The 55176-nt window shown below is 45.2% G+C and carries 71 protein-coding genes; 7 read left to right on the forward strand and 64 right to left on the reverse strand.

The features are described 5' to 3' along the window. Window positions 1-458: 458 nt before the first annotated feature. From OCV99_RS09745 to OCV99_RS09770, 6 genes are all read right to left on the reverse strand, one after another. Window positions 459-887 (reverse strand): helix-turn-helix domain-containing protein, encoded by a 429-nt coding sequence (locus OCV99_RS09745; protein ID WP_262575303.1) that lies wholly within the window; start codon window positions 885-887, stop codon window positions 459-461. Between the two features lie 631 nt (window positions 888-1518). Continuing rightward, window positions 1519-2571 (reverse strand): IS30 family transposase, encoded by a 1053-nt coding sequence (locus tag OCV99_RS09750; protein WP_158370180.1) that lies wholly within the window; start codon window positions 2569-2571, stop codon window positions 1519-1521. A gap of 67 nt (window positions 2572-2638) precedes the next feature. Next, entirely contained in the window at window positions 2639-2827 is a 189-nt protein-coding gene (locus OCV99_RS09755) for a helix-turn-helix domain-containing protein (RefSeq protein ID WP_118618077.1), read from the reverse strand. Beyond that, window positions 2817-3098 (reverse strand): hypothetical protein, encoded by a 282-nt coding sequence (locus OCV99_RS09760; RefSeq protein ID WP_158370182.1) that lies wholly within the window; start codon window positions 3096-3098, stop codon window positions 2817-2819. The genes OCV99_RS09755 and OCV99_RS09760 overlap by 11 nt, the downstream gene beginning before the upstream one ends. Window positions 3099-3211: 113 nt before the next feature. After that, on the reverse strand, window positions 3212-3343 hold the full coding sequence (locus OCV99_RS09765) for a hypothetical protein (protein WP_262575307.1): 132 nt from the start codon (window positions 3341-3343) through the stop codon (window positions 3212-3214). 123 nt (window positions 3344-3466) lie between these two features. Next, on the reverse strand, window positions 3467-3718 hold the full coding sequence (locus OCV99_RS09770) for a helix-turn-helix domain-containing protein (RefSeq protein ID WP_117684521.1): 252 nt from the start codon (window positions 3716-3718) through the stop codon (window positions 3467-3469). 123 nt (window positions 3719-3841) lie between these two features. Between OCV99_RS09770 and OCV99_RS09775 the strand changes: the two genes are divergently transcribed. After that, a complete protein-coding gene (locus OCV99_RS09775; RefSeq protein WP_158370184.1) occupies window positions 3842-4345 on the forward strand; it encodes an SHOCT domain-containing protein in 504 nt (167 codons plus the stop codon). A gap of 60 nt (window positions 4346-4405) precedes the next feature. Here the strand turns inward: OCV99_RS09775 and OCV99_RS09780 are convergent, their stop codons facing one another. The 13 genes from OCV99_RS09780 to OCV99_RS09840 all read right to left on the reverse strand — a co-directional run bounded on the left by OCV99_RS09780 (window position 4406) and on the right by OCV99_RS09840 (window position 19296). Next, window positions 4406-6169, reverse strand: coding sequence for a hypothetical protein (locus OCV99_RS09780; protein ID WP_158370186.1), 1764 nt, complete (start codon window positions 6167-6169; stop codon window positions 4406-4408). Window positions 6170-6220: 51 nt separating this feature from the next. Further along, window positions 6221-6436, reverse strand: coding sequence for a hypothetical protein (locus OCV99_RS09785; protein ID WP_118064067.1), 216 nt, complete (start codon window positions 6434-6436; stop codon window positions 6221-6223). After that, the gene (locus OCV99_RS09790; RefSeq protein WP_317248094.1) at window positions 6423-6860 is read right to left on the reverse strand and encodes a phage holin family protein; all 438 of its coding nucleotides are present in this window, start codon (window positions 6858-6860) and stop codon (window positions 6423-6425) included. Before OCV99_RS09790 ends, OCV99_RS09785 begins: the two co-directional genes overlap by 14 nt. Before the next feature lie 23 nt (window positions 6861-6883). After that, a complete protein-coding gene (locus tag OCV99_RS09795; RefSeq protein ID WP_158553870.1) occupies window positions 6884-7054 on the reverse strand; it encodes a hypothetical protein in 171 nt (56 codons plus the stop codon). After that, entirely contained in the window at window positions 7051-7257 is a 207-nt protein-coding gene (locus OCV99_RS09800; RefSeq protein WP_158370188.1) for a hypothetical protein, read from the reverse strand. Before OCV99_RS09800 ends, OCV99_RS09795 begins: the two co-directional genes overlap by 4 nt. Beyond that, window positions 7250-7606: a hypothetical protein gene (locus tag OCV99_RS09805; RefSeq protein ID WP_117684531.1), complete on the reverse strand. Its 357-nt coding sequence runs from the start codon at window positions 7604-7606 to the stop codon at window positions 7250-7252. Before OCV99_RS09805 ends, OCV99_RS09800 begins: the two co-directional genes overlap by 8 nt. Then, window positions 7554-8780, reverse strand: coding sequence for a reverse transcriptase domain-containing protein (locus tag OCV99_RS09810; protein WP_158370190.1), 1227 nt, complete (start codon window positions 8778-8780; stop codon window positions 7554-7556). Before OCV99_RS09810 ends, OCV99_RS09805 begins: the two co-directional genes overlap by 53 nt. A gap of 388 nt (window positions 8781-9168) precedes the next feature. After that, window positions 9169-11478: a coiled-coil domain-containing protein gene (locus tag OCV99_RS09815; RefSeq protein ID WP_158370192.1), complete on the reverse strand. Its 2310-nt coding sequence runs from the start codon at window positions 11476-11478 to the stop codon at window positions 9169-9171. A 2-nt stretch (window positions 11479-11480) separates the two neighbouring features. Next, window positions 11481-11639, reverse strand: coding sequence for a hypothetical protein (locus OCV99_RS09820; protein WP_158553871.1), 159 nt, complete (start codon window positions 11637-11639; stop codon window positions 11481-11483). Further along, window positions 11623-11979 (reverse strand): hypothetical protein, encoded by a 357-nt coding sequence (locus tag OCV99_RS09825; RefSeq protein ID WP_117684535.1) that lies wholly within the window; start codon window positions 11977-11979, stop codon window positions 11623-11625. Before OCV99_RS09825 ends, OCV99_RS09820 begins: the two co-directional genes overlap by 17 nt. A 10-nt stretch (window positions 11980-11989) precedes the next feature. After that, window positions 11990-15100, reverse strand: coding sequence for a phage tail protein (locus OCV99_RS09830; protein ID WP_158370194.1), 3111 nt, complete (start codon window positions 15098-15100; stop codon window positions 11990-11992). Beyond that, on the reverse strand, window positions 15101-15850 hold the full coding sequence (locus OCV99_RS09835; protein ID WP_117941942.1) for a phage tail family protein: 750 nt from the start codon (window positions 15848-15850) through the stop codon (window positions 15101-15103). It abuts the gene before it with no gap. After that, a complete protein-coding gene (locus OCV99_RS09840; RefSeq protein WP_158370196.1) occupies window positions 15850-19296 on the reverse strand; it encodes a phage tail tape measure protein in 3447 nt (1148 codons plus the stop codon). The genes OCV99_RS09835 and OCV99_RS09840 overlap by 1 nt, the downstream gene beginning before the upstream one ends. A gap of 166 nt (window positions 19297-19462) precedes the next feature. On the opposite strand from OCV99_RS09840, the gene OCV99_RS09845 reads away from it, so the two are divergent. Genes OCV99_RS09845 through OCV99_RS09855 form a run of 3 tightly spaced genes read left to right on the forward strand, consistent with a single transcriptional unit; the run spans window position 19463 to window position 23685 of the window. Continuing rightward, entirely contained in the window at window positions 19463-21685 is a 2223-nt protein-coding gene (locus OCV99_RS09845) for a tyrosine-type recombinase/integrase (protein WP_158370198.1), read from the forward strand. Beyond that, window positions 21678-22646 (forward strand): tyrosine-type recombinase/integrase, encoded by a 969-nt coding sequence (locus OCV99_RS09850; RefSeq protein ID WP_158370200.1) that lies wholly within the window; start codon window positions 21678-21680, stop codon window positions 22644-22646. Before OCV99_RS09845 ends, OCV99_RS09850 begins: the two co-directional genes overlap by 8 nt. Then, window positions 22639-23685, forward strand: coding sequence for a tyrosine-type recombinase/integrase (locus tag OCV99_RS09855; RefSeq protein ID WP_158370202.1), 1047 nt, complete (start codon window positions 22639-22641; stop codon window positions 23683-23685). Before OCV99_RS09850 ends, OCV99_RS09855 begins: the two co-directional genes overlap by 8 nt. 263 nt (window positions 23686-23948) lie before the next feature. On the opposite strand, the gene OCV99_RS09860 is transcribed toward OCV99_RS09855, so the two are convergent. From OCV99_RS09860 to OCV99_RS10035, 36 genes are all read right to left on the reverse strand, one after another. Then, complete coding sequence (locus OCV99_RS09860; protein WP_158370204.1) at window positions 23949-24338, reverse strand: hypothetical protein; 390 nt, start codon at window positions 24336-24338, stop codon at window positions 23949-23951. A 12-nt stretch (window positions 24339-24350) separates the two neighbouring features. After that, the gene (locus OCV99_RS09865; protein WP_158370206.1) at window positions 24351-24965 is read right to left on the reverse strand and encodes a major tail protein; all 615 of its coding nucleotides are present in this window, start codon (window positions 24963-24965) and stop codon (window positions 24351-24353) included. A gap of 3 nt (window positions 24966-24968) precedes the next feature. Continuing rightward, entirely contained in the window at window positions 24969-25295 is a 327-nt protein-coding gene (locus OCV99_RS09870) for a hypothetical protein (RefSeq protein ID WP_158370208.1), read from the reverse strand. Then, window positions 25292-25663, reverse strand: a complete 372-nt coding sequence (locus OCV99_RS09875) for an HK97 gp10 family phage protein (protein WP_158370210.1) — start codon at window positions 25661-25663, stop codon at window positions 25292-25294. The genes OCV99_RS09870 and OCV99_RS09875 overlap by 4 nt, the downstream gene beginning before the upstream one ends. Then, window positions 25653-26081: a hypothetical protein gene (locus OCV99_RS09880; protein WP_118634865.1), complete on the reverse strand. Its 429-nt coding sequence runs from the start codon at window positions 26079-26081 to the stop codon at window positions 25653-25655. The genes OCV99_RS09875 and OCV99_RS09880 overlap by 11 nt, the downstream gene beginning before the upstream one ends. After that, on the reverse strand, window positions 26065-26364 hold the full coding sequence (locus tag OCV99_RS09885) for a hypothetical protein (protein WP_158370212.1): 300 nt from the start codon (window positions 26362-26364) through the stop codon (window positions 26065-26067). The genes OCV99_RS09880 and OCV99_RS09885 overlap by 17 nt, the downstream gene beginning before the upstream one ends. A gap of 7 nt (window positions 26365-26371) precedes the next feature. After that, window positions 26372-27832: a phage major capsid protein gene (locus tag OCV99_RS09890; RefSeq protein ID WP_118575021.1), complete on the reverse strand. Its 1461-nt coding sequence runs from the start codon at window positions 27830-27832 to the stop codon at window positions 26372-26374. A 12-nt stretch (window positions 27833-27844) separates the two neighbouring features. Next, on the reverse strand, window positions 27845-28633 hold the full coding sequence (locus OCV99_RS09895; protein WP_059085966.1) for a head maturation protease, ClpP-related: 789 nt from the start codon (window positions 28631-28633) through the stop codon (window positions 27845-27847). Beyond that, on the reverse strand, window positions 28617-29816 hold the full coding sequence (locus tag OCV99_RS09900) for a phage portal protein (protein WP_158370214.1): 1200 nt from the start codon (window positions 29814-29816) through the stop codon (window positions 28617-28619). The genes OCV99_RS09895 and OCV99_RS09900 overlap by 17 nt, the downstream gene beginning before the upstream one ends. Window positions 29817-29837: 21 nt before the next feature. After that, window positions 29838-31535 (reverse strand): terminase TerL endonuclease subunit, encoded by a 1698-nt coding sequence (locus tag OCV99_RS09905; RefSeq protein WP_262575326.1) that lies wholly within the window; start codon window positions 31533-31535, stop codon window positions 29838-29840. After that, a complete protein-coding gene (locus OCV99_RS09910; protein WP_059085968.1) occupies window positions 31513-31830 on the reverse strand; it encodes a P27 family phage terminase small subunit in 318 nt (105 codons plus the stop codon). Before OCV99_RS09910 ends, OCV99_RS09905 begins: the two co-directional genes overlap by 23 nt. 94 nt (window positions 31831-31924) lie before the next feature. Further along, window positions 31925-32137: a hypothetical protein gene (locus OCV99_RS09915; RefSeq protein WP_117684563.1), complete on the reverse strand. Its 213-nt coding sequence runs from the start codon at window positions 32135-32137 to the stop codon at window positions 31925-31927. A gap of 1 nt (window position 32138) precedes the next feature. Then, window positions 32139-32429 carry a hypothetical protein gene (locus OCV99_RS09920; protein ID WP_158370216.1) on the reverse strand — a complete coding sequence of 97 codons (291 nt, stop codon included), beginning with the start codon at window positions 32427-32429 and terminating at the stop codon, window positions 32139-32141. A 1-nt stretch (window position 32430) separates the two neighbouring features. Next, window positions 32431-32772: an HNH endonuclease gene (locus OCV99_RS09925; protein WP_117684566.1), complete on the reverse strand. Its 342-nt coding sequence runs from the start codon at window positions 32770-32772 to the stop codon at window positions 32431-32433. 128 nt (window positions 32773-32900) lie between these two features. Then, window positions 32901-33314, reverse strand: coding sequence for a hypothetical protein (locus tag OCV99_RS09930; protein ID WP_118085063.1), 414 nt, complete (start codon window positions 33312-33314; stop codon window positions 32901-32903). 12 nt (window positions 33315-33326) lie between these two features. Beyond that, the gene (locus OCV99_RS09935; protein WP_117941933.1) at window positions 33327-33671 is read right to left on the reverse strand and encodes a hypothetical protein; all 345 of its coding nucleotides are present in this window, start codon (window positions 33669-33671) and stop codon (window positions 33327-33329) included. Further along, complete coding sequence (locus OCV99_RS09940; protein WP_262575338.1) at window positions 33629-34024, reverse strand: hypothetical protein; 396 nt, start codon at window positions 34022-34024, stop codon at window positions 33629-33631. Before OCV99_RS09940 ends, OCV99_RS09935 begins: the two co-directional genes overlap by 43 nt. A gap of 69 nt (window positions 34025-34093) precedes the next feature. Further along, a complete protein-coding gene (locus OCV99_RS09945) occupies window positions 34094-34591 on the reverse strand; it encodes a hypothetical protein (RefSeq protein ID WP_173692384.1) in 498 nt (165 codons plus the stop codon). Then, window positions 34588-35187: a hypothetical protein gene (locus OCV99_RS09950; protein WP_158370220.1), complete on the reverse strand. Its 600-nt coding sequence runs from the start codon at window positions 35185-35187 to the stop codon at window positions 34588-34590. Before OCV99_RS09950 ends, OCV99_RS09945 begins: the two co-directional genes overlap by 4 nt. A gap of 2 nt (window positions 35188-35189) precedes the next feature. Continuing rightward, window positions 35190-35558 carry a hypothetical protein gene (locus OCV99_RS09955; RefSeq protein WP_117684571.1) on the reverse strand — a complete coding sequence of 123 codons (369 nt, stop codon included), beginning with the start codon at window positions 35556-35558 and terminating at the stop codon, window positions 35190-35192. Beyond that, entirely contained in the window at window positions 35555-35893 is a 339-nt protein-coding gene (locus tag OCV99_RS09960; RefSeq protein ID WP_158370222.1) for an ASCH domain-containing protein, read from the reverse strand. Before OCV99_RS09960 ends, OCV99_RS09955 begins: the two co-directional genes overlap by 4 nt. 9 nt (window positions 35894-35902) lie before the next feature. Beyond that, complete coding sequence (locus OCV99_RS09965) at window positions 35903-36316, reverse strand: single-stranded DNA-binding protein (RefSeq protein WP_117941928.1); 414 nt, start codon at window positions 36314-36316, stop codon at window positions 35903-35905. Next, window positions 36309-36566 (reverse strand): LexA family protein, encoded by a 258-nt coding sequence (locus OCV99_RS09970; protein WP_158370224.1) that lies wholly within the window; start codon window positions 36564-36566, stop codon window positions 36309-36311. Before OCV99_RS09970 ends, OCV99_RS09965 begins: the two co-directional genes overlap by 8 nt. A gap of 12 nt (window positions 36567-36578) precedes the next feature. Beyond that, the gene (locus tag OCV99_RS09975) at window positions 36579-36824 is read right to left on the reverse strand and encodes a hypothetical protein (RefSeq protein WP_158370226.1); all 246 of its coding nucleotides are present in this window, start codon (window positions 36822-36824) and stop codon (window positions 36579-36581) included. Next, window positions 36803-37153, reverse strand: coding sequence for a hypothetical protein (locus OCV99_RS09980; RefSeq protein ID WP_158370228.1), 351 nt, complete (start codon window positions 37151-37153; stop codon window positions 36803-36805). Before OCV99_RS09980 ends, OCV99_RS09975 begins: the two co-directional genes overlap by 22 nt. Further along, window positions 37122-37505, reverse strand: coding sequence for a hypothetical protein (locus OCV99_RS09985; RefSeq protein ID WP_158370230.1), 384 nt, complete (start codon window positions 37503-37505; stop codon window positions 37122-37124). The genes OCV99_RS09980 and OCV99_RS09985 overlap by 32 nt, the downstream gene beginning before the upstream one ends. Further along, window positions 37502-38854 (reverse strand): ICP22 family protein, encoded by a 1353-nt coding sequence (locus OCV99_RS09990; RefSeq protein ID WP_158370232.1) that lies wholly within the window; start codon window positions 38852-38854, stop codon window positions 37502-37504. Before OCV99_RS09990 ends, OCV99_RS09985 begins: the two co-directional genes overlap by 4 nt. A gap of 10 nt (window positions 38855-38864) precedes the next feature. Next, window positions 38865-40988: a PcfJ domain-containing protein gene (locus OCV99_RS09995; protein ID WP_158370233.1), complete on the reverse strand. Its 2124-nt coding sequence runs from the start codon at window positions 40986-40988 to the stop codon at window positions 38865-38867. A gap of 9 nt (window positions 40989-40997) precedes the next feature. Continuing rightward, on the reverse strand, window positions 40998-41483 hold the full coding sequence (locus tag OCV99_RS10000) for a hypothetical protein (RefSeq protein ID WP_118064107.1): 486 nt from the start codon (window positions 41481-41483) through the stop codon (window positions 40998-41000). 106 nt (window positions 41484-41589) lie between these two features. Then, window positions 41590-42204 (reverse strand): ribonuclease H family protein, encoded by a 615-nt coding sequence (locus OCV99_RS10005; RefSeq protein WP_158370235.1) that lies wholly within the window; start codon window positions 42202-42204, stop codon window positions 41590-41592. A 1-nt stretch (window position 42205) separates the two neighbouring features. Then, the gene (locus tag OCV99_RS10010; RefSeq protein ID WP_242997506.1) at window positions 42206-42967 is read right to left on the reverse strand and encodes a rolling circle replication-associated protein; all 762 of its coding nucleotides are present in this window, start codon (window positions 42965-42967) and stop codon (window positions 42206-42208) included. Between the two features lie 162 nt (window positions 42968-43129). Beyond that, window positions 43130-43309, reverse strand: a complete 180-nt coding sequence (locus tag OCV99_RS10015; RefSeq protein WP_130647834.1) for a hypothetical protein — start codon at window positions 43307-43309, stop codon at window positions 43130-43132. A gap of 368 nt (window positions 43310-43677) precedes the next feature. Beyond that, window positions 43678-43953, reverse strand: a complete 276-nt coding sequence (locus OCV99_RS10020; protein WP_158370237.1) for a hypothetical protein — start codon at window positions 43951-43953, stop codon at window positions 43678-43680. 26 nt (window positions 43954-43979) lie between these two features. Beyond that, on the reverse strand, window positions 43980-44174 hold the full coding sequence (locus tag OCV99_RS10025) for a helix-turn-helix domain-containing protein (protein WP_117684733.1): 195 nt from the start codon (window positions 44172-44174) through the stop codon (window positions 43980-43982). Window positions 44175-44596: 422 nt separating this feature from the next. Beyond that, entirely contained in the window at window positions 44597-44800 is a 204-nt protein-coding gene (locus OCV99_RS10030; protein WP_158370241.1) for a hypothetical protein, read from the reverse strand. Between the two features lie 12 nt (window positions 44801-44812). Further along, on the reverse strand, window positions 44813-45676 hold the full coding sequence (locus OCV99_RS10035) for a helix-turn-helix domain-containing protein (protein WP_158370243.1): 864 nt from the start codon (window positions 45674-45676) through the stop codon (window positions 44813-44815). A gap of 286 nt (window positions 45677-45962) precedes the next feature. Here OCV99_RS10035 and OCV99_RS10040 point away from each other — a divergent pair, with 286 nt between their 5' ends. After that, window positions 45963-46355, forward strand: coding sequence for a hypothetical protein (locus OCV99_RS10040; RefSeq protein ID WP_158370245.1), 393 nt, complete (start codon window positions 45963-45965; stop codon window positions 46353-46355). Window positions 46356-46392: 37 nt separating this feature from the next. Further along, window positions 46393-47346 (forward strand): hypothetical protein, encoded by a 954-nt coding sequence (locus OCV99_RS10045; RefSeq protein ID WP_158370247.1) that lies wholly within the window; start codon window positions 46393-46395, stop codon window positions 47344-47346. Window positions 47347-47454: 108 nt separating this feature from the next. Here OCV99_RS10045 and OCV99_RS10050 read toward each other — a convergent pair whose 3' ends face one another. The 3 genes from OCV99_RS10050 to OCV99_RS10060 are packed head-to-tail and all read right to left on the reverse strand — an operon-like array spanning window position 47455 to window position 48686. Further along, on the reverse strand, window positions 47455-48264 hold the full coding sequence (locus OCV99_RS10050; RefSeq protein WP_158370249.1) for a DUF3825 domain-containing protein: 810 nt from the start codon (window positions 48262-48264) through the stop codon (window positions 47455-47457). Further along, complete coding sequence (locus tag OCV99_RS10055) at window positions 48242-48490, reverse strand: helix-turn-helix domain-containing protein (protein WP_178670107.1); 249 nt, start codon at window positions 48488-48490, stop codon at window positions 48242-48244. The genes OCV99_RS10050 and OCV99_RS10055 overlap by 23 nt, the downstream gene beginning before the upstream one ends. Continuing rightward, a complete protein-coding gene (locus tag OCV99_RS10060) occupies window positions 48477-48686 on the reverse strand; it encodes an RNA polymerase sigma factor (RefSeq protein WP_158370253.1) in 210 nt (69 codons plus the stop codon). The genes OCV99_RS10055 and OCV99_RS10060 overlap by 14 nt, the downstream gene beginning before the upstream one ends. 1040 nt (window positions 48687-49726) lie before the next feature. Here OCV99_RS10060 and OCV99_RS10065 point away from each other — a divergent pair. Then, entirely contained in the window at window positions 49727-50092 is a 366-nt protein-coding gene (locus OCV99_RS10065; RefSeq protein WP_158370255.1) for a helix-turn-helix transcriptional regulator, read from the forward strand. A gap of 179 nt (window positions 50093-50271) precedes the next feature. On the opposite strand, the gene OCV99_RS10070 is transcribed toward OCV99_RS10065, so the two are convergent. The 6 genes from OCV99_RS10070 to OCV99_RS10095 all read right to left on the reverse strand — a co-directional run bounded on the left by OCV99_RS10070 (window position 50272) and on the right by OCV99_RS10095 (window position 55088). Continuing rightward, window positions 50272-50460, reverse strand: a complete 189-nt coding sequence (locus OCV99_RS10070; RefSeq protein ID WP_158370257.1) for a cysteine-rich KTR domain-containing protein — start codon at window positions 50458-50460, stop codon at window positions 50272-50274. A 140-nt stretch (window positions 50461-50600) separates the two neighbouring features. Next, complete coding sequence (locus OCV99_RS10075) at window positions 50601-51908, reverse strand: MATE family efflux transporter (protein WP_158370259.1); 1308 nt, start codon at window positions 51906-51908, stop codon at window positions 50601-50603. Window positions 51909-52035: 127 nt separating this feature from the next. Next, a complete protein-coding gene (locus tag OCV99_RS10080) occupies window positions 52036-52593 on the reverse strand; it encodes a TetR/AcrR family transcriptional regulator (RefSeq protein ID WP_158370261.1) in 558 nt (185 codons plus the stop codon). A gap of 66 nt (window positions 52594-52659) precedes the next feature. Then, a complete protein-coding gene (locus OCV99_RS10085) occupies window positions 52660-53277 on the reverse strand; it encodes a class I SAM-dependent methyltransferase (protein ID WP_158370263.1) in 618 nt (205 codons plus the stop codon). A gap of 295 nt (window positions 53278-53572) precedes the next feature. Beyond that, window positions 53573-53890, reverse strand: a complete 318-nt coding sequence (locus OCV99_RS10090; protein ID WP_158370265.1) for a winged helix-turn-helix domain-containing protein — start codon at window positions 53888-53890, stop codon at window positions 53573-53575. Between the two features lie 28 nt (window positions 53891-53918). Further along, window positions 53919-55088: an MATE family efflux transporter gene (locus tag OCV99_RS10095; protein ID WP_262575358.1), complete on the reverse strand. Its 1170-nt coding sequence runs from the start codon at window positions 55086-55088 to the stop codon at window positions 53919-53921. Window positions 55089-55176 lie beyond the last annotated feature (88 nt).

Raw genomic sequence — 55176 nt, forward strand, 5'->3', positions numbered from 1 at the left:
GGCTGACACAATCCGGCTAAAAAGGCACAAGGGTTCTGCGGTATACTCCTATACACCCTTTCTCCATGCCGGCGGCTTATTTCCAAGCCGATGGCAGAAGTAAAAAGCTGTATGAGAACCTTTGCCCTTATGCATTTACTAGTCAGGCATTCGATATTTTATTAAGCGGGGAGCATCCACCCATTCGGGTTATCCAGCCTTAGGTCTTGTCCGCTCCCCTGCTCTGGAAATATTCTAACAAGAACATGCAGACATTACCTCAACGCAAAAGTCCAATCCCGGTTTAAAAATAGACAAATAAGTCCAATTTTAAAAAATCATTTTCATGGTCACTCAAATCAATAAAAAGGAAACTTTCAACAATCTGAAACAAAGTGCAGATTAGATAAAAACTGCGCTGAAAAAAGACAAAAAAAATAAACCGTGCGGATTTTCCTGTTTTTCTTAATCCACACGGTTCATGCTAACCGTTCTGTATGCTTCTGTTTAAAAAGCATCAGACTTATCATTTCATCTATCATTTTCTTATTCGGCCCATCCAGCTGGCTGTAAAGGGAATAAATATCAGCTGTGCCGGTCTGTTGCTGCCCCAAGGATTTATTTTCTGAAGCTTTATAAGTGTTATTGTCATTATGAATGCCATCGTTATTATGTAGCAGCCGGTCCGGGGTCAGCTCTGACGGCGGCACTCCCAACGCCTCCGCTAAATCGTACATCGTCTGGATTCCCATCTCAGTACTGCCACGTTCATAACGTGAGATGACGGTGTTTGTACAGGTGCCGCCCACCCGCTCTGCCAGCTGCTCCTGTGTCAGGCCGGCCCGTTTTCTGAGTGTCTTTAATTTTTTTCCGGTTGCTTCCAGGTCCGATACCCATTCCTGTTTCAACACCATCACCTCCTTCATGCTAATGGAGGCTTTTCCGTATAAAAAGGCTGAGGCAAATAGGTTCTGCGTTCTGCACAGTTCTTATTAAATGCAGCCCAACTCTCTATTTGCCTCAGCCATATTTTTTATATCAAAAAAGCAAAGGTTACATAAAGATTTGCGCACTTCTACCGTTGATTTCATCTACAGTCCTGACAAAATTTTTCGTTTTTAATAATCAACTAGAGTATTTTTGCTAAATCATTAAATATGTAACTTTTGCTATTCTAAAATTCTAAACTGCTTTCATCACCTCATATTTTCCCATCATCTTTAGAATTAAAATAAAACAGGTTCATTGTCAATCTTATGTAAAATTGGATATCAAACCTCACATATCTCATGTGAGTATTTTATATTATCACAAATTGGCAGATTTTGCAAGAGTTACACATTGATTTCTGGTATTTTAAAAATTTCAACCTTTTTTTCGACAAAAATTCAATATCGTTATTTTGCACAAAACGGTTGCGTGTTCTTTGTAGAATTTGTTTCTTTTCTATTTCCCATCATATCATCTTTCTTTTTCGATAGCATTCTAATAAGGCCGCCAGTTTCATGCCGGCCGTCTGAGATTTTGCAGATGAATGTATTAGCTGATTCTTTGCAATTCCTCCTCGAACATTTCCGCTGCAGATTTATATCCATGGATGCGCCGCGGATATTTGTTTATCCAATTTTCAACCTCCTGGATGTCCTCGGCTGTTCGATCATCAAAATTTGTTCCTTTAGGAACTTTTCTCCGGACCATTTTGTTTGTCACTTCATTCGTCCCTCTCTCCCAACTGCTATACGGATGACAATAATACATTTTTGTTCTCTTTCCGGCTCCTATTGCAGACCTCTCCAGTTCTTCGCAATAGGCAAATTCCGTCCCATTGTCTACAGTTATGCTTTTGAATACCGTCTTGAATAATTCTCCCCAGCGTTTTTCCAATCGGTCCACTGCTGCCACCACTTCCTCAGCACTATGGTTATTCAATTTGAATATGATCTCCGCTCTTGTTTTTCTTTCTGTAAGTGTTAATAATGTATTTTTAGATTTTCCTCGGCGGCCCAGAACGCTATCCATTTCCCAGTGACCGAACTCCTCTCTGCTGTTTATGATTTCCGGCCTGTTTTCTATGCTTTCGCCCGCCTCTGCTCTCTTTTGCTTCTTTACTTTATTATATTTTCTTTTCCTGTTCTTTTTTACTGGTAGGTTTTTATTGGTTACTCTCAAAAAAATGCCTTTATCTATATAGCTGTATACAGTGGTTGTACATATTTGGGTCTGGAACTCGCTCCACCGTCCTAATGCTGTCAGTTCCCCTATGATTGCGTCCGGGCTGTAATCTTCATTTATTATTTTGTCCTCTATGTAATTTGCCAGCTTAATATCATTTCCTATCTTTAATTGTGTTCCTCGCACTTTTAAATTTTCCTCATATTTCCGTTGTGCAAGGTCTGCGCTGTATCTCATTTCTCTTGTATAATCACTGTTCAAATGTTCATATTGCCCACGCTTCAACTCGTTATAAATTGTGCTTCGGTGTACATGCAAAATCTCTGCAATCTCTACAACCTTGTGTCCTGCATTATACAAGGCTTCTAATCTGATTCTATCATTGTGTTTTAATTGTCTGCTACCCTTTTGATTTGCCATGTTCCCGCCCTCTTTCGTAAAACAAGCCGCAGGCGTTGTTGTCCTGCGGCTCTCTGTGTGCTTTTTGTTATTTGCCCTGCAATATCTTTTCTACTATCAGCTTTTCAATATAATGCGGGCAACTCCGTACCCCATTCTCCCAGTTTGTCAGCGTTCTATATGGTATCTCTAACCATTCCGATACTTCGCGCCTGCTCATGCCCTGCTGTTTGCGTGCCTCTTCAATCGTCACTTTATCCGTTTCTTTACACTCCATATCCATTTTCTCTCATTTCGTTTATGATTGTTTCGTTGTACCCTCTTCCATAATATCTAAAAATGACGCTTTCATCTTCAAAGAAAACCCAGTCACAATTAGTATCATTGATAATTCCTGCAACCGCTTCTTTTTTTGAAGAACCCGGCAAGAATTTTACAATATATTCGGCAGCTTTGTCCATTGATTTGAAATTAAAGACCTCTCCGCCCTCTTCCTCTTTGCAGATTGCAATATAATCGCTTTTTGTATATCCCTTTACTGCTTTCATTCTATTACACCTCTTGCCTTTTATTTTTTTCCTGCTATAATCTAATTAAGCACTTGGGGCGGTTAGCAGGATTGTTTAGGTATCCGCCCCTCGTGTGTTCCCTTAATTCTATTTTATTTTCTTACTTCTTCAAGAATCTTTTCTATATGTTCTACTGTATGTGTTTCCCCGTTTGTTTTTGCTACTTCTCTAATTGATACCAACATTGCTATTAAATCGGCTTTGCTCATTTCTTCGTTCTCCATTTTTAACTCCTTTCCTGCTGTTCCCTTGCTACAATTATATTATATACCCATTGAGTATATTTGTCAATTACTTTTTTACTCATTGGGTGTATTTTTTTATAAAGAAAAACACCATAACTATTGTTACAGTGTCCCGCTTTCGTCTGTCAGCCATTCCATGCTCACGCCCAGTGCTTTAGAAAATATTTTCAGTTCATAATCTGTTACGATTCTTGTGCCTCTTTCTATACGACTTATCGAATCTCTTTCTATCGCAACTCCGGCCACCTGCATACGCGCCGCTAAATCACTTTGTGTAATTCTGTTTTTTGCTCTCGCCAACCTTATGCGTTCCCCGCATAGGTTATCCTTTCCCTTGTATGCGTATATCTTCATCCGGTACGCCCCTATCATGTGTTAATAATCAGAATTTTTCTTGACTTTACCACATTTCAAAAGCATAATTGTGTTAAAGGTCAGCATGACTATAATTTTCACATTTATCTAGGAGGATGCACTATGGATTTATTCACAAAAGCTGATAAGCAAAAAGAGTTCCCTGATAGTAATACCGTTCTTATACATTTGAAAAGCAACGGAAAATTCAATGTAACTATTCATGATAACTTTCTCACGGTAGAGCCGCGTGGTTTCACTAATGCTGTTAATAAGGGATTGATCGGACAGAAAACCTATGATCTTAATAATGTTTCCGGTGTGCAATACAAAAAGCCAGGATTTACCACTGGATATTTGCAGATCGTTCTCATCGGTGGCAGAGATGCACGAAACGGTGTCTCAGGAGCTGTAAAAGATGAAAATTCCATCACTTTCTCTAAAAAAGAGGATCATCTGATTCTTGAAATAAAAGAATATATTGAAAATTATATCCATAAACGCTCCACTGGTTCCGCTACCTCCTCTAATCTTGATGAAATACGAACATTAAAAGAGCTGCTTGATATTGGAGCAATCACAGATGAGGAATTTGAAGCCAAAAAGGCTCAGTTGCTTAACCTTTAAAGAAATTACAAAAGGCCCCGGCATTACGCCGGGGCCTTTCTATTTACCACTCATCTGATATTATTTCACATATACATTTCCATCATAATATGCTGCAATCCATCCAGACGGTACCAGAATCCATATATCACTGCCTACATTCTTGATAGCCTGGCACGTTACCTGAGTACCTGCATCCAGGCATCCATCATGATCTTTATCATGTCTCCGTCCGTCCAGTGTCAGCTGGCTGTAGCTCTTGGTTGGGCAGCCTGTTCCTGCTCCTGTTCTCACTTTCAGTTCAACCTGCAGAGCGTACACTGTTCCCGCTTTGTAGGTCGGCGCCTTGTTGGAGCTGTTTCCGGAATTTGATCCAGCCTGTCTAATATACGATGAATCTACAAAACCATAAACCTTTTTAGCAATCAGGATATAATACCAATCATGGCCGCTGTTGTCCTTGATCGTATCGCAAATATCCACCAGGTTTCCTGCTCCCAGTACCGGCCAGGACTTGATGCTTGTGGAGCTGCCTGCCCAGGTCTTAACCGTAACATTGTCCTGTGTGATTTCTCCCACCCACTTCGGAGTCTTATTGATTCCTCCGGATGCTGATCCGCTGGAAGTCGTTCCGGAGTTCGTTCCAGAATTAGAACTGTTTCCTTTACCGGTTGCTTTGGATGCATAGTCAGGTATTCCGTATCCACGGATATATCTGCCGTTAATTGTGATCTTTCTTGTTCCGACCAATCCGCCGCCCATGTTGCACTCTCCTATTAGAATCTCTCTGGTGTTCTTATTGACCTCCAGAACAATTCCAACATGATCCGGCCAGCTTGTACAATCCGTTGTTGCATAATTCGTTCCATCTTTCCAATAATAGAACACGAAATCTCCAGTATCTGGGATATATGCATCATTTTCAACCCACCGGCCCATTTTCTGGAACAGCTGAATCATATATCCACAGCTGCACTCTCTTGGAATAATGTCCGTGAGTCCGGCCTTGATTCCCGCTGCAGATGCTCCTGTTGCACAGTAGTCATCTGTTGGTTGTACTTTGTACCCTCTGGCCAATGGCAGGCAGCTATTGTATAAGTTGATAATGACCATGTGTGATCTATCTGACCGTTTCAGTCCGATCCATCCTCTCATGTTGTTTGCTACCATCTGTCTCAATTCATTCTCTGTCATTCCTGCGCTCTCCTTTTCTTCTCCTACATACTGCTTGATCCATTTCACACAGCACTGATGTCTGGACTGATACATCTTGTCTCCAACCTGGTTGTTGTTTGATGTATCCTGCTGATCCAGGATCAATGATGCATAGACGCTATCCGGCGTGTACGGTTTGGCCGCACGTCCGAAAATTCTTTTTGTCGGTTTCAGGCCTCCCAGGTGTTCAATCTCGCACCACATCATCTGAGCTGGTACAGTATTGACTCCGTATGCCACGGCCTGTTTGATGTATGTCTCCATCAGCTGTTCAAACAGCTCATCCTGGCATTTCTTTCCGCTCGGTGTCGTTATGATTGCGATCAGCGCTGCTTTCTCTGTTGCGGATGGATTCCAGCCGATTGCCTCCCAGTCCTGGCTCAGTCTGGACTCAATTCCTGCAGTGTCAGCTCCGCGAAATGCTCCCGGATCTTCTTTCAGAATCATCTGACAGAGTTTTCTGGCCTCATTGCCATAATTCTGTGCCCAGCCCAACGTGCAGGTTTTTTCATTCGCTGAGTTTGCTCCCTTTCCGGCGTATGCTTCATATCTTCGTTTTCCATATACCTGTCCGCCAGACTCTACTGCTCCGATAATATTCGTCAAAATTTCAAGCTGCTTTTTGTCCATGATCTTCCTCCAATCAAAGAAAAAGGGACGGTTTCCCGTCCCCTGTTCCTGTTATTTTTCTGTCTCGTCCTCAATGCACGCTGCATCTGTCAGTCCCTCTCCGATGATGTACGCCACCACGGATGCTCCTGCCATAATCAATGCTGTGACCTGTGTTGCTGTGTTCTCAGCTCCACCAGTGGCCACAATCATCATGCTCACGAATGATGCAACTGCAGTCCATAACTTTCTACTTGTCAGTTTTCTTACCCAGTTAATTTTCTTCATTTCTATGTTCCTCCTCTGATTTCTTTGTTAAAATCTCTATTGCCTTTGTGATCTGTGGCGGCATCGGAATCCCCATCAGACCCGCATTCTCCACAATGCTGATAGCCTCATTGGAAATAAATCCGATAATCACGGCGTCACGTATGTAGTTCACATGAATCAGCATATCGAACCGGTACGCCATCAGCACGATCAGCAAAATCACGGCTTTTCTGCAGAGTCCTTTGAATCCCGCCTTGCTTTCCAGTGCTCCGTTTTTCGTCTTTGTAGACTTGTGGAACACTCCGGCCACAATCAAGCCAGTCAGGTAGTCTATGCCGATCAGAATCATCAGCGTCTGCAATCCTGTATCCCAACCACCCAAAAGTGCTGCTATGAATCCGCCGACCATTCCAACCGTGGTGCATAGCTGCTCTTTCATCATCTTTCTACACCTCCCCTCTGCCCTCATACATCATCCACATCGTCCACATCAGCGTATGGCCTGCAGTAGTATTCCGTTATATCCAGCTCGTCCTCAATCTGTTCCAGCGTCTTGCTGCTCTGTCCTCTGATATACAACCGCAAGTCCGTGATGTGCGACCATAGCCTTGATATAATTCTCAGCTTAGTCATCATGCCTCTGTGATCTCTCCCATTCCGGATCTAACCAGAATATCTTTCACTTTTGTCTTTAAGAGACGCGGAACTCTTTCATACATTTTCTTTGCGTCCTCTACTGTCTCCTGGTTCATAATTTCCTGTGCCCATAACATTGCCATCATTGCAATACCATCCTTTCCTGTACATAATAAAAATAAATTGATTAGTAACTTACGCATAAACCGCCTCCGACATTTCCAGCAGGCATGATTTCAGCATCCTGATTGTTTCCTCCTGCTCCTGAACCTTTTGTTCCAGTGTCTTTTCTTTCTGTGGCTCATATTCCAGATATTTCTCCGGATTCTTCTCCACAGCTTCACGGTTTACGTTTTCCGCTTTTTCCCGGAACTGGTGGAAATCATATTCCCAGAACGTATCTGTCACAGTGATATACTGTTCTTTTTCTACCATCTGCTGATTTTCTTCTGTAACTTCCTGCCCATTGAGGCAGATTGTCACGTCCACCATTCCGTTATCAAGCGGCTGCCAGCTGACCGCCGGCTGTTCTGTTGTGAATCTTGCTTTCAATGCTTACCCTCCTTTTCGCGTATTTCATCAGTTGCTCTATTCCATACTTCTTTTTGAAGTGAACGGAATCTGAATTTTTGAACCACCCATAATATGAAATGCAGCGGTACGCCAGATCTAGTGCTATCTCCATACGCCGCTGCACCTGTTTTCTCAATCTCAGATATGCCCGTCTTGCCCGGAGGAATATGCTCCGGCGGACTTCTGTGCGGTCCCTATAAATTTTGTATCCCATCATATCAATGCAATCTCCGTGATGCTTTCCATCTTTTCCGATATAGTCAACCTGGAACAGTTTCCAGTTCGGTTTTATCTCCAGGCCCAGCTCCTCTCTGAAAAATCGGATCAGCATGAGCATGGCCTTTTTGACGTCTACCTTTCGTGGTCCCAGGATCAGGATATCGTCCATATAAAAGATTATTTTATAGAACAGTCTTGTCCGTTTCTCCTGGCCACGTCTTTTCTGCACCTTAAAGAGCTTTTGCTGTGCATAGTGGTAGGCAAAACTGAGGTAGTAATTGCATAGCCACTGGCTCAAATATGAACCGATGGATAGCCCCTGCTTGTACGATGCAATCAATGTCTCCACTAAATAAAGCAGGTCATCATTTTTGACCTGCTTTCTCAGAAATCTCATGAGCTTTCTTGTGTTAATAGATGGATAACAGTGCCGCACATCTGCCTTGGCTCCTGCCCTCGTTTTGTCCGGATTCTTCCGAATCCATCTCTCTATTGCATTCTTTCCGTATACCTGGCCACGGCCCGGCACACTGGCGCATTGATATTTTCCTATCTTTCTTTCAAATAATTCTTTCAGAGCATTGACAGCTACATAATTGTATATCTGCTGTTTTATGCTCTCCACGCCTATCTCCCTGAGCTTTCCGGAGTTTCCGTCATACCTCATGGAGTAGTGTATTTCCGGGAAATGAACATCACGCTCCTTGATTTCCCTTGCCAGATCTTCCGCTGCTCTTTCCAGCAACGGGTCCACATTGCTCCTTTTCTCCTGGATCAGTCTGCTCACAGCCCTGACAGACAGAGGTTGACCGGTTTGATACCCGGCCAGGAATCCTGCCACATCACGCCGTTTCCATTTGTCTGAAAAGCATTCCAGCATACAGGCCATGATCCAGTCTTTATCCAGTCGTATATTTTTACAGTATCGTTTCAACTGTGAGTCCTCGTTTCTTGATACAGGAGTTTCCGGTTTTTCTACTCACTCCGCGTCATGGCCTACTGCACCATGCGCCCGTCCAGTCAGGCTCCTTGGCTCCCGGCTGGGCAGTGTGGCTTCAATCGTATTTTGGGGACATGCCCCACGCACCTGCTTTCCGGTGGCTCCATTCCTACAGAGCGAAATGTAACGCTGAAATTCAAATAAATTTCAAGAAAATCCAGAGACGATATTCCAGTTCGTGTTCGACCAGCCATTGTTCGCATTCAGAATCCAGAGGCCAGCATTCGCGCCATTGTTCAAATTGCCCAGCGCAAGCCACAGAGGAAACCGCCCGTTTAGCGTTACAAGTCCGTTATTTATTTATAAGGGGAAAGCCCCTCTGTCAGGCTGTTGCCTGCCATTCACCCCTGGTGCCGTTTGGAGAAACGCCAGAGACGATAGCCCAGTTCGCGCCCGACCAGCCAGAGCTCGCAAGCAGAAGCCAGAGGCCAGCACACGCGCCAAGGTTCAAAGCGCCCAGCGCAAGCCACTCTCTCTGTCCTGACGTTCCTGTATCTGTATACAGTCCATCAGCAAATCCTGTGGTTGAGCCTCCGCCTACTTTCGTAGGAATCATGATGCCCAGGTTCGGATCTGTTGTTTCTTCTGTGATATATTTCCAGGATGCCGCTGTATAGGCCACCTGTGCGATAGCCTTTTTATAATTTGCCCGCACTGTCGCAATGTTGCTGGACAGTGTGCTGGCGTCCTCGCATACATAGACATCTCTGGCCGGATTCCCGTCCGCACCGGTAACAATATCCATGACCACATTCCCCAGAACCTCATAGGCTCCGATACAGGTCTCAATGCCCTGGATCTTGTATGGATCTTTCCCATTGGTGTTGCTGTTCGGAGATCCGTCTGAGCCGGCCACCTCATCAGTTACTCCACTGTGCCATGGCATTGTTGTGATCCATGTGGTCAATGTCGTATCGAATGCCTCCGGAGCATCCACATATACTGCTGCATTGCTGTCATCCACGTCCTCAATCTTTGTGACTTTGACGCTGTATGCTTTGTTGTGTATATAGGAAAAATACCGGTCTCTGTTTGTGTTTGAACCAACGTCTCCGATGGAAACATATGAGCCGATCACATAACCAGCCGCCTGTGCCTTTGTTAGTACCACTCTCATCACTCCGGTTTCTTCTACCAGGTTCTGGTTCTGATTGCTGTATGAGGTACATCCGGCCATGATGCTCTGGCTGTGTGTGGTTGCATATTTAATAATCATCATGAGCTGTCTATAGAACAGATCCCAGCTTGTCGTGCCGCAATAGTGACCGCCCAGCTTGTGCATATAGGTTATCATTCCGGTGTAGCTGACCGGATTTCTCGCCTGTGTTGCCTGGCAGCCATTGGCCGGTGCCAGGCCTTTTGATGAATACGGCACTCCATCAATGTCTCCCGCCGCATACTTGGCATGGATCATGAATGGGCTGATTGTTCCGTCCGGATTGATAGATTCTTTCATCGGATACGGTGTCAGCTCTGTCTGGCTGTCAGAATAATGATATAGGACTGCCTCAGTAGTGTCCTCGATACCGAACCAGGCGCTCATTGTAACCTCTCCGACCTGCACCTTGCCGTACTTGGTAAATCCAATCTGGCCCTCCAGGGCATCTACATGGTTGAAACCATTCTCGTCTACAGAAAAATTGCAGGTAAAATGATGAAATAGGCCATACTGAGCATAATCATCTCTGCCCTCTGTTCTTCCCACAGATGGCTCCGCAACCATATTCTCATTGGCATTCATTTTCACGCCCACAGGGCTTGTGGAGGTCTCCCATTTATAAATCTTTGTTGTGAATACCTTTCCGTTTCTCCTGAGTGCAAAATAATTTGAGAGTGCATTTTCAACGCCCCCTCCGTTCTGCTTAATCAGATCAATCTGTGTCTGGCCAGCTGTTTCAATTTTCGTGACGCTGGCTGCTGTATTCTGTTTCAGATCTTTTGATGCCTGCTGTGCATTGTTCAGGTCAGCCTCCAGTCCTGTTTTGATCTGGTCAGCGTTCTGGACCAGATTCTGCATGGTTGTGATGTTTTCTCCGGATGTTTTGATACTTGCGTCCAGTTTTGTTTTGGCTTCTCCAGCCGCTGTCACATCTGCTTCCAGACTTCTTTCTGCCTGTCCTGCTGCCGTGATATCTGCCTCAAGGCTCTGCTTTGCTTTTCCTGCAGCTGTGGTATCCGCCTCTAAAGTCTGAGCTGCCTTGTTGGCCGCTGTCACATCTGCCTCCAGACTTCTTTCTGCCTGTCCTGCTGCCGTGATGTCTGCCTCTAATGTCTGCACCGTCTTTGTGGCTGCTGTATTTTTTTCTCCCAGGCTCTTGTCTAGGGAGGTTGCTGTTGTGTTCTTCTTTTCCAGGTTTTCCGCCAGTGTAGTCCCTTTGTCCATTTTAGCCGTCAGGTCTTTCTGGACTTCCTTGGCCTCCTGCAAATTACTGTTAAATGCCTGCTGTGTCTGCTGGTTTTTTGTCACGTCTGCATTGATTGACTTTTGTGCCGCCTGGATGTCCGCCTTTGTCTGATTGTATGTATTATTCTCATCAGACACCTCATTGATTGCAGAAACAATCGCAGCTCTGACGTCCTTTCCTTTCTTGGCGCTGGCAATCTGTTCCGTGTACTTCCTTACGTTTGCCATGTTTAACCTCCTAACTTCATCGTATGGGCTGTATCTTCCAGAGCTACCGTTTCCAGATCCTCCGGATGTCCTGGTCTCGCAAGCCTTTTTTCTTCCGGTGTCTCTTGCCAGATATCATATCCTTGGACGCAATACAGCGCCAACTCATACGGTCTTATCATTGTTGCTCTGTTGTTTTTCTTCGCTGAGAATGTCTGCATTTTTGTCTCCTCCCTTTATTCCAACTTTTTTCTTGAAATCTTCGATATCATCCACCTCTGTTCCTGATTTTGGTTGCTGTTCTTCTGTGCCGGTCTGTTCCGTATTGGCTACCGCCAGATCAATCTGTGTTTTCATCAATTCCTGGGCGTATTCTTCTGACTTCATCTGCCTCATGTGTGACTGGATTCTATCCAGCACCTTATCCATGAGACTCGGTGGAATTGCGTACTCCTGCATATATGCCAGCACCTGTGCGTCCAGTTCTCCTGCTACATTATCCAAAATTGCTCCTACGTTCATGATTCTCCTCCTATCCCATCAATAATCCATTTCTATAGGTTTCATCTGTCCACGACCATTCTATAGCTCCGTTTCCGATGTCTCTTATATTCGTGATTTTTCTGCGCGTTCCGGTGTAAGTCGTGTATACTGTTCCAGCGTTCCAGCTGGTAGCTGTACACAGCTTTCCTTTGATATCCACGCAAGTGTTTCCCATGATTCTCAACGTGTGTTCGTTGGTGTTGTTGTAAGCTCCGTTGAAATCAATGTATCCATAGGTTGAACCGCTGTATCCTCCAGTGATTTCTCCATAGCTCATTTTTATCCACCAGTCTCCATTTTTCGCCTCGAAACTTCCCTGACAACTTGCACCTTTCATGGTTACATATCCAGATGCCGTGAGCGTAAAGTTTGTGGAACTGATGCTGATTCTGTTCGACTTAATTGAAATAGAGCCAGACTCTGCACTGATCTCTGAGGAAATTTTTCCTTTTGACACTCTCAGCTTGATAGCATCCGCATTGACCTGGATACTGCTTTTCAGTGTATCCTCTGCTTTTTTCGCTCTTGTGACTTCCGCCGTGATATCGTTGGCTGTCAGTTTCAACTGAGACTCAGTATAGGCCGCCGCATATCCCATGATTTCCACGTCTGTGATGTATACCGTTGTATTGGCCACGTTATTGTAGAAATATGTATAAAAATATGACGGTGTTGCAACATTCTCAAATTCAAATGTTTTCCAGGATGTGCTCAAGTCTCCTGCATTTGTATAGTGTGACGTTCCATCTATTGTCACTCTGATTCTGGCTGTTTTCTCCTGCCCTGATGCACAGGCCGCTTTGAACCTTACTCTGACTTTTCCCTTTTTGTCGAACGGTTTCTGATACCACCGTAGATAATAGGTGCTAGTCGTGTTCGTGATCTGAGCACATGATTTTCCGGAAAACGTGTTCTGTGTGACCTGTGTATTGTTAGACCGGTACCAGCCAGTGAACTTATCTTCGCCATCTGAAAAAGATCCGTTTGTGCAATAGTTATGACTGTTGCTCTCATACATCTCAGATACCTGCTGAGTGATCTTTCCGGCCTCTACCGTGATTCTTGCGTCCACATCGTCAATCAGTTCTTTCACATTTCTCAGTACCCGGATATCCGTCAGATAGATCTGCTGTCCGGATGAGCCAGTAATAGAAAGATAAAAGGATCTTGCCCCGGCGCTTGTGTAGGTAACGGTTCTTTTCAGTGTGTACCATTTATCACAGTTTACCGTTGACAGGTACTGTGAGATTGTATTTCCGGAAAAGCCAAAATAACAATAGCTCGGTTTCTTTCCAGTAGGCGTGTACACCTTGACCTCTATCTCATAGGTGCCTGCCGGCAATGTTCCCAGGCTCTGCTGGATTGATGCTGTGTTTCCGTCTGTTTTGGTCATCAGGATGGCGTTCATATTCCCGGCTGTGCTCTTTGTCACTGTGGCATTGGCCGATGCCGTGAACTTTGAAACGTCCAGACTCTGGTTGTCTCCGCCTTTGATATAATCATACCGGTTCGTGATGCTTTTCTGATCCGTAACCGCCAGCTGTATCTTGTCCTCCATCGACTTGATGCTAGTTGTGATAATTTCTTTCACAGCGGTTTCCCGCTTGTCTGTATAATCATTGGCATTCTTTGTGGCCTGTGAGAATTTCCCCTCCAGTTCGGATTTATACTCAACCGTCAGCTTTTCTGAGCTGACAGAGTTGGCCGTGATCCGTTCGCCTATAATCTGTCCGTCCAGTGTCATTCCCACTGTGTACGGTCCTGCATATCCGTTGTGACTGCCTCCGATGCCCTCCTTGTTTATCTGCAGAATCTTTGTGGCCTTTTCTTTGCTCGGAGCGTCCATGTATAGCTCTCTGAGCCAGAGTCCATTTTCGTCAAATTCTTCCAGATGATATCCTCCGGCCGTTCCTGTCATTTTTGCTGTCAGGTTATCAATGGCTGTCCGCATCTCCTGATTCTGAATTTTCCGGCGTTCCTCGGCTGTTGCTGTGACTCCGGAATAGATTCTGCTCTGCTGTTCTGTATAGGTCAGCTTTCTGTTCTCCCCCAGCGTCAATGTTGCTCCGTCTGGTTTCTGTAGAGGGATCTGCATCTCCATTACCGGAAAAACTCTGTTCATGCCGTATGGCTTTGCTCTGCACTGAATCCTATCTCCGCACTCAAAAGCATCATAGTCACTGTCCATCATGGACAGGTCTACCGCTGTCAGTTCCAGTGTTAAATCCTCAAACTGGTTATCCTCCAGCCACTCTTTTCCTTTTCTGAGCAGGTTTGATGGTTCTGTTACATCCTGCCAGGTGTTAGTTATCCACACCCAGCCAAAGTTTTCCACCGCGCTCTGGTTATAAATGTAATTTGATCCACCGTTTACGCTGGTAATGTCCACATACTTCTCCAGAGCGTCAATCTCTGACTCTCCCTCCAGACGTGCTCCCAGCGGGATCAACGCTGTGGCAATATTTTCCGCCGTTCTGCTCAGTGAGTAGTCCAGCATATTCAGCCCGAACTCAATCGGCTGGCTGCAATACTTTCCGTATTCTTCCAGTGTGATCCAGTCCAGATATAGCTTGTCATTCTCATGCCGGAGTTTCAGATATCCTCCCAGTTTCTCCACCAGTTTCTCTCTGATCGCTTTCAGCGTGTTCTCAAAGTTGGTGTACCTGTATAAGGAATCGTTTGCATCTGTAATGGTCACTTTTCCCAGATAGATCTTTTTTCTATCCTCTACCTGGTTGTTGTGAATATCCAGAAACGTCTCCAGCATCTGCCGTGGTGTCATATCATGGTACTCAGCCTGCGGCTGTATGGAGTCCGCCAGGAAACTCATTGCGCCGGCGCAATAGACATTTTTGTTTCTGTAACGGTCTATTTTGGGCTGTTTCCGGACCTCTCCATAGAACAATTCTGTTGTATCCCGGAACACGCTGACCATGCTGCTCCGGTTCTTGATCTTGTCATACAATGGGTTGTTTGGCGGTACCGAAAACTCAAAGGTTCCCGCATATCCCGTCTGCAGGTTTAGCGTTGGATTGGTCAGTACCGCCTCTTTATCTCCTGGATAGTAGAGGGTCTGACCGTCCATTTTAACTTTATACAATTACAGTGACCCCCTCCTGTACCGGATCGTGAGTGTGCCCGTTCCAGTGAAACTGAGCACCACGTCCTCTGTATTGACTGTGATATCCGCAAAACGGTTCTTTCCTTTCATCAGTGTGTAGGTTTCCCCGTTAGCCGTCATTTTGAGTCCGGCCGATCCCAGGACGCTCACGTATATGGTCGGAACGAACGGCATCTGATCTGGAACGATTGTGTACGTCTTTGTCTCTCCGGCCTTGACCGTAATTTCTGTACCCTCGTCTATGATCCCAGTCTCAAAATCAAACGAATCCCACAACCAGTCCTCTGTAGAATCCGCCACATTGTACTTGTATGGGTCAGCTTTCGGAATGGCCAATGTGAATGTGCCTATCTCCCTATTTCTGTCGTATCCCTGGATAGATGCTCTGCCTGTCCAGTAGAACCCAGAGTCATTGTCGAAAATGACCTTGATTTCTCTGCCCTCTACAAGGTTTCTAAGGTCTGAAATAAAAATATCCCAGTTGTCTCTTGGTTTCTTACCGCCCAGCTCGATGCTGATCGGACGGTTTTTGAATATGCGGCGGCCTGTGATGGCTTCTGAGAAATCCAGAAAGCCATCCGCTCCAGGCACGTCCACATAATAGTTTTCCTGTTCCACATCTCCAATATAATCATTGTTTCCTATTGCCAGTCCCCAGTCATTCAGAGTGTGGAATCTTTCGCCGGTGGCCACGATCTCAATCGTGGCTCCGTTTGTAATTGCGTCCATTATAGGAATCCTCCCTCCTCTGCCAGGATACCCAGCTCTCTATCCATATCTCTTGCCAGTTTCGCTGCTACGCCTCCGGTATCCCATTCGATGTTTAAGCTCTTGGCCAGGTATGGCAGATACTGAGCCAGCAATGATGTGATATTCATGATGGCGTTTGTCCGTTTTGCGTTGCTCTGGTCCATCATTGCGTTTGCATTGATTGTCATGTCTTTGCTCACGCCCTCGATTGCATCAGCCACCACTGATTTACTCTTTTCGATGCCTTTAGCTAATCCCTGCATAAAGTCCGGCATCCAGGACTCATACTCTGTCAGTGGTCCCTCATCAGGCACTGAGAAATGCAGAAATGAGCGGATTGTAGATGCCACGTCTGACACGGCATCTCTGACTCTGCCAATGGCGTTCCTGATTCCGGAAACTATTCCGTCTATGAAATCTCGTCCCCACTGCACTGCCTGGCTTGGCAGTGATGTGATAAAGCTGATTGCTGACCAAAATCCGTTCCGCACAGTTGATCCCAGACTGCTCAGTGCGTTTCCGATTCCGGAAACCATATTGTGGAACGCCTGCACCGCTGACTCTTTCAGATTTTGTGCGGTTTGAACCACACTGCTCTTTAAATTCTCCCAGCTGTCGTGTGCGTTCTGCTTCATTTCCTGCCACTTCTGGTATGCAGATTCTTTCAGGTTCTGGAGCGCCTGGATTGCAGAATCTTTCAAATTTGTTGCTGTTTGAACCACAGAATTTTTCAAATTTTCCCAGGTATTGAGCGCCGTCTGCTTTATCATGTCCCACAAACTTGACAAGGTGTCCATAAATCCTGTAACCAGAGTGACCACATGAGTGACCAATCCCTCTGCAAATGATGTGACCACCTGCTGTATTCCAGACCAGATCTGTGATGCAGCGTCCTGGATATTCTGCCAGATATTTTGTGCATCGGACGCCAACTGAGTGAAATCTCCCGTTACCAGGTCGATCAACAAAAGCACCGGTGCAAGTATCGTATTTTTCAGCAACTCCCAGGCTCCTGATGCAATCTCCGTCAGACCGGACCAGATGCCCTGCAGTGTAGTGACTGCATTCTGCCACAATTCCTGTATGGTTGTTACGATTGATGACAGCACAGGGTTTTCCATCATGGACTGCCAGATTCCTGAGAAGAAATCAGCCACCTGCTGCCAAATTCCCGACCACCATTCCGGGATGCCCTGGAACCATGAAACCACGTTCTGCCATGCCTGCGGTATTGTATCCGTAAAGAATGAACAGATTGACTGCCAGATCTGAGAAAAGAAATCTCCGACCTGTTGCCAGATTCCTGACCACCATTCCGGGATGCTTTGGAATTTTGACACCAGACTGTCCCATGCCTGCGGTATCGTTTCGGTAAAAAATGAGCAGATTGATTCCCACACTTGTGAGCATTTCTCTTTCACTTTTACCCATAAATCTCCGAACCACTCCGATATAGCGCCCCAGTTTTTCACAATGGCTATAATTGCAGTAATTGCTGCAGCTACACCAGCAATGATTCCGATGATCGGCCCCAGTGTTGCCACGCCTAACATACTTACAATGTTTATCACGGCCAATATGGCAGGGGCTAAAGTGGTAAAGGCGGCAATCACAGCCCCCAGTATAACCACAAAATTTTGTACCGGTTCTGGTAATTTCCCGAAAAACTCTCCTATCGTTTTTATTCCGGAGGCAATCGGCGGTATGATATTGTTTGCCAGGTTCATCAGTGCCTCTCCCAGAGGGACCAGGCTCTGCTCCAGCTGTCTCATGCTCGCCTCAAACGTCTGTGAGTCTGTCGTGGACTGATCGAACATATTCTCTGCTGATCCAGCCACGTTATCATAGGTGTCCCCTACCGTAGTGAGCGACTCGATAAACTTCGCATTGCCGTCCTCGGCCATTGTACCGAATGCCAGCGCTGCTTTGTTCAGTTTGTCCTGCTGGTTCTCTGTGTTTTGAATATCTGTCACAATGGCATCAATAACATCTTTCTGTGTAGCTCCGCCCTGCTGCCACTGTTTGAATACATCCTCAACCTCTTTGCTCCAGCCTCCGGTTCCGGCTTGTACCTCCCCGGTCTTTTCATCAATTTTGCTCAGGGAATCCGCTATTGTTCCATCAACCAGTCTGGTCGTGACTTCGTTAATGGCATCGTTTACCTTGTCCAGGTTATACGCTCCATTGTCCAGTCCGTTCTGCAATAGTTGGAAATACTCCTGAGCGGAATAACCGGCCTGAGCGAACTTTCCAGAATACTCTGAGAGGTTATCCCCCAGCTCGTTTGTCTTATCCAGGCCATTCTGTGTACCCTTTACGATATAGTCCATGGCCTGCTGTGCCGTGAGTCCGTACTGCTCCATGAGGCTGTTGACACCTCGGAGAGTCTCATTCATGTCAATTCCATACAGCTCATCCAGCGTGATTGCCTGCTCTGTCAGATGTGTCAGTGTAGTCTCATCCAGATCTTTCAGGTTCTTTTTGACCGTAATGACCGCATTTGATACAGAGTCCATGGAATCTCCCACGCCCTCAGCATATACGTCCTTGATGACTCCGGCTGTTTCCTCAGCCGCTTTCCCGGTTTCTCCAAAATAAGTGGACGCTTTTACTGTGGCATCTTGTGTCTCCAGAAAAGCGTCCTTTGCTTTGTCTCCTAATTCTGTTATTTTATCCCCTAGTCCAGAAATCTGATCGGCTGCCTCCATCAGCGTGCCTGCTGTGAGTGTTTTTCCCATCTCGTCCAGCTGTTCCGCTGTATCGTCTGCCTGTGCTCCCGCTTCTTTCAGATCCTGGATGAGGTTCCTGATTGCCTGTCCATCGTCAACCGTATCCAGTGCATCTGTCATCTGTTTGATGTCAGCTTTCCCGTCTGTGGCTGATCTTCCAATCTTTTCAATGGCCAGTTTCAACTGATCTGATGATGCAGATCCGTTTTTGATTGCTGTTACCAGCTTACTGCCCAGGACGTCCGCATAATCATCCACGTCCGCTCCCAGAGCGTCAAATAATTTGCTGAGGCGTTCGGTGTTCGTAGCCAGTCTGTCCTGTTCGGTATTTAATCCGTCCAGTTCTGACTGATACCGGCTCAATGTTGCCTTGGTTGCCTCAACTTCTCGCTGGAAAGCCATGTACTCCTCCTGGCCAATCTTTCCGGCCTCCAGAGCTGCTGTCACATCTTTCTGTGCCGCCTCCAGCGTGTCCAATTTGCTTGCTGTGTCTGCTATCGCATTTTTCAGTAATTCCTGTTTTTGCGCTACCAGTACCGTATTTGATGGATCTAATTTCAGCAGAGTGTTCACGTCTTTCAGCTGTGCCTGAGTATTTTTCAGCTTGTCGTTTACACCGCTTAGGGCTTTCTGCAGGCCCGTGGTATCTCCGCCGATTTCAATCGTTATTCCTTTGATATTCCGGCCTGCCGCCATCCTGTTCCACCTCCTTAGAACTTGTCAAATTATCAGCACCTTATAAAAATCAGCACCTTTTTCCAAATGTCAGCGTTTTAACTGAATTCAAGTCGAAAAGGTGCTGATTTTATTTCTGCCCTTCGTTACCATACTATATAACACTATTTTACAGGAGGTAACGCTTATGATTTTTTCTTTTTGGCAGGAACATCTTGATGAGTTCCTTGACAGCATGTGTGAACAGGGATTCTGCACAAAAGTAATCTCTGCTCACAAACGATTCGCACTATCCTTAGAGGAAGATGCGACTGTTCATGGCTGGCAAACCTACGAGGATGTGCGAAATTACTACAGTCTGCTTCCAGGCCTGAAGGACAAGACCAGGTGGTTTAAGCTCTCTATTATCAAGAAGCTGGAAGCTTTTCATCTGCTTGGACAAAAACCAGAGCATCGTATTGTTAAGGAGCATGTTCACGTTACTGCACCAACACGAAGCAAGGGAAGACTCAATCTTTTTCCATTGTGCGATCAATTAGACGATTTCCTCGCTTTTTTTATTCAGCAGGGACGCTGTGATGAAACTGTATTATCCATCCGCCGGACAGTCTCTTACATTATCACAATGTCCGCCTCTAACTCATGGGATACCTATCAAGATATCAAAGATTGGTATTTCGAGAAAAAACTTACAACCAAGTACCTTGATAAAATATACCGGATTATTGACCATATGGAGTACTGGCAGCTGAATGGCACCCTGATTGGTTGGGATGACCACGGTATGGTCAATGTAAGAAAACGAAGGTTTCTCACCGTTCCAGATGAAAAAATGTCCGTTGAGCCAAGCCTTGGCGATTTCGATCTTTCCTATGTCCAGATCCACTTAGATGAGTTTCTGGAATGCATGAAGGATAGGGGCTATAGCGAATCTTCATTGAAAGTAAACAAGAATAATCTAAAGCGTATCATCATGCTTTCCAGGAGCATCAGATGGGATTCTATCGATGAAATCCTTGAATGGAATGAACGCCGCCCAATCAGCACCAGTCATATGGACTCCACTAGGAAAACTCTTGAAAAACTCTCATGCTGGCTGTCTACAGGGGATGTCCCGGAGCATCCATCCATTCAAATGAAGCTTGAATCACGAGTACAGAGCCTCGGAGAGCTTGATCTTTCATTCTGGCAGGATCATCTCGATGGATTGCTTGCATACATGAAAGATCATGGATACTGCGAGGACTATCGCAAAAAACTGTATTTCCATACCCGCAGGCTTGTCATCCTCTCACGTGAAGTTGAATGGAATTCTTACGAAGACATCTGGAACTGGTTTTCATCACGCAGCTTCGGGAAATGTTATCTTCATGATATTCGGAGCATCCTTGGAATCCTCGATGAGTTCCACCGCCTGGGTATTATGCCCAACAACAGAGCAACGCAGAATCCGCTTTGCCCACGTGGGAACTGTTATTCGAAGCTTGTTCCCGAATACAAAGCTCTGGTGGACTATGCCTGTGAAGATGAAAAGCGGCGTGGTCTTAAGCCTAATACCATCAAATGTACGAAGACAAAAGCATCTTCGTTTTTATATTCTCTCCAGCAGAGGGGAGTTGAGCGGTTGATCGATGTGGCTGAAGAAGATGTACTTGCCTTTTTCTACACGGATGGAGTTTACCTCCGCGGACAGTCAACCGCATCCAGGATATCCTTGTTTTTCCGTACATGCGTCCCGTTAAATCCTAATGAGTGCAGGAGGATTGGAATGTACGTTCCGAAGTACCATTCCAGCCGGAAAACAATACAATACCTCACAACGGACGAGAGCAACAAGTTCAGGAAGGCTCTTAATGACGAAGGCAACGGCCTGTCCTACAAGGAGAGAGCCATAGGCACCATCATCTTCTATACAGGCATGCGAGGCTCTGACGTTTCATGCCTGAAACTTGACTCGGTAGACTTAAAGCATCGGACGATCAGCTTTACGCAGGAAAAAACAGGAAATCCCGTAGTCCTTCCACTCAGTACCGTGGTAGGGAATGCCATTTATGATTACTGCACTATTGAACGCCCGCACACTGACAGTCTCTACCTCTTTCTATGTGACGCGGCTCCTTATAATACACTTGGAAAGGGCGGCATTGAATGGGCTGTTACAAAAATCATGATGGCTGCAGGGATCCGTCAGGAGGAAGGCGATCGCAAGGGCGGGCATATCTTCCGCCACCGTGCAGCTTCAACCATGGCGGCTGGGAACATCCCTTCGCCTGTGATCAGTGCTGCATTGGGGCATTCTTCTCCGAAGTCGTTGGATGCCTATCTTTACGCAGATATGGAGCACATCCGGGAATGCTCGATCAGTCTTAAAAAGTATCCTGTGTCGAAGGAGGTGATCTCCCTTGGCTGAATACAGTAAAGAAAGAGCTTCTATCTTTGAGCCGTTCATCAGGTATCGAGTCGCATCGAACAACTGGAATGAAGTTTATTCACAAACGATCCTGTATTTCGACCGTTTCTGTTCCGAGAACTATCCCGGTGTGAAAGGGATAACGCAGGAGATGATTAATGGATGGTGCATTCAAAGACCTACGGAGCAGAAACGTTCTTTTATTGACAGATGTCAGTCCGCTCTTAGGCTGATAGAGTATTTACAGAATCGCAACCTTACATCTGTTGTAAAACCAGAAATGCCACCGGCACCGCCAAAGACACACATACCACATGCATTTTCCGAAGAAGAACTCTGTCGTTTCTTCAGCAGATGCGATGAAAATGTCAAAACCGCTCGCGACCAAAGCAGTCGCTTTATTGCCCTTAGCGCATCCGTGGAATTCCGGCTATTGTATAGCAGCGGTATGCGGCCAACGGAGACCCGCCTTCTTCGCACAGAGAATGTCGACCTTGCAAGAGGCATAATCAATGTGAAAGAAACAAAGGGAAATCAGCAGCACTATGTGGCTTTACATGACGATGCCATCCAGTTGTTGCGGGACTATGATGCTGTTGCATCAAAGCGCTTTCCATCACGCATTATTTTCTTTCCTATGAATTCGAAGAATCCAGACATGCCCATTTCACCTGACATGCTGGATTATCATTTTCATAAGGTGTGGGATAAGGTCAACGGGTCATCAGCGGTTCCTTATGATTTCCGACATAATTATGCGATAGAAAACATCAATTCATGGATTAATTCCGGATTTGAGTTCCATGATAAGCTTGTGTTTTTGAGCAAAAGTATGGGGCACACATCCCTTGAAAGCACCAAATACTACTATTCCATCGTCCCTGCACTGGCAGATATTTTACAGAAAACAACCGAAGCTGGGTTCGATGAGATTGTACCGGAGGTGCCGGATTATGAGTAGGATCAATTCAAAATCTTTTGACCTTGCACGTGCCATATCGGAATTCCTTACGGATTATGCGCCAATGCACCTTACCAACAGCGAGCACACACTGCATTCTTATGAGACGGCCATAACCCTATATATCGGGTATCTTGAAAACGAATGCGGTATAAAACCGGCAAACTTCAGTCCGCAGTGCTTTGAAGAGACAAAGGTTGAAGGCTGGATGGAATGGCTTTCGAATGAGCGAGGCTGCAGCCCGCAGTCATGCAACACGAGGCTTTCCTCTTTCCGGAAGTTTATAAAATATCTTTCGTCAAGGAATCCGAAATATCTGTATCTTCTTGATGAGGTATCGAAGGTTCCTCTCCGCAAAAAAACCAAGAAAAAAGTATCTGGACTTAGCCGTGAGGCAATAAAGGTAATTCTTGCCGAACCCGATACCACACATAAAACGGGAATTCGCGACCTTGCCTTAATGGTCATTCTTTATGCGACAGCGGCGCGGATTGACGAGATCCTTTCTATCCGTATAAAAGAGCTGAAGCTGGATATCGAAAAGCCTTATGTCGTAATAATCGGTAAAGGTGATAAAGTACGGACACTTTATCTGCTTCCCAAGGCGGTGGCGCATATCAGGCTATATATAAAGGTTTTTCATGGCTCGAATCCAAAACCGGATTCTTTCCTGTTTTTTTCCAGGAATAAAGGAACTATGGAAAAGCTGTCCCAGTCAGCAGTCCGGAAGATGATGAAGAAATATGCCAGTGCCTGTCATGAAAAGTGTGCAGATGTTCCCTTGGACCTCCATGCGCATCAGTTTCGGCACGCAAAGGCTTCACACTGGCTTGAGGATGGTATGAACATCGCTCAGATTTCATTCCTTCTTGGCCATTCGCAGCTTGAAACAACCATGATTTACCTGGATATAACAACGGAACAGGAGGCTGCGGCACTTGCCACCCTCGAAGATGAAAGTGACCGCAACGCTGTCCCGAAGTGGAATCCCGACACTGATAGTTTATCTTCAATCTGTGGTTTGAGAAAGTTGCAGTAAAACTAATCAGCACCTTTTCGTATGATAATCCAGACGAATGGTTTCATCAAGACAAAAGGTGCTGATTTTTATAAGGTGCTGATAATTCGATAAATGGTGAATTCACCATTTATCAAAATCCTCCTGTGTTGCCATCTTCGGATATTTGTATGAATCATTCTGTTGCTCAGTAAACATATCCATGACCATTCCGACCGTTAGCAGATCAAGATCCCGGATAGAGATTCCGACCTGACAGCATCTCAGGAGGAACAGTGGAGTATTTAACTCCCGGCTACTCGGTCTAAGTTTTTTTTTGCCTGACTTTTTGTCTCCTCATTCATATGCCAGAGTTCCAGAATGGCAGGCAGGATCTGGTAAATAGAGAATGTGTTGAACTGCTCCAGCCAGTCCATAATGTCCGGCGGCACATTCTCCGGATCCGCGTGCTGTGCCATGACATACGCGATATTTTCAAACATTTCCAGGTCCTCAATCGGAATCTCACTTGACTCCTTATCCTCTTTTTTTCCTTTCTTTTTCACAGACTTTGCAATTTTCTGCAAATCCACGAAAAGATCTCTGCGGAATTTCATCCGGTAGATTCTCGGCACCGCTGCGGATGCCTTGAACTCTACCTCTCTGCCATCAATTTCCACCTTTTTTCTCAGCATGATCTATCCCTCCTATTTCTTTATTTCAGCTGTCTGTGCCGCCTCGCTTGTCACGGCAACCGGCTCATATACTTTGTTGTACCAACCTGTATATGTTCCATCTGCTGTGTCCGGTCCTGTCTGTACTTTTACCAGACCGTCTTTTCTCGGACTGTTTGTGATTGTCAGTGTCTCTGTTCCAGGGTCTACTGTCTCCTCTTTTGTCTCGGATGCAATAGACGGTCTTGTGCAGGTGCAGTTATATAAGCATCTGCGGATTGCTTTCACATCTCCATCAAACTCAAACAGTAGAGCGAACGGATTTGTTGTTTTGTCTGCATTTTCCGCAAGGACGCCATTTTTGTCCTGTTCTTCATTGAGAATTTCCACGCGGAACCAGCTCGGAATGAGTGCCATTTCCAGATCTCCCTCATATCCGTTGTTTGCGCTTGTCACATAGTACGCAATTCCGTCTGCGTAGAACTTGGAAATCTCTCCCTGTGCGTCCATGCTGATGCTGACCGCTCCAGGAATACTTTTCGGAGTATCATACGTGTATGTAGTAGCTCCCTCTGTGGTCTTTTCTGTCTGCTTGGCCACATGAACGTTTTTAATGTTGTACTTGACTTTGTTCTCTGCTCCAGTCATTTTCTATACCTCCATTTCATATAGCGACTCCCACATTTTCTCCGACTCCAGCCACCCAGAGGCTGTCTGCTCCCAGGCAATGTCATGTTTGTCCAGGATTTCCTCCAACTTTTTCTCCAGCTCCCAGTCTTTGTCATCTGTGTAGAGTTCAATATCCAGTTTCGTTATCTTTTTGTATGTCTTGCCATCTGCGAAAAAATTATCTGTTCCCGGTGTCAGCCATACAACAATAGGGAGCGGGATGTCCTGCATCTCTTTCTGTGTGAAATGATGATATCTGAACGGGATTCCCATTTCTCCCAGTATCTGTTCAATTTGATCTTTGGTCATAATCTCGTCCTCAGCTCCTTTTCCAGCTCATCTACTGCTGCCTCCTCAGCAGGTGCAATATGCACTATGGCCTTGGTTCTTCCACCGCCCCGTTTCTGGTGTCCTTTTTCCAGGAGGTGTGTCAGAGCGTATTCCGGTTTTTCCGCATGGACAACCATTGTATGCTTTGTCCGTTTGGTCTCTCCTGTCCCGTAAGTCCATGACGCTGCATAGTCTCCTGTCAGCTTAGGAGATGTTTTATTCAGCATTTTGGCCGTATCCGCGGCAACTTCCTTGGATACTTTTTCAACCTCCAGGCCAACCGCAACGCCATAATTGTCCAGCTCTTTCATGACAGCCTTGGTCAGATCTCCAATTTTAACCGCCACCAGAATCCCTCCCGTCTTTGAATGGGTGCACCAGTTTTTCCAGCGACAGATACAGCGCTGGTGGTTTCGTGTCGTACTTCGGCTGTACCTGCTTAATCTGATAATGTCCGGCCCGGTCTTTCATCTCTGACTCATCAAATGTCATATTGTCCCATAACCAGTCCGTCTCGTTTTCCAGAATAATCACATCATTGACCTCGATCTGCTCCGCATCCAGTACCTCCAATGGAACTGCCAGGAGCTTATCCACCTGGTTTCCGGCCGTTTGTGCCTGCCAGTATCTTGTTACACCTACCGTCCTGTTTCCAAAACGTATATGCTCCAGCTTTGTTCTGGTCAGGCTTCGTTCGTCCGCTTCACAGATCGTCAGCAGGCCATCTCCAAAATTTTCAAAATGCTTACTACTGATCCGCGGCATATCCGTCCACCTTTCTGTCTATCTGCAGAGAAATGATCTCATCTCTGTAATTCTGCCAGAACTGTGGTATCTCCCCCGCTCTGGCATACATGACATAATCAAAAAGGAGTGCTTTTTCCTGAGTTTCCTCATAGAAATTGCACTCCCCTATTTTTCCGCTTATGGCAGCCATTCCTCTTTTGACCATGCCCCTCATCTTCTCATCTCCCAGGGAATCATCCCAGGTTATCTCCAGATAATTTTTGATCTCGTTTAGGAGCTTGTTGTCTTTATCGTCTGCCATAATTCATTTACTCCTTTGTCACTGTTACTTTGTAGCTCTTTGTCTGTGCTCCGTCAGTCACTTTTACAGTCACAGTATTGGAACCCTCGGACCAGTTTGCTGCTGCTCCATTTGTCACTTTCACATCTCCCACCGTGATCTCAATTTCCGCTGTGGAACTTGCCGGTACCGCTGTGATTGTGTTGGACGCATTCTGTGTGGTTGCTGTGTATTCTGTGGTTCCTGCTGCAAATGTCGGAGACAGTTTCAGTGCACCAACTTTCAAATCTGCCAGTGTTGCATCATCTGTCTTTGCTTTTTCTGTCTCGCTTACAACCTTAAAACGTAACGGCTGGAGATCCTTGATATCCAGAACCTGGAAAGCATTGTTATCCAGTGCGAAACCATGAGCATACAGCTTGATGAGATATACCCTCTCATCTTCCAGGAATCTGTATTCGTCAGAATATTCAATTTTTCCATTTTTTGCCATTCCGACTCCCAGGAAATACTTGGTTGCCATTCCATATACTGCCTTTCCCTCCGGAACAGCTGCACTCTGAATGATTTCAGCGTCCACCGGGAGCACAGATGCATAGATTCCATCCGGAGTCAGCATCCTTGTGGCCGGAAGCACTCTGCGGAAATAATCCACCGGATTAACCAACAAAATGAGGCTTGTGACAGTTCTTGCCTGTCCTTTGTCGTTTCTGGCCATGATTGCTGTAACATTTCCCATCTGTGTCATGTCCAGTGCAGTCATTTTGATAGCGTTTTTGTCCGGATATTTTCCGCCTGTCACAACAACGCCCTCTCCGACCTGTTTCATCATACCGATCGGCTCATCTTTTCCAGTTCCCTGTACAATACCGTACTCCAGCCCGTTTGCCAGTGCCTCATAGAGCACCTGACGCACGTATGTATCCAACCATGTCGGTCCTAAATCCAGCATAGCCTTGGAAACCGGCAGGAATGCGCTCAGTTTTTCCTGTGTTACATCTACCTCTTTGAATCCAGAGGTCAGCTCCTCGATGATCTTGGCTGTCAGCTTGCCCCATGCTGCTTTCTGCTCGCCGTTTGTATTCATCATCATTCTTGTCAGACCTGTCACTGTGGTTGCGTTCAGCTTGGACAGGAGCGGGTGGTTTGTCTGGAGTTCATCAAAGACAGAATCAATGATTGTTTCCGGCATAACCACCTCAACGTCATTGAGCGCCTGTTTCGGATCTGTGGATCTCATAGCCTCAATGATTTTCTCATAATACTGTTTTTCCTTAGAGGTCAGCTGGCGTACACCTCTCTGTGCCAGGATTGTTGCATCCTGCTCCACCAGCATCTCTTTGGCCTGCTCCAGAACATTGTCCTCAATCTTCTGGCACAGCTCAGTGAACGCCTCACTGAATGCTTTTGTATCGTCATCTTTGATGGCCTGATTCATTTTTTCAACAATCTTGGCCTTTTCCATTGCTAATACGTCTTTATTCTTCATATCAGTTCTCCTTTACATATTTTGGAATAATTTTGCTAACTGGTTTGTGAGTTTCTTTTCTTCCGGCTCTGGTTTTGGAGTCGGTACCGGAGGTTTTGGTTCTCCTCCCTGCTGCCGCATAGACTCCAACTGTTCCCGGAATGATTTCTGCTGTGCAATCACACCGGACAGCTGCTGCACGCGGCTCATCAATCTCTGCTGTACATCCTTATCATCAGCCTGGTAGCTGTCTACCCTGTCAATGAGGCCGTATTCCAGAGCTTTCTCCGGTGTTAGGAATGTTTCTGCCTCCATCATGTCAATGAGCTGCTGTTCTTCCAGGTTTGATTTTTCCAGAAAAATTTGTCTGTTTGACTCCATGAGCGTATCCAGATCATCTGCTGCTTTTCTGAGTTCTTTGGCATTTCCATCCACACTCATCCACATATTGTGAATCAATGCAGATGTTCCCAGTCCCATGACGCGCTCATCACACGCCTGCAGGATCAGGAACGCTACGCTGTAGGCAACTCCATCCACATATCCAACCTTTTTGCAGTTCTTCTGTTTCAGCTGGCTATAGATCGCCACGCCCTCTTTGACAGATCCTCCGTTTGAGTTGATATGCAGCTCAATGGTTGCTGTATCAGGAATGGCTGCAAGCTGCTCCTGGAAATACTTTGCAGATGTCTCCGATTCCTCATAGCTCCATGTGCTCCAGTTAAATGTGCCGTATGCTGTCACATCGTCATAGATGTATAATTTGTGAGTATCGTCCTCTGCTTTCTGAAAACATACAAATACTTTATCCTGTCTTGGCATTCTTCCCACCTCCTTTCTGCTGTTCTTCCAGGATTTCCTGGATAGTTGAGTAGTTTTTCGTGATGAAATGCTGGTCTGCCCAGTCCTCATCTATCGGAATCTCTCCCAGTGCTCTCAGAATCATATTCACTGTATAGATTCCGGAGCTGATGAGCTTGTCTGCTGATGTTGCAATGTCGAACATATCAATATGTTTGACTCTCATGGTGTCGATCTGCAGCTTTGTCCCTTTCTGTATCCCGTTTTTTCCAATCCTCTTGCGGTTAATCTCCTGCATAAGCATCTGTGCAAGCGGGTCCAGACAAAACGTCAGCATCTCGTCCACTGCTTTCTCTGTGTCCTGCACGTCTCCCTTGGCCAGTGTAGGCGGCATGGAGAATCCTCTGGCCGTGAAATCAAAAATATCATCATACTGGCTTTTGATATCCCTGCTGGTTCCCTCGCTGTAAGTCTTTGAGCCAATGTCTGTGTATGAATATCCCTCAAACAGTGGCAGGACAGCGTTTGGGCTTTCAAAGAATGACTTAAAATACTCATTCATGAGCTTTTCCAGTTTCTCATTGAACAATTTATCACTCTGAGCCATTGCCGAAATGTTCAGGGTTCCTCTGCTGCCTCTGCTTTTGAGATACGATTTTGCAGAATAATCAATCAGCTTGCTGTATGAGTCATACAGGTTCTGTATGATCCGGTTTACGTTCTTGTTGTTGAGTGTCCAGTGAAGCACGTCTGAACTTCGGAATGACCGCGAAAATGTGTAATCATCCACCTGCACATTGGTATAAGTGTCTCCATACAGTGCATTTTTCGTCACGGAAAAATCATCAGCCACCAGGAGCTGTCCGTCATAGCTCTCTACTATCAAAAGCTCATTGTTCCGGAATAACTGCTCCATGGCCTTTGATAGAAATTCCGCTTTGTTCTGATTGCGGTTCGGTTCGTAGTTCCAGAGATAATATTCATCTTTGAACAGTTCCTCTCCCTCGTAAAACGTGCGAAATTCACATTTTGTCAGAGCGTTGGCAATCTTTCCTACACAAGTCCAGAACGCCAGCTCTCTCAGACAGATTTCTGTTACTGCATCACGGACCTGCTGATCTGCAATTTCCACAGATGATACCCGCTGCACATCTTCTCCCGGTTTTTCTCTTGCCTTGAATAGCTTTCTGAGACTTAATCCCATGTCAGTTTCCTCCTTTCTGCGCTAATATGTGAATACGCCCAGATCCGGCGCGCTTACGCTCTGAGCATACGGCAGGTCATCCTCTACCGTCATAGATGCGGCCAATGCCATAAATGGGTCTGTCTTTCTTGACTTTGCCTCAATCTTTGCATATACAAAGTTTCCAATATCGGCATCATCTTCCTTTCCCGGTTTCCGGCCGTATCTGACCATCTTTGTGTTATTTGTTGCCCAACGCAACACCGGGTTATCCCCCCACACGAAATAGTCATTTGCAAAACAGCTGTCTATAACCGGCGCAACTTTCATGATGTCTGACGGTCTTACCAGTTTTAGGTTTTTGTACACTTTTGCATCAAAACCAATGTTCTGCAGATACTTTGCCACCAGAGCATAACGGAAATCATCTATTGCCATTTTCTTGATCGAATAGTATTCCATCTGAGCTGCAATATAGTCCACGATCAGCTCCGGGTGGATTTCCACATCATCAACCAGTGTGATATGTCCCTGATCCGCCCATTCTTTCCATGGTGCCTTTATTCTTGGCAAGTCTTTTGACTGCAGGCAGAGCCAGGAATGGTTTAGATCATACCTGGTATCCACGTCTCTGAAATGGAGATTGACGGAAATCATATCAGTGACTTTTGAGAAGTCGATGCCACAGGTGCACATTCTTCCCACCAGATCATCTACCGGTACAGGTCTGTTAGTGGCTTTGATTCTTTCATAAGCACACACTTTGATCTCGCTGGAACCGTCTGGGAGGTTCATTCTCTTGGTCATGAATGCCGTGAACTTCTCAGGCCGTTTCAACCAGTCTCTGTATTCTTTCCGGATCTCCTCCATGAGATCCGGCAGGTATCTCAATGATGGGTTAGCCTTTTCCCAGTTCTTCTCATCGTGTACCTCTGCCTTGCTGTCCAACCGGCAGATAAACGGTAGTAGGCCGTTGTCTGGTTCTCCTCCGAACAGGATTCCCTCTGCTGTCTCCAGCAGGTCATCCAGCGGTCCCTCCCTGACATCTCCCTGGGTAGTGTAATATGACCGGCGTGGGTGTTTCTTCTTTCCCAGGCCGGTCGTAAATACATTGATATTCTTATAGTCTTGATACTGATGAATCTCATTGAGCACTACCATTCCGGAGCGGAGACCATCTTTTCCGCCCGGATTGTTTGTATGTCCCTTTATTGTTGACCTTGTGCTCTTGCAGACCACTTTCTCCCTTGTCCACTTAAAAAATCGCTGGAGCTTTTTGAGCCACTTAGGCTGCTCGAATGCTCCAACGATATCCTGTACCGGCCGGAGAGCCTGGTCCTCATTGTTCGCACAGATATCAACGTCATATTCTCTGATTCCGTTGTATTCGGATGCCAGTGCCGTTGATTCCAGCGCTATTGTTCCGTCTTTTCCCGCACCTCGCCCAATCAGGCAGAGCAGATCCGGCCACCTTGGTCGTCCATTCTCCCGCCAGTACGTGCAGTCATGCAGTCCAATCACGAACTGCTGCCACGGAAAAACCTCATCATACGGGAAATATCGTGCCAGTCCCAGGTAGTCCGTCAGCTGCTGCTGGTCCACATAGATATCCTCCGTCTCAAAACACTTTCTGACATGTTTCATCAGTGCCTTGACATCTTTGGACGCCTCCACTTTTCCTGTCTCCACTGCCTCCATGTAGGCTTCTATTCGTGGATCACAGTTTGTCATCATCGTCATCCCTTATGGTTTTCTCCGTGGTCAGACCCAGCTTGTCCAATATCATAAGCATTTGCTTATTTACGGCCACCAGATCTTTGACGGATTGATTTTGTTTTATGATGGTGGCCTTGCCGGATGCAGATTGTGCCTCATAGGATACTCCTCTCTTTTTTATGTCTGTTTTTAGCTTTTTCTTGATATCGTAGAGGGCCATATAGTCATCTATGAGGTCCAAAAAACATGAAATATCAGCCTGTTTTTTCTCAAGCTGAGAAATTAAACTTTCTAATATATCCGATTTTTTTTGCGCCATATTCCCACCCCCTATTTTTTATTTTTTTATCATGTGCGAACTTTCTCGGCGTTGTCGAGGCCACCCACCGGTCTCCGTGGTCGAAATTAAAACGCTAATTTTTTCGACCGGGGGTATACGCTTTTTTCTGTGCTTTCTGTCCAATTTCCAGAGCAAAATCCGGATTCGTTGTGTGATTGCACAGCCCGTCTATTGCATTTATATTATGCATACAGAACTCTTTGTCACATTGCGTATTCTTTTCCGGATCACAGTTGAATACCTTTATCTTTTGTCCTCCGCATTTGATAATCTGTTCCTGCTTCATGTTATCCCTCTTTTATTTTTCCTATCTTCTGAATGATTCCGTCCACAGTATCATTGACTGCTGCCACATCCTCAATCAATCTGTCTAACTGGTCACGTTCCACATCTACCTGCACCGTGATTCTGTTTGTTGGTCTCTCCTGCAGTATTGCGTATCCCATCGGCATCAATGGTCCTCCGGAACAATCCGCACACACTCGACCGTCTGGATACTCTCTCGGTATCACATTCAGCATTCCGCACGCCTGGCATTGCGTAACCATATAATCTGCTGTATCGCTTGTCCTTGCCATATCAATCCCACCTTTCCTCTGTCAGAGTTTCTTTCTTCTCTGGTTTCCTGTATCCATGCACTGCCTCATGGCAGTCGTGGCACAGACTGACCAGGTTCCTTTTTCGTACACCATGCCACTCATACCATATCTCCAGAGCCATGTCCGGATGTTTCTTGACATAGTTCACATGATGCACTGTCGTAGCTTTCGTGTATATCTTCTTTGCCTTGCATCTCTGGCACTCTCCATGATCCATCTGCAGAACCTCTCTGCGTACTTTCTTCCACGGTCCCCACACGTAGAATCTGTGAATGTCCTCTCTGATGCACTTTTTCACATAATCAATCTGTTCTTGTGTCATGTCTCCTCCAACGAAAAAAGCTCCGGGTTTTCCGGAGCCTTTGTGAGGGATAATGTCTGAGAATCTTGGTTCTCATCTTTTGGACCTTATCAATATAACATAAAAGTTGTCCTGTGAGTACCGCACTTTCAGATCCGCTTTGCCATGAGGTAATAGAAATATCTTCTGACCTCATAGAAATATGTCCTCTCACATGGTATTCCTTTCTGCTTCATCCAGTGAAACGTTGCTCCCTCCGTTGTCACATATTCCAGCAGATACTCATATAGACTCTTATTGTCCCCTACCGCCTCCCTGACTGTATCCTCGACTTTCTGCATCTTCTCACGCAACTCTACTCTGCGCTCTGCCAGGTTGGCTGTTGCATCACTGCCACTGTGCGCCCCTGGCATTCCGGTTATCTGAGGACTCTTGACGGTTGATGTCCTGCTGCCCAGCTCCTCTCTCCATTCCGGATATTGCAGACAATATGAGTATGCCGTTCCGAATGCGTATTTGCTTATCCCATATTTCTTTTTGTTCAGTGGTCGCACGTTTGGCATCTTTATTCCTCCCTACTCGTTACAATCTCCCGCAAAGTCCTCAGTATCCAGAAATTTTATATATCCCGGAGATACCTGTCCCACGGTTCCGTCCATAAATTCCACAATTCCCAATGTGTACGCTATCTGGCCTCCTGGGTGTCCTCCGATCATCGGAGACGCATCTATAACCTGTTTGATTTCATCCCATTTATGAAACAGTGCCTTTCTCTGTACTTTTCTCGTCCTGCCCTTTGGATTCTTTTCAGAGCAAGTGACCAGGCACTTTCTGTATCTGTTTTTCTTTGATACCTGATGAAACTCCTCCAGTCTTTTCAGATTCTCCTCATGAACCTGTCCATGATATGATCCTGCCATGTTCTTTCCTCCTTATCTTGCTGGCATTGATACTCCGCAAATTCTTCCAGAGCCTTTCCCCACTCCTCTACAGTGTGCTTTTCTCCGATACTCGTGGAAAAATGTCTCTGCTGCTCTTTCATCAAATTCCTGACCATTTTTGCCCTGTTCTCCTCCAGGTAATTCTCCCATTCCCGTTCCATCTGTTCCATGAGCTTTTTCTGTCTGTAATGTCGGACAGGAGCCGTGATGATGTCATGAATCACTGCTCCTATATCGCACATTCCGTCTTTTATGCAATCGAATCCGACTGCGATCGCGAACATGGCCACTATAATAACGGCCAGCTCTATTGCAATCATATCCTCCATCATTTGTCCTCCTCGCATATGTGCCACCATTCGCACCACAGGCAGCAATGGTGGCATTTCTTCTTTCTGGCCTCAATCAGCCAGTGTCTCAGTCTTTTTATCATGTCTTTTCTCCTCGCAACGCTCGCATTGATTCTCTGATGCACCAAAACAGCCAATACAGTCCGGTTCCAGGAACATAAACCCGTCTTTTGTGTCCTTTTTCGGTTCTTCCTGTTTTTCTTCGTCCAGATAGTTCCTGCCGATCAGACTCATGAACTCTGCTCTGCTGTGCGTTCTCTCATATGCTCTCTGTCCGTCTCTGTGCAGTATCCGCATATTCTTGTGATTGTTATGTACTGCCTCTGGCCCCATGATATGATGGTCCAGACATAAATACACCTTTAAGCCCTCCGCCTCAGAGTTCTGGCGGTTAGGGCCATCATAGATGTGATGTTCATGGACTACCGGATATCTCCGATAGTCCCCTTTTAACTTCATGCAGAGATAGCAAGTGCCATCCTTGCAGTGCAGGATACTGGCTTTATGCTTTTTCCGTTTTTTCTTTCGCTGTGGTTTTGGATACATCATTCTTCTGGCACCTCCGGCGTGATATCTACACCTTTGAGACTTTTCAAAACCTTGATGTTCTTGTCATCTGTCCGGAAATGTGCTCTCAACTTGCAGACGTTGTTTTTCCACAGGATTCCTCTGATTGGATTGAAAAATGGTTCTGTGACTGAATATTCTCCTCTCTCATTCTCAATCATGGCGTTGTTGATGATTGAAATGAATACGTTGTTGATCGGATAGATCCGGCCGGTCAGTTCGTCCTGCAGGAGCCTCTGAGCGGTTCCCTGTGTTCCAATCAGGATCACGTCAGTGATGGTCAGAGTATCCGTTCCGAATCCCTCCTCGTTTATTGCCATCGGCATCTCAATCTCGATCTGGTTTCCCTCTTTCGTTGCCTTGAACCGTTCTCCCGGTTTTGGCAGCTCTCCGATCAGTGTGATGATGTCTCCCAGTGTTTTTTTTGGAATGAAATCCTTGTTGACACTTACCTCCCAGTATGATCCGGCCAGATACAGCCAATCATTTCCTTGTGCATCTTGCGTCCTGGCTACCACCAGGCCGGTCTTGTATGCCTTTTTCATCAAATTGTTTAATACGCTCGTTGATAAAAACATTGTTATGCCTCCTTTTTCTCCTCAATCGAAAATACGGCCATCAGTAACGCCAGAATGATGTATGTGAGTTTTCCGTGTATCTCAAATCCAGGAACAAAATGCACTGCTGCCATCAGCTGTATTATTCCGGATGCTAATGCCATGATGATCGTTATCAGCATGGCTATTCCTATTCCCACCCCGTTTCCTGGCAGTGCCGCCAGAATCAAGACTCCCATCATTATCACTGTCAGAACGATTGACGCTATAAGGAGCGTTGCCACTACCAGAACCATTGTCCTTGTATCCTGTATCTTTACATACTCCGGGAACATCCATGCTGCTCCCCAGATGATTGCAATTTTGATTATCATGTTGATTATGTTTCTCATAGCTTCATGCCTCCTATGTTCTCAATCGTTAAAATATAATATTTCTTTCCTGGTTCTGCTCCCCATTCTTCCCGGCCATATCCGGCCGATAGTGAGCACTCTGTCCATATTGTCGGTACATCTTTCCCGTATCCGTTCCGGAATGCCACCAGTTGCACTCTGTTTTTCTGCAGTTCCGGCATCGGAGCGCGGATCAGTTCATCTCCCACCCAGATCATTCCGAATGCGTCCAGGAGCCTTGTGTCATAATATGGCTTGATATCTCTGTACTCCTCTTTCTTCTCTCCGGAGAGAATCATGTCAAACCATTTTCGTTTTATTGGTAATATCAGCATCTTGTCCTCCTAGTTGAATGGAATATTGTCCTCAATGCCGTCCGGAATGTTCATGAATCCATCTCCAGCATCTGCAGGTTGTGGAACCGGTGCATTTCCGTCTCTTTTGCTTTCTGCGAACTCCTGCTCCTCCAGGACTACCTCAGTGGTATAGATCTTTCTGCCCTCTCTGTTGGTGTAGCTCCCTGTCTGGATTCTTCCAGAAATTGCCACCTGCATTCCCTGGCGAAACCATTTCTCTGCAAACTCCGCCGCCTTACCGAACGCCACACACGGAACAAAATCCGCTGTCGGTTCATTGTCTCTCTTGAATCTCCTGTTGACTGCCAGTGTGTACCTGGCAACTGCTGTGGAATTGTCTCCTGCTGAGTATCGCACCTCTGGATCTCGTGTGAGACGTCCCATCAAAATGACCTTATTCACTCTTTTTTCTCCTTTTCACTACCTGTGTGTTTCTGATCCGGATTGCTCTCTGTGTTCCCGGTTCTGCATCGGTCTCCAGAATGCCCTCATCAATCATGTCAATGAGGTGTCTGTGCACTGTTGTTCCGGATATTCCCACAGCCTCTGCTATCTCTTTGTTGCTTGGCGCATATACGTGCTTTGTTATGTATGCACCGATGAATCTATAGATTTCTTCCCGGATTGCCCTATATTCCTTTGTGCTTCTCATGCTGCTGCCCTCCTACATCCAAACGCCCACCAGAGACGGCACGTCCGCCGTCCCTCTTGGAATGAATGTCATGGCCGTATGCTCTTTGATATCTGTTTCTATTTCTTCCAGTGTTTCTTTGACCATGATTGTGTCTGTTGCTCTGTCCAGTTCGTAGATTCTGGCCACGTATTTGTCCTGGAAATCGTCCGGATGACCGTATACCGCTACAAATGGGACTTTCAGACCAGAGAAATCTACCTCTCTGATACTCTCCACCCTTTTCTCCTGCACTTCTTTCTCCTTTCTGACAGGGTTCTGGCCACTACCACCGGCGGCTCCTCTGTCTCTATGACTGGTCTGCTGTATTTCTTTCCCATATCTTCAAACACTCTGGCCATGCTCTCCGCAACTCTTTGGAGTGCTTTGAACATTTCTGCGGCTGCACTTCTCAGATTGTTCGCTATTCTTTCAATATCCTCTGGTGTGAGGTTGTTGTATATCTTCATTGCCTCTATTTCCTCTGGCGTGTACACTGCTACCGCTGTTTTTGGGGGATTGTGACCGTGGATCTTTTTATACTGTTTCTTTGCCTGTCGTTTGTTCATTTTGTTCTCGGAATCTTTTGCAGGTTCTCGCTCGTCCGTTTCTCACTTCCGATGGTCTGAGTATCCTGCATATTCCTTTCTTCCCTCCTCTCGGCCCTTTTCTGATTTCTTTATAGTTTTCACATTCTTCACAATGTCGTTTCTTCTCGTCTATATCCTGCCTTGTTAGCCTCGCATACTCATTCATGATTTTCTGCAATGTACAATTCTCACACTCTTTTTCACATCCGTTCTCGCATGGCATATCTACATAGTCAACTTCCTCAGTTCCTCCACTCGTTACCGGATTTGTAAACGTGCAATACTCTCTTGGCACATACATATCTCCGTAAACTCTTGTCATCTTTATCATCTTGCGTCCTCCATCGGCTTTCCGAACCGGTCAACCTTTTCACTGAGCCATTTGCACAAATTCCATATATTTTCCAGATCTGTCACTAGCAACCGGTGGCTCTTGTATTCATCAGCCATATATTCCGCCATTCCCTGCTCTGACAGCCTGTCCATGTACTCTTTTCTGGTACCATATACCGCCTCTATGACTTCTGTTTCTTCTGTCTGCTCTCTCTCGGCCGTTTCCGGTTCAGATTCTGCTGTTTGATTTTCTGCGTCTGAGCTTTTATTTTCTCCGATTTCATCATCCTCAACCTCCTCTTTTTCTAGTGTTTCCGTGGATTTTTGCGCGGGCGCAATTTCCTCTCTCTGGCTCTGCGCTCCTGTCTGTTCATCGGTCCTCTCTGCAGGTTCTTCACAATCTGCTTGGCCGCTTTCTTCTCCATCGGTGTCATCTTCCTCTTGTCCTGTTCCTGCTTCATCAGCTGCTCCATGATCTTCCATGCCTCCTTTCTCAATCTCCTGGACATCATCAGCGCCAGTTTCTCCAACTGCTCCACCGTCATCCTCTGGCTTAGGAGCTTTTGTTGCATTTTCTTCTCTTCCTGGCTCATCGGCCGTATCCTGTACTGTGCTTTCTTCATCATCCGCTCCTCCAAAATGGTTCTGCCAGGTCTTAGTCCCTGCTGCCGTATCATCGAAAATCTCCCTTGTCAGCTGATAGAACTCCCACCAGGTCATATCCTTTGGCGTATCTCCGAATTTCTTAAATGTGACACGGTTTTCATACATCATCATGAAATACAGTCCTTTTTTGTATGAACGGTTTCCGGCCGGATTTACTATTTCAATGAATCTGTTGATTGTCTGCTCATCAAACTCCTCGCCATATACTGCATTGAGTATGAGTTCATTTTCCTGATAGAACTTTTCGACCAGCTGACTGATATCATCAGCCACGCCTGCTGCCGGTTCGGTTTTGTTAAACCTTTTCAGCTCTCTGATATCCTCTCTGGACGTTTCCGGTTGAATCATCTGTCTGTCAGCGTCTGGCAGTTTCAGCATCTCCTCCAACTGGCTCCTGCCCAGTTCTGCATATTCCGGCCTGAGCTGTTCGGAATATCCGTCAATAGAATACTCCCGGTTGATGCTCATAAACCTGCTTGTGATAGACGGTCCCAGGCCATACTCGGCCTGAGCAAATTCCGCTATGCTTTTGTATCCGTCCTGTTCGTAGAGCTTCTGATCGTCAATCTGTCTCAGAGCGTATCCGATCCGGACAAAACTCTGTTTCACTCCCAGGAGTTCCTGTTTCAATTTCTGTTTCATCTGTACCCAGTCATCCAGGGTCATCTGCACATATTCCATCTTTACCTCCTTACGCTATGGCCGCCGTCTGGATTGTTTCCGTCAGCGTTCCTGTTTTCAGTTTCATCAGCCAGTTGTTCAGCCATGACTGCATATTCTTTTCATCTGGTTTTTTGTCCTTGTCCCCGTACCACTGCAATATCCTTGGATTTTTTGCGTCTATCTCAACCGTGATGTACGGAATGTCCGGCTCTGCTTTGAATCTCAGCATCAAAATATATGTCTCTCCTTTGTTATGTCTGCCCAGGTACATATTTCCTCCCACGCAATGATGGAGCAGGCGCCCCTCCATGACAATTTCCTCTGCTGATCTGGCTGGTCTGATGATATATTTATCATCTTCGTAGAGATATTTATTTCTGAGTCCTCTGTAAACGCGCCGAATCTCTGGATAACGCTCTGCCACCTCTTTGAGGTGTTTGTCCATTTCTTCTTTGTTGGTTTCCATGACCATTTTGTTATGTTCCGCCTCTAAGTCCTGTGGCTGTTGATATACCGTGTTGTTGAGGTCGTATCCCAGGTTTATTCTCATGCTCAGATAGTCTGCATAGGTTGTGGCCGTGTGTCTGATTCTGGCTAAAGCACTGCTGCACTCTGTCCCATACTTACAGCCAGCGTATTTCTCTATACGGTTGAGTAATTTTTGCAATGTCATGTATCTGGTGGCCGTTTCCACCTGTGTTCCACTCAAATCCGTTTCTGCCAGATGCTCCACCTGTTCATCCGTCCAGTTCTGTCCCTGGCGTTTCTCCATCTGCATGACTCCCAGTAGGTGTGTGTCTCCTTTCTTTCTGATGAGCTGCTTTACTCTTTCCTTTCGGATTCCCAGGAACTGATCCGGCCGTCTTGCATTCTCATCAGCAACAATGCCGTAGTAACATTTGACCAGTTTTTCTACCACATCGGTCAGTCCCATTTTTACCAGAACCTCAATCTGTGGCGTCTGACTGTAACGCTCCAGGTAGTTAATCGGATTGACCTCCCTGACGTTCTTTGCATATTCCTGTAATGCACTGTACTGGAATATTGTCCCTTTCATTTCTTCGTATGTCTCTGACATGATCAGACCGGCACTGATAGGGATATTTGCCATTCCATACAAATTGCAGTCATCCCAGAAATCTTTCCCCATGTACGGATCATGTTTGTGATAGTCTATCTGGACTTTTTTCCCTGGCTCAAAATATGCTCTCGCAATCTCCACTCCGGAGAGTTCTTCACTTGCGTTGTACATCTCCGGACCTTTATCCCCACAAATGAATCCTAGTGTCCACTTTTTCCCAACTTCCACATAACGCATGACCATTCCGTTTTCTTTGTACTTCTGTCCCAGGAATAGATAGATATATTTGTCATGAGTGCCTTTCACTTTTCCCTGGCACTTGTACTCTCCACGCGCTCCGCACATTGGACAGGTGCCATAGTGCCCCTCTCTCGGTTCTTCCGTCCATCTCTGGAACTGGCTTTCGTAGGAAATTCCGCTTTTCCATCTCGCATCTGTAACTCCTCCGCACTTGCTGCAGGCTATATGTGCCCAGCAACCATGCTTTTTGTAATACAGATAATGCTGATTGTGAAAATACAATCTGTCAGCTCTGTCCAGGATCTCTTTCTCCGGCAGTTCTTTGGTGTGCGCCATTCTATCTGCCAGTGCCTCCTGGCGGCGCATATACACCTTGTGTTCTCTGTTCCGTCTTGCCGTTGTTACAATATCGTCCTCATGTTTGTATATGTATTCCCACCAGTGCTCCTCGTTGTATACGTTGGCTTTGCAGAACTTCTTTATCCTTTCCAGATCCTCTGTGCTCTGGAGTATATTTTCTTTTTTCTCCTGCTCCCATGTGGGATGTTCTTCTCCCCATATCACTCGGCCATAACAGCTGTCCGGCTTTATTTTCTGCCTCGTCCATTCTTCCTTTTCCGGCCAATATGTGCCGAAATCCTTTTTTGTGAGCACGATCCGCACCATCGGTATTTCTTTTGATTCTTTTTTGTTCCTGTATACCTCCAGGAAAAGATGCTTTTCGTGTCCAACAATCTCGACCGCCGTGACACCAATGTATTTGACATCTTTCTTTCTGCTGGTTTTCTTTAACCCGAAATACGGTATTTTTTCAATCGCTTTCTTTTTCATCCGTCCCACCTACTTTCCCATGTAGTAGTCCGTGATGATCTGCTTTGCTCTGGCCATGCCTGGAATCCCCAGTGTGACCTTTCCTGCAGATACGCCTGCTGCCTTGATGATATCCTTGTCCACGGTCTGCTGATTCTTGAACGACCACATCAAAAGCGCTGCTATGCAGCCTTTCAGTGACTTTCCTTTTTTCCTGACATTGAATGCCAGCAACTCATTTTCCATGCACTGGCCTCTCAGGTACTCCACCCAGTCCTCCATGATTTCTTTCGGTTTCAGTTCTGCCACCTCAACGTCAATCTTTCCCAGTGCCGCTGTCAGCTGATCGCACAGTACCGGAATTTCTCCCTGCAGATACATATCCACGAAATCACTCTGGATTCCGTTCTCCTTTGCCATGGCTTTCAGTGACTCTGTATCTCCCTCATTGAACAGATTCTCTGCAAGCTCATTGATTTCTCCAAAAGAATTGAGTTCTCCAAACTTCTCAAACATGTCTATTCCTCCTTTTTTCCAAATTTCATGCCCAGCTTTTTTCCATCTTCCAGGATTCTCTGCATCTCTGCCTCATACTCTCCAGCGCTCTGCACTGGTGCAAACGTCATTTTTGTACCGTTCTTTGTCGGTTTTCCCATTTTCTGTAGTACCGCGCCTTTTGTCTGGAGTTCGTCCAGTCTGATGCAGATGACTGTGATCTGGTATATTCTCTCTTTTTCATCGAACAGCTTTTTTTGTCATTTTGGGAAACATCAGCTGATATTTCATGATCGTGATCTTGTGTTCCATCATTGTCCCTCTTTCGCTTTTCTATTTCTCCCTGCAGCCAGCCGGTGTATTCATGCTTTCCCGGCTCTGTCAGTATGAGATGCCTGTTTGACAGTCTCCATATCTCCATCCACTCCTGCTGATTGGCCACTGGTTTCCTCTTACTTGTCAGAAACTCATTCCCGGCCCATATTGCCAGGTTGCGCTCCAGCATATTGAGAACGAAATCATCCTCTGTACAGATGCAGACCTCACAGGACTGGTTGAACCTGTCCAGGGCTTTTGCCAGTGCTGTCAGTACGGTCTGATGATATGTCCCTGTTATCTTTCCAAAACCCTCACGGGTTACTGCCTGGCCGGAGACCATTACCTCCAGCACATATCCATAGTGTTTCTCTGTTGCTTTCGGAGAGGAGCTGTCTGTCTCTATGTAGATTTTTACCTGCTGCATTTTATTCCCGCCTCCTTTTCAACCGAATCATGGTATATCTCCGGTATTTGTACCCCGTTACCGGATTGATACCCTCATGGATCTTGGCAATGTAATATCCTTTTTTGGGTTTTGGTTCTTCTTTCCATCTTCGGAGCTTGTCAACCTTTGGCTCCGGCAATGGCATATTGCGACTCGTGTTATAACTTGCCTCGCTGAGTCTCGGTTTTCCCGGTTTCCCGTCTTTCTTCTCCTCAGTGGTATGCTCATCCTTGGTCATGTAGTTGGCTAGCTTTGTGAAATCCTCGTCATAGTATTTGCTATTCTTGATTTCAATGGACCAGGTTCCTCCCTTTGTCCATGCCTTTGTGATGATACTGGCTGTGTCTCCAATCTCATTGATGACCAGATGAATGTGCCAGGCTCCCTTTGTGCCTCTCTCTATGTTTCTTATCCAGAAAACCTCATATCCTCGCTTTTTGAACTCACGTCTCACGTATCTCATGGCTTTCTGAAAATCTTTCAATGCCGCCTGCATATCTGGTGGCCTGTTTCTCACTTCATAGGTCCATGTCGCAAAGATGTCTCCCTCATGGAAATACTCCAGCATTCTCTGTCTGCACCTCTTGGCTTTGTTCTGAGCATTGACCGCCCTCATCTGTTCCTCTGTCGGTTTGGCTCTCTTTGCCCTCCCTGTTCCAGGACCTCCATACCTGCCATCATGGAACTCCTCTACATCAATGACATCTCCCTGTCTGAACCTGTATCTTTTTCTCTTAACCATAGTCTCTGTGTCCTATCTTTAATATCTTTATCAAGTCCGAACGGGGTCAGCTCATGCCCCGTTTTTCTTGACTTTTTCGGCCCACAATGGTACTATGATTCTAGGTTATTCACGTTTATTGTGAACCGGCTGGCGTCTCCGAAACGTCAGCTTTTTTATTGCTCAAATTACTGCCTCCACGGTTACTCCGAACTCTTTCGCTACCTGTTCGGCATATTCCCGGCATTCTTCCAGACTTCCGGATCTGCAGATCATATATCCAACCTCTCCGGATGGAAATGTCACAGGTCCGCTCCATCTGATAATCTTCACAGGATTTTCTCCCATTACATGTCTACTCATTGATTTATCCTTTCGGCGGTGCTCTTATCATGTTGACCGCTCTCCTTTGTTCGGCTCTTGTATACCGTGTTTGCCTTTTCACATTAAAAAGGACGAAAACCTGTTGAACATCCACACTCTCTCTGGTTTGGAGTGACCACCGCCATTTTTTCACGGTACCTATGCGCCAGCTGTTGGCTTGCTGTGCATATTCGCGGATGCCTTTCCGCGGATTGCGCTCTGCCGGAATCGGACCGGCCTATGGACTGCCCATGCAGAAAGCGCTCTTTCTTTTTCTCATTATTTCCGTTTTGCCATTACCAGTGCGATCACTACCACTGTTAGTGCACCCAGAAAAGCTCCTGCTGCCATTCCACTCAGGAAAATCCCTACTCCTCCCATGGCTCATCCTCCTCATCTTCATCATCATATAAATCCATCTCATCAAAAGCTCCGTTTGCGGCCATGAACATTGTCAGCCACCCCCCACCGATCACAACCATGCAGACCTGCACCGGATACCAGTCCGGTCCCCATTCTGACATCTCCGTGATCCCGACTCCGCACAATACTAGGTATGCCGCCATGATTGCCATGGCCGTCAAAATCCATCCTCTGATTTTTCCAGCGATTCTCCGCATCTTTCGTCTCTGTTTTCTGTTCATCTTTTCTCCTTTTTGCGCCCGCGCAATTAGATTTCTCTCTGTGCTTTTTCTGCACTATACGTTTCTTTAGTGGCTCCGCATCGTGTAAATTCTTTATAGATCGTATCTCTATGAACGCCGATCTCATTGGCTATATCAGCCACTTTTTTTCCAGCCTTGCTCATTCTCTCAATAATCACTCTGTCCTCATACCGGAGTCTCTTTGTCTTTTTTCTTGCCACTATGTTCACATCCTTTCCGAAAATAAAATAAGCGTGCAAGAGCTTGTTTTTCACTCTTGCACGCTTTCTTTTTCTCGCCGTAAATAAAAAAAGAAATCCGGCAAGAGATTTTTCTATCTCTTGTCGAATTTCATTCTACAATTTATCTGATTTCTGGTATTTTTTGTCTATTTTTCTGCCCCCGTGATGCTTTATTGATATTACATTCCTCTATCAAATGCCGCCGATATTAATTCGCTGCTACATCAGATACCATCTTACGCATACTTATAACAGCAAAAACGGCCAGGGCAGATGGATTCCATAAGGCCAATAAGTCCCGCGTCCATCCTGCTCCGGCCGTGCTCATAATTGACAAAACTCGTGCAGTCCATATCTTTCGCTTTCTTTGCAGTTCCTTATCCTGCGTTGCCATCCTGGTCCTATTTCAAAGAACTCTCTGACTGTGGGAAATATATGATTTCTTTCACTTTTCTTCCAGAAACGCATTCTACTAATTGTTCCACGGTAAGGTCATCCTGCTTTTTCCCTGCTTTGTAATGGAGCCCATAGCCGCCCCTTATCGTGATCCGCTCCCCAAGGGTCGCACCATTTGGCGACTTTGCCATGTTGCTCTTGTAATTCATCCGATGCCCTCCTTAAATTAAGCCCATGAATTCATCTATAAAACTCTTTGCATCGGCATCCAGCTTTATATCATAGGCATGATTGCTTGCACTGTTATACAGACCAATGATATCCTCTCTGATGGAAGATGCGTTATTAAATGTATTACAGAGAGGTATCAGTTTCCAGTAAAAAATGGGCTCACCCATGTTTCCGCATAATACATCCGGGGAATCATCCACTACATATTTTCTCATATACACGTCATAAAATGTATCTTCGATATTTCCATGATCGGTACCAAAACTAATGCCCATGGAGAAAATATAAAGTTCTGTTTCCTCATTCAATTTTGCGACAAATCCCGGTCCATCCAGCCATACATACTCCAGCGGGGCTGCCGAAGACCAGATTCTATTTTTTTTCACGCGCCGGTATGTGTAGTTGTCCTCACTAAACGTATTCTCTTCAATAATCGGGAGATCGTTCCCATTGTCCACATGTTCTGTCTTTCCACACTCCTTTACTATGAACAATTCACCGTCTCCTCCGGCCATAATCTGGTTCACATATTTCGTGGTAATCGGTTCCCAGCAAAGTTCCGCTGATTCAGTACGGACCATCAGCTTATTGATAAACCCCTGCATATACCGGAGATTATCTGCCGTTTTTGCTGCGTTGCCATCCATAAGGAAGTCCACGCTGACTCCCAGATATTTTGCTACCTTCCATATTAAATCTGCCGATGTCGCGGCTCCATTCCCTTTTTTGGTCAGGCGCGAGATATATCCGGGAGATACTCCGATATCACTTTCCATCTCTCCAATCTTTATATTTTTCTGCTGAATAATGCTGTTTATATTGTCCATCAATCTCTGAATATCGAATTCTTCCATTGAACTATCCTCCTTTTATTTGAATTACTTATATCATATTTTGAATTATAAGTCAATATATTTTTTGTATTTGAATTCAAATATTTTCAATCATTCTTTGTTCTTGAATTTTAGTATTTTTATTGAATTATATTTCACATTATGTTTTTTCGGGCGGGAATCAATTTTCTGTGTCTCCCGCTGGCAGCCATCCTGCCCCGTTTTATGATACACAAAACGGCTATTCATTTTACTGCCGCCGTGGTATACTTCTTAGTAAAAATAGAAACTGAAAGGAAGTACCCGCATGAAATACATAATCTACCGTTTCCCAGATGTCCTTGAATTTGACGATGATGATATACACAGCGGCACCCGTAAGGAAAAATGCTGCGACCCGCACCTAAAAGCTGGCATCTCTTATCCTGTCCGCCCGGAACTGGCTGCCATTGAATACGGTTCCAATATCTACAACGCTGCCGACAGCCTTATCCGTGCCGTCATTGACGAGCTTTCCGGTATGGAAGAATTTTCCCGGTGTACCTGCGACTGCTATCCCCCCGACCAGCCGCATGTATTAAAATACATGAGCGACATGGATTTCGACTATGAAATGCACGGCGTCGTATATGACTACAGCAAGACGGAAAACACTATCATATATTTCGGTGTAAAAGAAGTGGATGAAAATCAATCCTGACCAAACACCGATCACCTTCACATAAAGGAGCACTGCCATGGTTACGCAGAAACAGATAAAAGCATGGATACCGGAAGCACTGGCAATCTTCCAAAGATTTATGCCGCCTTTTCCCGGCATGGACACAATACCTATCCCGGAAATCCATATCGTCAGTGACAAGACCGTATTCCCTACCCGGAAAATGCTCGTTGCAAAATTACGTTCCCGCCAGACGGATATTGACGAGGATCATTACACGTCCATCATGGAGATGATCCATGGGGATCTTGGGGATGCCATCCTTATCTGGCAAAAATACATACCTGATCCGCAAAAGATACCTCTTGCGGATGATTATTTCTGCCACTATCTCTGGCATGAACTGGGTCACTATTATGCCATCCACAATGAATGTCGTTCTGACGACCTGCACCGCTTCAATAATCCGGGTCTTGCAGCAGAACGGGCAAAGCAGGAAGGCTACTGGATGTGGTCAGAATTCATTGCAGAGGCTATCGCGTTATATGTAGAAGAACAGCACTGCAGGATCGACAACAAGGAGTTTTATCACCCGGAGCTTTTAAAGTGGGAGCCAAACGAATGGGGATACCTTGTAGAGAAGCTGCTGAACTTTCTGGAAATGGCCTTCTGCTATTATCCGTCAACTATTGATGAAGCCGGACTTGCCATGTACTTTGCCACACTCCTGATGGACGATGCGACCAAACGGTATGTAAAGGCCGCCAGCGAAGGAAAGCTGCGTGTATATGATAAAAGCACCGGCCGCAGCCGTTCTGCGGAACCGGGCAGTATTGAAGCCACCTGCATTTCTGACCAGGCGGAAGCATTTCAGGACACCCTGTGGCAGATGAAGCGGCTGCTGGAAATACAGCTTCGTAAGGAGAGTTTTTGGGAGATCAATGCCCAATGGCTTGAGGAACTCGGCCAGCATGTCATAGACCTCATGAATGAGAAAATTGCCTTGTTGGCATCCATGTCCATAGATTAATTCGGACACAATAAACCATCAACCGTTTTCTTACTTTGCGCCCGACAAAGCACCATCCTATGTGCATCTAACTTTGTCGGGCGTCTCTCTATCTTTATTCTCTTATCCTTACTTCACCAGTTCTGTCAGCCACGGGACCAGCGGCCTTGCGACCACCCTGGCGTTTAGGTAAGCCATCTCCAGAGTCAGGCAGGTGTGTCCCATGTAATAACCGTCCATCACTTCCAACGTCATCACGAGATCCGGCTTTTTCATGTTCGTCAGGTAAACCGGGAGAAGATACTGTATCTTCCCTTGGTATCCCTGCGGCACTACAAGCCCCGGTTCCACCACGGCCCGCCGCCTGCCAAGCTCCACCGCTGTTTCAAACAAAAGCGGCAGGTTCTTCGCCTTGCGGATCTTCGCCGGAATCCTCTCCAGATTTTCTGTATCCCCTAAGATGTGTTCTACGTTTACCCTGATCGGCCAGTCCGGATTAAATCCTGCACCCCGTTTCGCTGTGTAGTAGGAAGGTTTATGCGGCAGAGGCTGTATGTATCTCAGCCACGGTGACAGTTCGTCACAGAATCCCCGGAAATACCATTCCAGCATGGAATCCTTCTTGTGGTTCCGGTCGAAGAAAGCGTAAATCCCTTTATACCGGCTATTATATAGCCCGGTATGGAAACAGGCCCTCTCGTTCTCCACATGGAAAAACTGTGCTCCTTTTCTGTCATCTTCTGCTGAATTGAACTCAATGCATTGTTTGCGAAAAATCATATGTATATAGCGTTCCAGAATAGGTGTGTCCTGGTTCTTCGTCACATTGGCTGGTTTCTTGAACCGCCACGGCTCCGGGAGAGCTACCCTTGATAACTCGTCCAACTGTCCATACCAGTCCGGTACATAAGCAAAATCAAATAAATCTGTCGTCAACATTTCTAAGTCCCCTCCACTTCGGTATCGCATCAACCAGTTTCATCTGAATCCGTGTCTTTAAATCGCCGTCAACATACTGGTACTCATTGCCCTGCGCGTCCTCGGCCTTCACTGTCGCTAATGTGTTGATATAATCATCGTAGTAAATTAGAATTTGATCGAGAGCCTCCCGGTCGCCATTTACAGCGGCGCAGATCAGCTCATATGTAAGTTCATTTTCTTTCATAATGGTTCCTTTCATGATAGTTTCGTATGGCAGCAAATGCTTTCTGCCGCCAGTTGTAAATTGTCCTTGGCGTAACAGCAAACTGTGCAGCTATCTCAATATCCGTGTACCCGTACCAGAAATCCAAAATCAACACCTCCCTTTGTGTTTCCGATAATTTCAGCATGGCATTGTAAAGCCATTCGCTGGTAATCACACAGATGTGGGATTTCCCCTGCAGGACCAGATGCTCAGACGGATAGACGTCTCCTGCACCTGTGTTTCAAACAGATACTGCATCTTCTCTGTCGCCGTCTGTTCTTATTCTCTTCTTCTTTTTTCTTCATCCACTGCATTCCTGCACTCGTTCTTCATCACAGTCTTGGCAAAACTATCAAATATAGCAATGATGCAGTCCTTGTCTTTTAAGGGAGCCGACATGATCGTTCCCCCTTTCTTATGCAGTTTTGAGTGGTCCTTATCGCCTCCTTTGAACTACTAAGACGAATCTGCCCATACAAAACCGGAAAAGTTTTTCAAAATGTCTAAAAAATTTTTTCTGGATGGCAAAATCGTCTTTTTGTCCCCTTTAACTACTAAGACAGATCTGCCCATGCAAAACCGGAAAGGTTTTTCAAAATTTTTTCAAAAAATTTTTCCGGGCAGTAGAAATGCCCCTTTTTCCCCTTTAAATAACTAAAACAATTCAGCTTTCCAAAATCGGAAATGAAAACGGAAATTTTTCACAGACTATATTTTCAATAGAGGCACATAGCAGACACGGAGGGCCTCTGCTCCAATAGAAATCGTGGAATATCGTCAGAAATCGACAAAGAAAAGCGCCAGGGAGCTTCTGCTGCTTCCTGACGTGATAGTTCCAGATATGGTAGTAATATGCGATATGGGTATTATTGTAGGTATCAGATACGCAATATAATACCTGTCCACAGGTATAAGACTCCGCATCAAATGCTAAGATTTTTTTAATGCTTCACCCGGCCGGAGCCTGTACCCTTTTATAAAAATAATGCCACCCATGGTTTCCTCCTTACGGCAAACCACAGATAGCAAACACGAATAAGCCCTGCTGCGGGAAGCCGTTTTTTTTATTGGCTCCCCGACAGGACCTTTACATATTTATGGACAATATGGTTTTTCTGTTTTTCATTTTCGGTATTATCATACATACTTATCGGTACGATTAGGGAATATGAAACCCCTAATCGGCACGATAGAATATATGTGAGGTGAACGATTATGCCGAAAGACACAGAAACACATTTAAGTAACTGCATCCGCACTGCACGGCAGGCATGTGGTCTTACCCAACAGGAACTGGCAGACCAATGCCATGTAGCCGTTAAAACCATACAGAAGATTGAGAATGGTTCCATGAATCCTTCCTTTGAAATCCTCTGCCCTATTGTGAGGCGGTTAGGAATTTCAGGCGATGTCCTGTTCCACCCGGAACTTTCCGATGAAGATTTAGATGTAAAGCATCTTATCGGGAAATTCCAGGTATGTCATCCGAAGGAACGGAAATTCATGCTGAATACCGTAAACTGTATGGCCGAGCAGTTTCTCGCCCAGCACAGCGAGTCCGATGCGGAAAAATCTGAGTGAAACCAGTAGGACAAGAATTTCTTGTTGCTGCTGGTTTTTCTCGTTATCTGCCATTATAAAACACCGACTTATGAACGAGTTATGGATGAGTTATGAACGGTATAATATTTTAAAAATCGTTCGACAGGATACGACAAAAACAAACGGAGCCGATAACCTGAGAGTAATCTCTCAATAGGTTATCGGCTCTGCGTCTTAGCGTCTGGCTCTTTGATAACAATCACATTCATTTTTCGTACATTGATTAGCGTTTCCTGTTTGCATTTCGGGCAATACAGCGGGAAATTTTCAAGTACCGTATCCTGCTGTATCTTTAACCTCGTCTTATTGCCACATGACGGGCATAATATCCACTCTTTAAGCTGCATAACATCCCATCCATCCCATCCTACAGTTCATCTTGCACATTGAATCATAAGCCCATTAAAATGGCGGAGCCAACAATCTGGCAATCAAAGGTTATCGGCTCTGCGTTGCCCTTTCTTGATCGCATAATTTTTTTCTTTCACTAGCGCAGGCTACTTACACCAATAATAACCGCAGCTATACTGGCAATAATGTGACTCACTAAAACCGCAAACCAGATTCCATCCAATCCAAATCCAAAATAAGAAAGCAAATATGCCAAAGGCATACGGACGATAATGTAATAAAAAATCATTAACAACATACTCTTGGATGGCTTTCCTAAACCATTCATAAGACCCAAATGGCAGTTTGTAACAGTATTCAATACATAGCCAATTCCTACAATAAGAAAATAGGTTCGTACAATAGCGGCTACATCAGAGCTTCTTACAAACAATCCGGATAACTGTTTAGAAAACATAACTACCAGAATAGATAAGATAACCAACAATCCTCCCCCATACCTTAAAGCACATTTCAGATAATCCTTTGCCCTGTCAATACGTTTTGCTCCGGCACACTGCCCCACAATGGTCGTCAATACCATATTCAACGCCATGGCGGGGTAAAATAGAATTGTCTCCAGTTTACCGGTAATGCCATAGGCGGCGATTGCATTAATACTATATAAACTGACAAGAGCGGTTAAAAAAGTAGTGCTTACAGCTGGAATGCTCTGCTGGATCACTGATGGAATTGCCTTCTGGATCAAAGGCAAAATATCAGATCTTTCAAAGCAGGAAATACGGAACGCAAATAGTTTTTTTTGTTTCAAATAGACAATCATAAAAATGAGACAAATTCCTTGTGAGAGAAGTGTTGCAATAGCAGCTCCATGGAATCCGATAAGTTGAATAAAAATTGGATCAAGAATAGCGTTCAAAACCGTTGATACCAACATGGCAATCGCCTGAAACATGGAATCACCAAAGCTTCGTAAAACTGCAGTAAAATACAAATATAGATATACTGCAAGGTAACCAACCACATAAATTGCTAAATATCCATATGCCATATCATAGGTTTCTGTTGGGGTGTTTAATGCTCTTAGGATCGCAGGCAGAGTGATTTCCAGCCCGGCAGTTACAAGCAGAGAAAAAATAACTGACACAATAAAGGACGTAGCAACTAAACTTTCTACCCGCATTTTATCTCTCGCTCCGATTGCATGTGAAAGCAGAATGGAAATACCGTTTGTTGATCCCATAGCAACAGAGGTTAAGATCAGAACAATAGAGGTCGAATTAGTAAGTGCCGCATATGCTGTCTCACCCAATAAATTACCAATCCAAAGACTATCAACAAGGTTATACATCATGTTCAAAAACATAGCCGCAATCATAGGCATAGACATAGCAAATAAGCAACGTTTAGTGTTTCCACCGATAAAATCAACATTATTTGACATATTTACTCCTCCTTTTAATGAATGAATTTCATTCATATAAATAAAATTTTTTTGACCACACGAATGGTGGCCTATTAAGTAAAGATTATTCAAATATTATTTTTTTCTGCTTTAGCAAGGAAACATTTCAAAGTCTCAAAGCATAAAGCAAAAAAGTACGAAGCCTCTTTCCCTGTTCTTCCGCATCAGCACTATTGCCCAACAAAATTCCAAGCTGTCCGTAAACACAAAAATATGCGGCAGCTTCTATATCGTCAATATGGATTTCTCCGTTAGCCTGCGCAGTCTCAAGTAGCTTAGTTACAACAGGCACCAGTTTTTCACAAACTTTTAATGATAGCTGATCGTGAAATTTTGGGTTTTCCACTCCATGGAATAGCTGGTAATAGGCATCATCGTCAGTTTCAACAGTGGCAGGCAGCCCTTCAAGAATCTGTTTGAGCGTCATATCTTTCTTAACCGTAGCAGAAAGAGCCTGCACCTGCATTGTCGCATACTGATCCACCACTTCATCAAAAAGAACTTCCTTTGATGGGAAATACCGATAACATAAGCCTTGTGCAACTCCGATTGCTTTTGCAATATCAGAGATAGATGTTTTCTCATATCCTTTTTCTTGAAATAACCGCATGGCTGTTTCAAGAATTTCTTGCTTTCGCTCCTGTGGGTCTTTCGTAATACGCATGATTTCGCCTCCTCCTAATAAAATAGCATTTCAGATAAAAAAAGTCAATGAGTGAATATCAATCATTCAAAGGTCAGATTTTTCTCCCCAGGCAATACAAGCGGTTTTTCCTGCCTGCTCCCACTGGACATTTATGAAATACTTCTCAAACATAAAACGAATTTCCTGTTCGGAATAGATTTTCACATCACCTTCGTTACTGCGTTTCATGTAAAAATTCATAATTGTCCGTCCAATAAAAGGTTGCCAGCAATCGCCCATTAAAAAGAGCCCACCTGTTTTCAAAACCCGCTTTACCTCTGCCAGTACATTTTCCGGGGCAGGATAATGGTGGAATGAATCGTTGCAATATACAACATCAAATGTTCCATCCTGAAAGGGTAAATGCTCACTGTCTCCTAAAAGTAACTTTGCACGGTCATTTAATTTTCCTTTAGCAATTTCCAACATTTTTTCTGATAGGTCAATCCCAGTCAATGATTTTTGAGCATCCTGCTCTAAAATCATTTTTATCATTTCCCCTGTGCCACATCCTAAATCCAACGCTGAGTGATAGGAAATATCTGATAGTTTTTCCAATAGGATTGGGTACAAAGACCGGGCGTGTTGCCCTCTCATGTCCTGGTCATAAGTTACCGCCTGTTGATTAAAGGCTTTTTTCGATTTTTGCTTTTCATTCGCCATGATATAACTTCTCCTTTCGGTAAGATCATAGCACTATATTTTGAAAAAGTCAATGAATAATATTCATTCATTTTTACTGTTAAAAAAATATTTAACATAAAGGACTGCTCTATCTCACAAACCTATACCTATTCCCTGCTACCGTTTCTATATACCCATCACCGTTCTTACATCTGAACTGGCTAATCATACTCGCCACCGCTGCTCCACAATGCTCTGGATTCGCTTTCCAGACCGTTTATATATATGATAAAATTCCCCGGAACAGTTCTTTTCACTACTCCGAGGGATTTTTCTATACCACAAACTTATACCCTCTCCCGATAACGGTCTGGATCATATCCGAGTTCTTCAGTTTCTTTCTAAGCTGGCAAATCACGTTATAGACCACATGCTCGCAGCCAGTCACACACTCCTTCCAAACGGCACCGTAAATCTGTTCAGGAGAAAGCACCCAACCGGGATACTGTGTCAATAGGCAGAGGACATCAAATTCTTTGGGATACAGACTAATTTCCTCTCCGGCCAATCGAACCGTACAGCACTGTGGATCAATGGTAAGGTTTCCTCGCTGGATGACGGGCTGCCGTTCTATATTCATTCGCAGTAACATTGACGCCCTCCTAATTTCCTATTCCCATTTAAAAATTCTTCTGTTCCCTAGAAATCATCTTTGCTTTTGCCGCAGATAATTCCTTATGGAGATGCGATGCCATAAACACCGTGATCACCGCAGAAAGAACATCCGCAATCGGCTGTGCATAAAGAATGCCATTAAGCCCCCAAAGCACTGGAAGAATCAGAATAACTGGTACAAAGCAGATCCCCTGCCTGCAAGCACCGAGAATAAATCCGGCCGTCCCTTTACCAAGTGCAAGGAACAAAGAGGAATATACTGTATAAAATCCAAACAGCATAAATGAAAAACCATTTGCTATGAGCGATCTTTGACCGACAGAAATCATCTCTGCATTGCCGTCTGTAAACTGGGAAATAATTTGTGTGGAAAATACGGCCATTAGCAATCCCACAATTACACAGAAAATCGTTGACCACAGGATTGATGTTTTAATAGCCTCCTGCAAACGATCAAACTTCTTCGCCCCATAACTAAATCCTGCAATCGGCTGGAATCCTTTTAAGAAGCCAAATACCACCAATGTTCCCATTGATGTAACTCTGGTAACTGCTCCCATTCCGGCAATCACAGAATCCCCATACCCATTTGCAGCACGATTTATAAAAGCAATAGACAGACTGGTAAGAAGCTGGAACGTCAGCGTTGGGACACCGATTTTCAATATCTCTGCCATCATCTGTTTTGTGGGAGCGAACTCTCTCGCGCTGAAGGTAAACGCACTCTTTTTCCGCAATACATAGGTCAAATAGACAAGTGTAGAAACAAACTGTGAAATAGCTGTAGCAACAGCAGCTCCGGCAACTCCTAATTCAAACACATAAATAAAGATCGGATCTAAGGCTATGTTCAATATGGCTCCCAACAGCAAGGCACACATCGTTGTTTTCGCTGCCCCTTCGCTTGTGACTATATTATTCATAGTCACATTAAACACATTGAAAATACATGAAATCACATAAATCCTCGCGTATGTCAGCGCATAAGGCATGATCGTATCGGTTGCTCCTAATAGCGTTAAAATCGGTTTCAGGAAGATAGTCGCAAGAATAATGATAATTGCCCCAACTAAAACACTGCTATACAGCGCTGTACTTGCGACCTTATTCGCAGTATCTTTGTCTCCACGTCCTAGCAGCCTTGAAAGATAAGATGCAGCTCCGTTACCAAACATCAGACTGATTTTGTCAAGATTAGTTGACACATTTTCCTCAAGGATTTTGTACCCTATGCTGCTTCTTTCAGGGAATCATAGTATTGCT

Origin of the sequence: Dorea acetigenes (assembly GCF_025567385.1) — a bacterium.
GTDB lineage: Bacteria > Bacillota > Clostridia > Lachnospirales > Lachnospiraceae > Claveliimonas > Claveliimonas acetigenes.

Coding starts and splice junctions, on each gene's coding strand:
- OCV99_RS09750 (WP_158370180.1), bottom strand. CDS start 2,571: ATGGCAAATCAAAAGGGTAGCAGACAATTAAAACACAATGATAGAATC.
- OCV99_RS09755 (WP_118618077.1), bottom strand. CDS start 2,827: ATGGAGTGTAAAGAAACGGATAAAGTGACGATTGAAGAGGCACGCAAA.
- OCV99_RS09760 (WP_158370182.1), bottom strand. CDS start 3,098: ATGAAAGCAGTAAAGGGATATACAAAAAGCGATTATATTGCAATCTGC.
- OCV99_RS09765 (WP_262575307.1), bottom strand. CDS start 3,343: ATGGAGAACGAAGAAATGAGCAAAGCCGATTTAATAGCAATGTTGGTA.
- OCV99_RS09770 (WP_117684521.1), bottom strand. CDS start 3,718: ATGAAGATATACGCATACAAGGGAAAGGATAACCTATGCGGGGAACGC.
- OCV99_RS09775 (WP_158370184.1), top strand. CDS start 3,842: ATGGATTTATTCACAAAAGCTGATAAGCAAAAAGAGTTCCCTGATAGT.
- OCV99_RS09780 (WP_158370186.1), bottom strand. CDS start 6,169: ATGGACAAAAAGCAGCTTGAAATTTTGACGAATATTATCGGAGCAGTA.
- OCV99_RS09785 (WP_118064067.1), bottom strand. CDS start 6,436: ATGAAGAAAATTAACTGGGTAAGAAAACTGACAAGTAGAAAGTTATGG.
- OCV99_RS09790 (WP_317248094.1), bottom strand. CDS start 6,860: ATGATGAAAGAGCAGCTATGCACCACGGTTGGAATGGTCGGCGGATTC.
- OCV99_RS09795 (WP_158553870.1), bottom strand. CDS start 7,054: ATGATGACTAAGCTGAGAATTATATCAAGGCTATGGTCGCACATCACG.
- OCV99_RS09800 (WP_158370188.1), bottom strand. CDS start 7,257: ATGCGTAAGTTACTAATCAATTTATTTTTATTATGTACAGGAAAGGAT.
- OCV99_RS09815 (WP_158370192.1), bottom strand. CDS start 11,478: ATGGCAAACGTAAGGAAGTACACGGAACAGATTGCCAGCGCCAAGAAA.
- OCV99_RS09820 (WP_158553871.1), bottom strand. CDS start 11,639: ATGATAAGACCGTATGAGTTGGCGCTGTATTGCGTCCAAGGATATGAT.
- OCV99_RS09825 (WP_117684535.1), bottom strand. CDS start 11,979: ATGAACGTAGGAGCAATTTTGGATAATGTAGCAGGAGAACTGGACGCA.
- OCV99_RS09835 (WP_117941942.1), bottom strand. CDS start 15,850: ATGGACGCAATTACAAACGGAGCCACGATTGAGATCGTGGCCACCGGC.
- OCV99_RS09840 (WP_158370196.1), bottom strand. CDS start 19,296: ATGGCGGCAGGCCGGAATATCAAAGGAATAACGATTGAAATCGGCGGA.
- OCV99_RS09845 (WP_158370198.1), top strand. CDS start 19,463: ATGATTTTTTCTTTTTGGCAGGAACATCTTGATGAGTTCCTTGACAGC.
- OCV99_RS09855 (WP_158370202.1), top strand. CDS start 22,639: ATGAGTAGGATCAATTCAAAATCTTTTGACCTTGCACGTGCCATATCG.
- OCV99_RS09860 (WP_158370204.1), bottom strand. CDS start 24,338: ATGCTGAGAAAAAAGGTGGAAATTGATGGCAGAGAGGTAGAGTTCAAG.
- OCV99_RS09865 (WP_158370206.1), bottom strand. CDS start 24,965: ATGACTGGAGCAGAGAACAAAGTCAAGTACAACATTAAAAACGTTCAT.
- OCV99_RS09870 (WP_158370208.1), bottom strand. CDS start 25,295: ATGACCAAAGATCAAATTGAACAGATACTGGGAGAAATGGGAATCCCG.
- OCV99_RS09880 (WP_118634865.1), bottom strand. CDS start 26,081: ATGCCGCGGATCAGTAGTAAGCATTTTGAAAATTTTGGAGATGGCCTG.
- OCV99_RS09885 (WP_158370212.1), bottom strand. CDS start 26,364: ATGGCAGACGATAAAGACAACAAGCTCCTAAACGAGATCAAAAATTAT.
- OCV99_RS09890 (WP_118575021.1), bottom strand. CDS start 27,832: ATGAAGAATAAAGACGTATTAGCAATGGAAAAGGCCAAGATTGTTGAA.
- OCV99_RS09895 (WP_059085966.1), bottom strand. CDS start 28,633: ATGCCAAGACAGGATAAAGTATTTGTATGTTTTCAGAAAGCAGAGGAC.
- OCV99_RS09900 (WP_158370214.1), bottom strand. CDS start 29,816: ATGGGATTAAGTCTCAGAAAGCTATTCAAGGCAAGAGAAAAACCGGGA.
- OCV99_RS09905 (WP_262575326.1), bottom strand. CDS start 31,535: ATGACGATGATGACAAACTGTGATCCACGAATAGAAGCCTACATGGAG.
- OCV99_RS09910 (WP_059085968.1), bottom strand. CDS start 31,830: ATGGCGCAAAAAAAATCGGATATATTAGAAAGTTTAATTTCTCAGCTT.
- OCV99_RS09915 (WP_117684563.1), bottom strand. CDS start 32,137: ATGAAGCAGGAACAGATTATCAAATGCGGAGGACAAAAGATAAAGGTA.
- OCV99_RS09920 (WP_158370216.1), bottom strand. CDS start 32,429: ATGGCAAGGACAAGCGATACAGCAGATTATATGGTTACGCAATGCCAG.
- OCV99_RS09925 (WP_117684566.1), bottom strand. CDS start 32,772: ATGACACAAGAACAGATTGATTATGTGAAAAAGTGCATCAGAGAGGAC.
- OCV99_RS09930 (WP_118085063.1), bottom strand. CDS start 33,314: ATGCCAAACGTGCGACCACTGAACAAAAAGAAATATGGGATAAGCAAA.
- OCV99_RS09935 (WP_117941933.1), bottom strand. CDS start 33,671: ATGGCAGGATCATATCATGGACAGGTTCATGAGGAGAATCTGAAAAGA.
- OCV99_RS09940 (WP_262575338.1), bottom strand. CDS start 34,024: ATGATGGAGGATATGATTGCAATAGAGCTGGCCGTTATTATAGTGGCC.
- OCV99_RS09945 (WP_173692384.1), bottom strand. CDS start 34,591: ATGATGTATCCAAAACCACAGCGAAAGAAAAAACGGAAAAAGCATAAA.
- OCV99_RS09950 (WP_158370220.1), bottom strand. CDS start 35,187: ATGTTTTTATCAACGAGCGTATTAAACAATTTGATGAAAAAGGCATAC.
- OCV99_RS09955 (WP_117684571.1), bottom strand. CDS start 35,558: ATGAGAAACATAATCAACATGATAATCAAAATTGCAATCATCTGGGGA.
- OCV99_RS09960 (WP_158370222.1), bottom strand. CDS start 35,893: ATGCTGATATTACCAATAAAACGAAAATGGTTTGACATGATTCTCTCC.
- OCV99_RS09970 (WP_158370224.1), bottom strand. CDS start 36,566: ATGAGAAGCACAAAGGAATATAGGGCAATCCGGGAAGAAATCTATAGA.
- OCV99_RS09980 (WP_158370228.1), bottom strand. CDS start 37,153: ATGAACAAACGACAGGCAAAGAAACAGTATAAAAAGATCCACGGTCAC.
- OCV99_RS09985 (WP_158370230.1), bottom strand. CDS start 37,505: ATGATAAAGATGACAAGAGTTTACGGAGATATGTATGTGCCAAGAGAG.
- OCV99_RS09990 (WP_158370232.1), bottom strand. CDS start 38,854: ATGGAATATGTGCAGATGACCCTGGATGACTGGGTACAGATGAAACAG.
- OCV99_RS09995 (WP_158370233.1), bottom strand. CDS start 40,988: ATGAAAAAGAAAGCGATTGAAAAAATACCGTATTTCGGGTTAAAGAAA.
- OCV99_RS10000 (WP_118064107.1), bottom strand. CDS start 41,483: ATGTTTGAGAAGTTTGGAGAACTCAATTCTTTTGGAGAAATCAATGAG.
- OCV99_RS10005 (WP_158370235.1), bottom strand. CDS start 42,204: ATGCAGCAGGTAAAAATCTACATAGAGACAGACAGCTCCTCTCCGAAA.
- OCV99_RS10010 (WP_242997506.1), bottom strand. CDS start 42,967: ATGGTTAAGAGAAAAAGATACAGGTTCAGACAGGGAGATGTCATTGAT.
- OCV99_RS10015 (WP_130647834.1), bottom strand. CDS start 43,309: ATGAGTAGACATGTAATGGGAGAAAATCCTGTGAAGATTATCAGATGG.
- OCV99_RS10020 (WP_158370237.1), bottom strand. CDS start 43,953: ATGAACAGAAAACAGAGACGAAAGATGCGGAGAATCGCTGGAAAAATC.
- OCV99_RS10030 (WP_158370241.1), bottom strand. CDS start 44,800: ATGAATTACAAGAGCAACATGGCAAAGTCGCCAAATGGTGCGACCCTT.
- OCV99_RS10035 (WP_158370243.1), bottom strand. CDS start 45,676: ATGGAAGAATTCGATATTCAGAGATTGATGGACAATATAAACAGCATT.
- OCV99_RS10040 (WP_158370245.1), top strand. CDS start 45,963: ATGAAATACATAATCTACCGTTTCCCAGATGTCCTTGAATTTGACGAT.
- OCV99_RS10045 (WP_158370247.1), top strand. CDS start 46,393: ATGGTTACGCAGAAACAGATAAAAGCATGGATACCGGAAGCACTGGCA.
- OCV99_RS10050 (WP_158370249.1), bottom strand. CDS start 48,264: ATGTTGACGACAGATTTATTTGATTTTGCTTATGTACCGGACTGGTAT.
- OCV99_RS10055 (WP_178670107.1), bottom strand. CDS start 48,490: ATGAAAGAAAATGAACTTACATATGAGCTGATCTGCGCCGCTGTAAAT.
- OCV99_RS10065 (WP_158370255.1), top strand. CDS start 49,727: ATGCCGAAAGACACAGAAACACATTTAAGTAACTGCATCCGCACTGCA.
- OCV99_RS10070 (WP_158370257.1), bottom strand. CDS start 50,460: ATGCAGCTTAAAGAGTGGATATTATGCCCGTCATGTGGCAATAAGACG.
- OCV99_RS10075 (WP_158370259.1), bottom strand. CDS start 51,908: ATGTCAAATAATGTTGATTTTATCGGTGGAAACACTAAACGTTGCTTA.
- OCV99_RS10080 (WP_158370261.1), bottom strand. CDS start 52,593: ATGCGTATTACGAAAGACCCACAGGAGCGAAAGCAAGAAATTCTTGAA.
- OCV99_RS10085 (WP_158370263.1), bottom strand. CDS start 53,277: ATGGCGAATGAAAAGCAAAAATCGAAAAAAGCCTTTAATCAACAGGCG.
- OCV99_RS10090 (WP_158370265.1), bottom strand. CDS start 53,890: ATGTTACTGCGAATGAATATAGAACGGCAGCCCGTCATCCAGCGAGGA.
- OCV99_RS10095 (WP_262575358.1), bottom strand. CDS start 55,088: ATGTTTGGTAACGGAGCTGCATCTTATCTTTCAAGGCTGCTAGGACGT.